This is a genomic window from Paenibacillus etheri (assembly GCF_001012825.1).
Taxonomy (GTDB): Bacteria; Bacillota; Bacilli; order Paenibacillales; family Paenibacillaceae; genus Paenibacillus_AQ; species Paenibacillus_AQ etheri.
Genome location: NZ_LCZJ02000076.1, coordinates 57672 through 115342, shown reverse-complemented (window position 1 = coordinate 115342; position 57671 = coordinate 57672). Strand labels below are relative to the sequence as shown.

Below are 57671 nucleotides of genomic sequence, written 5' to 3'. Positions count from 1 at the left end.
GATAATCAGCAAAATACCCTTCTTCATAAAACTTACCTGGACCTAAATCAACCATACGCTGGCCCCAAGCTATAAAGGTATTCATGTCGTTCTGATAGCCTTGAGCAGTCAGACCAATCCAGACCCTTAGGATAAAAGCAATTCCGATGGCAATGCTTAGCCATTTGGAATAGACATTCTCTGGTTGCTTCATAAGCTTCTCACTGCGGAATGCCTTGGTATAAAGCACTGCAAAAAATACACTGAAAAGCGCTGAGATCAGCAGCATCTTGGTTGGAGACACTTTATGGGGTGTGTCCGCTTTTTTATCACCAGCATCCTGACTAACTGCCGCACTATCCAGCGAAATGACGTTGGCCCCTTCGGGAGCGGCGTCTAATTTTTCTACAGACAAGTCATCAAAATAAGCCTTACCTTGAATCAAGCTTGAATAGCCTCCCAAACTTGCACCTATGCCGAATTCTTTCTGCTTAGGTCCTGTCTGGCCCATGTATTCAAGATACTGCCACTCCCCCGCCGTATCGGTTACGCTAGGATAACCCCCACCTACTCCAACGGCAAGTATATTGGCGCCCATTCCCTCGCCTGCGGTACTTACTACTTTGATCCATCCAGAGATTTTATAATAGCTGTCTGGCGTCGCCTTAATCGTCTGCACCCATTTCAAGTGATTGGGTTCAATATTCTCTATGACTGCTGCTTTACTACCGGAGTGAACCTCGTCCGATTGGATTGAAAGTATACCAGCGTTGTCTCCTGAAATCCACATATCCTTAGTCCAGTTAGAAGGAGCATCCTCTCCCCCCTCCTCAAAACCAGGGTTCTGCAATAGATTCCCATCTGCATAAATGCTTGTTACAGGAAGCAAAAACAATAACAGCATCAATACAGTCATAACGGCCGTACGTGTACTCTTGATCATCGTTCCAACCTCACCTCGTCATATATTCATCTTAGTCCATACTTTGCCGCTTTATAAATCGCCGCCCGTGATCACTACCGTATAATTTGCAAATCTATTAATCTTGTAGTTCTCACTCAGAGCAGGAATAGTATCACCGTTCCAATAAATATATGCAGCATTCTCCCCTGGAACTATCGTTGGACTCCCTAACACGAACACATATCTTCCAAAAGTATATACCTTCTGAAAGGCAGCTCCCGGATTAGTATACTTGACCGTTACCAAGAAATCATTCGGATTGATTTTCTCATAAAAAAGTGCATAAATATAGGGCATATTAACCTTATCTGTAATATAAACCTTTCCTTCACTCTCTTCCGATGCATACTGTATAGCCACGCCGATAGAATTATAGAAGGCAGGTCCGACCCTGTCTGGAAACTCATTAAAATAGGCGTTGCAAAATAACACGAAGCACAAACTGAAGCCTGCTATAGAAACAACCCCAAGCCCTTTAATTCTCTGCGTTACCCACATAAATCCTGCAACAAGTAGTAGAATGATTGGGTAAAAAATAACGTTAATGCGGTTAATATTCACATTCGTCACGCAAGCCATCAGCACTGAAATTAATAACCAGAGCAGAATGATAGCCTGCCCCCGTCCTTCATGGTCACGTTTGGGTATTGCCCTTAGCATTACAACAAGTCCAATAAGAACAAAAGGAAGCGCAATCGGATAAGCATATCCGTAAGGCGAGATCGAATTCCATAGCAGTCCATCATTCCCACTAATCATAAGCTTAATAAATTCTTGAAAATGACCTACTGCGGTATGAAATAAGTCTCCGCTAAATACGGACGAGACCTGCTCCATACGCGGTGTAGTCAATTTAGGAATCGTGAACAATGGAGTTTCTATACTCTGCAGCTTCAAGCGATTAATCATCACAAATAGAAATATAGGCAGAGCTATAATTATAAACAATATTCCGTTCCATAGAATCGTCCGAAGCTTCAAGACTCTTATATAGAATAGAAGAATCGCAGTAGTTAAAGCAAACACCGGAACAAAAAAGTATGCCGTTCCATAAGCATAAAGCGAGAGAGCTAATAGAATTGTAAATGCATAGGACCACCTAGGGGTTTTAAGTGTTTTTAATAAAAAATAAACGGAGAGCAGGATCAAAGTGGGAAATAAATTAGACTCTAGCGCCCATCTAGACATCATAATATGCCATGGATTAATAGCGATAAAGAACATCGCTGCAATACCAGCAGTTCTGGAAGTAAATAACTCTCTGGAAATAAGATAGAATACGATCATACCCAGTAGACCCATAATTAGGCTGACAGCCCTCACAGACATCGGTGTTAATCCAAACAACCATATAAAGGGCATTGATAAGTATGCGTAAAGGGCATTCTGCCCACTTCCCCAAGCAATCAAATGGATCGGAAGATGAACACCATTCCGGTCTATCCCATAATGAAGAATTGAATAAGCGTCATAACCTATAGAAGCCTCGTCCTGATTTAAGCCTGGGGGTATTGAACCAACGTAAAGAATACGAATTACCGCTCCTAACAAGAATAACAAGAGTGGCCATGGATTTTTTTTAATATATAAATATGCTCCATTTAATCTGCCAGCCAATATGTATCACCTCTTCAACAATATAATCTATATCTTAAATGATGAAAAGGCATGAGCAAAGACTACTCCAGACGTTAGGTTAGCAAGGATATATAAAAAAACGGCCCCTTCATTAATGAAGGAGCCCGAGATGAATTTCAGAAATACTATATATATGTTAGCCCTCACTACCAAGGAATACATAACGGAGAACAATTAGGATCGCAAGTACCCACATCATCCAGTGAATATCGTATTTCTTCTTACCCGCAAGGTTAGCTACAGAAGCAAGAATTACATAAGTTACGATACCAAAGGAAATACCGTTAGCAATATTATAAGTGAAAGGCATGATAACAAGCGTTAGGAACGCTGGAATCGCAACAACCATATCTTGAAAATCGATTTGACGGATCGATTGTGCCATCAGCACACCTACGACGATCAATGCTGCAGCTGTGGCAGATCCAGGAATAAGAGCAACCACTGGAGCAAGGAACAATGCAAGCAAGAAACATACGCCCGTTGTTACAGCTGTAAGACCTGTACGTCCACCTTCAGCAACACCTGCCGCGCTTTCTACAAAAGCAGTAGTAGTCGAAGTACCCAGTGCAGCACCACCTGCTACAGCAACTGCATCGACAAACATTGCATTACCTACACGTCTATTACCTTCTTCAGGGTTATCCATAATACCTGCGCGTTGAGCCGTACCTACTAGCGTACCAAATGTATCAAACAACTCTACAAATGTGAAAGTTGCAATCGCTGAAACAATACCTGTGTGCAGGATACCATCCCAGTCAAATTGGAAGAAGTTCAATTGTGTGAAGTCAGGAACCCAAGGCGTTGCCGGACTGGATAATGCGCTGAAATCAACTACGCCCATCAACATACCAGCGACAGTTGTTCCCAAGATACCGAACAAAATTGCGCCTTTAACATTCAGCACCATCAGGACGGAGATTAGAAGAAGTCCGATAATTACCAGTTGTACATTGGAATTCTCTAGGCTACCCATGTGAATGATAGTTTCAAAGGAAAGGACATCTGTGAAAGTGTTAGCAGGAATGTCTTTACCAGCTTCAACACCAATCGTCATAAGTCCACTGTTTTTAAGACCAAGGATCGTAATGAACATCCCGATTCCTACTGTAATCGCATGCTTCAAACTATCAGGAATTGCGGTTAGCAAGATCTGCCGCACTCGAGTTACAGTCAGCAAGATAAAGATCAAACCGGAAATAAATACGGCTGTCAGACCCATTTGCCAAGTGAATGGATGCTCTGAAGTGGCGGAAGATAGAATTACGGAAGCGAAATATGCATTAAGTCCCATACCAGGTGCCAATGCCACCGGAAAGTTTATGAACACGCCCATTGCGATGGTGAAAATACCTGCTGCCAGCGCAGTCGCCAGAAATACAGAATACCAGCCCATATCAATACGGCCAAATGCTGTTAAAGTACTCGGATTAACCGACAAGATGTAAGCCATTGCCATGAACGTGGTCAAGCCCGCCATGATCTCTGTACGTACTGTAGTGCCGTTCTCTTTCAACTTGAAAAACCGATTCAAATTGTTCTCCCCCTAAGGTATGTTGTGTCTGACAGCAACAAAAAGCCGGTATCTGATAGACACCGGCTCGAAAAAAAGAGTAGCACCCAGGACCATAGCCCTAAATCTAGGACAATGCGGATTGCTCTGCTCTTCTTAATCGTAGCCAGGTCATTACGGTGACCTCGTAGAAACTTCCAGGCCAATTCCCGGAAATATACGAAAGAATTATGTTGTTGTGCTTTATCATTTTAGGTGGATATCATATGAGTTGTCAATGACAAAAAGCGAACATTTTCGACTTTATTTTTTCCATTGTTCGTAAATAATACATTTTCATTCTTTTATCCACCCACAACCCCCTTCTATTTGTGCAGCTTATTAACTATCCGCTCACTATTTTTATGGGATATTTCACTATAATTCTAGTTATTGATCTTTAGTGTACTTATAACTATGCCAAGAATTAGTTGAATGTCCTATCGCTAAACACACGACTGCGATACTCAGCCAAATGGATTTCCCTAGAATCGCTGCCAATCCGAATGCGCATACAGGAAGAACTGCCATCGGAATTGGGATAAATCCTAAAGGGTCCCATAATAAGTTATATTGCCGCCCCTTTACGATATATCGAACCCATAGACCATAATAAACAACGATAGACAAAACGATTAAGGCAGCTATAATGCCAAATTCCACCTGTTGAAAGTTATTCTTTGAGATCACAAGTACGCTTATACAACCCAATTGCCCCAATCTCTCCAAAATAGTGTAGACTGGTCCAGCATCTCGCACATCAGCAGGAACATTTTCAGGTGGAAACTTAATCATCAATAAACTAGGGGCAAGGATGATTAATGCCATTAGTGTTCCGAGAAGTGAAAATCCCATACTAATTTCTCCCTACGATAGATTTTTCCCATTTTATCACATTTATCTAGAACAGCTATATTGCGTCTATCACATTTTCATGAACACAAAAAAACTGCAGCCCCTATTCTATAAGGAGTTGCAGTTGATTGGAAGTAAGTCTGTCTTTAAAAATCTTACAGGATTAAATTAACGAGTGGATGCCCAAAAGGTCAGACCAAAAATTGTCCAGTCATTCATCACATGCACTATAAACGATGTCCATATATTTTTAGTCTTAAGGTATGGATAAAGCAACACGACTCGTGCAATACCAATACCAACAATGGCTTGGATAATGTTCCAATTATACGTTGGTAAATGGTATGCGCCAAATATAATGGATGCTACTACCCATGCTAAGATTATCGCAGATTTTCTACTCAGTTTAAGCTTTTTCACTCCAAATGCTAGAATGACCAAGAATGGAAGGATTGTTATTAATTCTTCACCAAACAGCATCGGGATCATTTTTAAGAATGTGGGAATTGCATCGGCAAAATTACCATTGAATCCTTCACCCACTGGATTAGCGCTCACATCAAACAATTTCGAAATAATGCTACCAGCAGCAAGTGTCACAATAAGATTCACAATATACGTCCCAAGAATTAAAAGAATATCTTTAGCAACTAATTTTCTGAACAAAGATGTCCATTGACTCCGTGCAACAAAGATTACTGCTGCTAATGGGAAAATCACATTCATAAATGGTTGGACTGGACCTCCAAAACCAATAAGAAAAAGAGCGAAGCCAACAGCAACAGCAATTAGAAGAATAAGGCTACTCTTTAAATTTAGACTGGGAGATTGTAATTCACTGTAGAACGGGAAATCATCGTTTTTACGCTCAAATCTAAAAAAATCACTTTTGTTCATAATCAATCAAATCCTTCCAAGGAAATATAAAACTTATGCTTTCCTTAATCCATCTAAAGTAATTACATCATAATTGCTATTATGTCTCATTTCGATAAAGGTCTTATATATAGGACTTCCCTTCGAAAAAATTCCCAACGGATTCGATTTATTAACTATTCATTCCAGTTACAACATTAGGAAAATAAACGCATAGAGGCAGGCGAACAAATTGCAGACATAGGGTGAGGTTATTCGATACATACGGACAAATAAGGGATTAAGTCAAAAGGAAGTTTATTCAAACATCATCTCGAAGTCATATGCAATTGAATTTGAAAAAGGACGAACCCTACCAAGCAAAATCATTAGAGTCTTTATTATCGCAGGTTTTAAATTAGATTTTAGTGAAAGTCCTATATTTAAGATTTTGTAGTTAGTTGGCGCTTATAGAAATAAAAAAAGTCGAAAACCCTAAACTACTAGGGCTTTCGACTTTTTTTCTATTTCCACCCAATCGTCGCAGGTGGTTTCGAAGTACGATCAAAGACAACGTTAGCTTTTAGTTATATTTAATTTTATATTCGAGAACTGCTGTGGGATATAAAATTTATTATACATTAACGGATAATCTGGCTCTGCTATGTCGTATAGGGTTTCTAGTAGTAAAAAACACTCGTTCTGCCCCATTAATTTATCTTTCCGGTCAGCTAAGTTAACGGTATGCGTGTATTTTATTTCAATATTCCCATGGTTAGCATCTACATAAGCCTGGTTCTCTAGAAAATCCAGTATTCTCTCTTTATTATCAAGATCTAAGGATAACCTTTCTACCGTTTGCATGGACATAAAAGTAAAAGCGTAAGCGTGTAGCTCACCTTCCGTTCTATACAAACGCTCTAAAGCTACGACAGTAGATGAATCCCTTTTTAATACTTGTTTGGTATGTTCCGTTTGCGGGTCTAGACGATAATGTAGATCTACTTGATCAAAAGAGCTTATATGACATTTATTCATGGGGTTGCTCAGTTTTTCTAATTGTATGTCCTCTTGTTTATAAGAAGATTCAAGTACAAAGTTCCCCTTACCACGAACATTTCTTACTAATCCATCATCTTGCAAAAGAACTAAAGCTTGCCGTAAAGTTGCGCGACTAACCCCGAGTTTTTTGGCTAAATCCGGTTCTGAAGGAAGCTGACTACCTACGAGGTATTCTCCTTTGTTAATCTGGAGAAGAAGCTCATCATATACATTGATATAAAGCGGCCGTTTCAATTTATCTAGTTTATGTGTGTTCATTCATCTGATGTCCTTTTCTCCCCATTATGACACATCATTTTTCAAGCGACAAGGAATGTCATTCTCTGCTTCAATCACAATGTAAAAACCTCCAACAAAGATTTTGGAGGTTTTTATGTGATATCAATTATTTAAGAAATTGCAAGAAAGACTCACCGTTGTCTGGCATATCAACATCAAAGTTATCTGCTATAGTCGCACCAATATCAGCAAAGGTATCATTTTCTGGTAATGCGCCACTGTCCTTTAATTGCTTGGAATAGACTAAAACAGGAATAAACTCACGCGTATGGTCTGTACCAGGGAAGGTTGGATCATTTCCATGGTCAGCCGTAATCATTAATAAATCATCTTCGCGGATGGAGTCCAATACTTCATCTAATCGCTTATCGAATGCCTCTAATGCCCTTCCATAACCTTCTGGATCACGACGATGACCGTATAAAGCATCGAAATCAACTAAATTCAAAAAGCTCATTCCAGTAAAATCTTTCTTTATTACATCAAGCAGCTTATCCATACCATCCATATTGTCTTTTGTACGAATGGATTCTGTAACTCCCTCACCATCGAAAATATCATTGATTTTACCAATGGCAATTACATCATAACCTCCGTCTTGCAAGCTATTCATGACGGTTTTATGAAATGGTTTTAAGGCATAGTCATGACGATTGGAGGTTCTCGTAAATTTCCCGGGTTGGCCTAGATAAGGTCTCGCAATAATACGACCAATTAAATAGGCAGGGTCTTTGGTGATTTCCCGAACCTTTTCACAAATCTCATATAGCTCTTCTAATGGGATGATTTCTTCATGAGCTGCAATTTGCAGAACCGGGTCAGCAGAGGTATACACGATCAGATCCCCTGTCTTCATTTGATGCTCGCCATATTCATCAAGAATAGCTGTTCCACTTGCAGGCTTATTCGCTACTACTTTTCGGCCAGTTATATCCTCGATCTGTTTAATTAATTCGTCGGGGAATCCATTTGGGTACACATTAAAGGGTTGATCAATATTTAAACCCATGATCTCCCAATGACCTGTCATTGTATCTTTCCCGACTGATTGTTCCTGTAATTTAGTATAATAAGCAAGTGGTTTCTCAGCTTTCGGAACACCTAAGATTTCTTCAATATTGGACAGACCCAATTTGGCCAGGTTGGGCAGATTTAATCCGTTCATATGTTCTGCAATGTGTAATAGGGTATGAGATCCAACATCGTTGAATTGATCTGCATCTTTTCCTTCTCCAATGCCTACTGAATCCATGACAATCAAATGTACACGTTTAAATTTCTTCATCCTACTCTCATCCTTTATCTAGTAATTTGATTATGCCCCTTTGATTTCCGACCCAATAAAAGCCCAAATTAAATAATAGCTATTCCTGCAATGGCTGCAAAAACGATAACGATACTACTGTAATTCAATGCCGCCTGGTCCTCTGTTACAAAACGTAAAAATCCGAATTGTAAATCTTTCTTATCGATTAATAAGGCAGAATAAAGGTGAATGATATCGTTGACATCAGTTTCACATAGAAGGAGGGCATTTACGCTAACTCTAATGCGATCTCCATCATTTTAGTAAATGCAGTTTGGCGTTCCTCCGAAGTGGTCTTTGCTCCTGTAATAAGATGATCACTCACTGTTAGAATGCATAGCGCATTTACACGTGCTTGGATAGCGTTCCAATAGAGGGCTACAGATTCCATTTCAACGCCCAAAATCCCTACATCTTGCCACTTTTTATTAGATGCCTGATCCGCATTATAAAATATTTCACTGGATAAAATATTACCAATATGAACCTTTTGTCCTTTATCGTCCGCTATTTTCTTAGCTTTCTCCAAAAGCTCAAAAGAAGCCGTTAGCGGATATTGTCCAGGTAAATTATATTGATGACCATAATTGGAATCCGTTGCAGCTCCCATACCAAAAATCACATCGTATAGCTCAATGTTTTCTTGCATTGCACCACAGGTACCAATTCTGATTAAATTCTTAACTCCAAATACATTGATTAATTCCCAAGAATAAATCCCCATGCTCGCTGGACCCATTCCCGTACCCATTACAGAGATTTTCTTTCCTTTGTAAGTACCGGTATATCCTAACATTCCTCTTACCTCGTTAAAGCACTGATAATCTTCTAAAAAGGTTTCTGCAATAAACTTAGCTCTTAAAGGATCTCCAGGTAACAGAATCGATTCAGCGATCTCTACTCCGTTCGGTTTAATATGAGGTGTCTCTTTGCTAGTAGTTATCATTTTGATTGGCTCCTTTAGTAGAAAATGTACTTGTTTGTCTTGTCTATTTTTTAGACAAGTACAATTTATCATAACTTTTCGAGGGATGCAAGCCCTTTCAATGAAACACATTCATGAAAGATTTGTGAAGAATGGCGCCTCCAGCACAACCCTTTACTTGAGAAATAAAAAAACTCTCTTTTATTTGCTAGATAACGCAAATAAAAGAGAGTTTTTTTGAAATCTATAGTTGCACCGAACCTATTCCCACTCGATTGTTGCTGGTGGTTTCGAAGTAATGTCATATACTACGCGGTTTACGTTCTCAACTTCGTTGACAATACGTACGGAGATCTTCTCAAGCACATCCCATGGGATACGCGCCCAGTCAGCCGTCATGCCGTCGATGGAAGTTACTGCGCGCACACCTACTGTGTAGGAATAAGTACGAGCATCTCCCATAACACCAACACTCTTCATGTTAGGCAGGGCAGTGAAGTATTGCCAAATTTCACGGTCTAATCCCGCTTTAGCAATTTCCTCTTGCAGAATGTAGTCAGAGTCGCGAACGATAGTAAGCTTGTCCTCTGTTACTTCACCCAAGACACGGATAGCAAGACCTGGACCAGGGAAAGGTTGACGCCAAACGATAGCACGTGGCATTCCCAGTTCTTCACCTAGTTTACGAACCTCATCCTTAAACAAGGTGTTTAGCGGCTCGATCAAGCTGAATTTCATATCTTCTGGCAGACCGCCTACATTGTGGTGAGATTTAATCGTTTGTGCCGTAGCTGTTCCGCTCTCAACGATATCCGTATACAGTGTGCCTTGTGCAAGGAATGCGAAATCTCCGAGCTTAGCTGACTCTTCGTCGAAGCAGTAGATAAACTCGTTACCGATGATTTTACGTTTTTGTTCAGGATCTTCAACACCTGCAAGCTTGCTCATGAAACGCTCCCGAGCATCGATTTTCACGACATGAATATCGAATTTACCTACGAAGGTTTCCATTACGCTTTCTGCTTCACCTTTACGAAGAAGACCGTGATCAATAAACATACAAGTCAATTGATCACCGATTGCACGGTGAATAAGCATTGCAACTACGGAAGAATCCACGCCACCGCTAAGTGCGCAGAGCACTTTTTTGTCTCCAACTTGGTTACGAATATCTTGAATGGCTTCATCAATAAACGATTCCATCGTCCATTTGCCGTCGCAACCACAAATTTGATACAAGAAGTTCGAGATCATTTCATTACCACGTACAGAGTGACGCACTTCTGGGTGGAATTGAACCGCGAACAACTTACGCTCATCATTGCTCATTGCAGCGATAGGAGCACTTTCAGTTCCTGCATTCAGCTTGAATCCAGTTGGAAGTTCAACCACATGGTCACCATGGCTCATCCATACTGTCTGGCGGCCCTCAAGCCCAGCCACTAGTATAGTACCTTCTTCAAAGTCAATGTCAGCTTTACCATATTCACGTTTAGCGGAGCGTTCCACTTTACCGTCAAGCTGGTGAGCCATTAATTGCATACCATAGCAAATACCGAAGATCGGTACTCCTAAATCATAGATCGCTGGATCTACATGTGGAGCATCTTCAGCATATACACTGCTAGGACCACCAGAGAAGACAATCCCTTTAGGAGCAAGTGCTTTAATCTTGTCTACTGGCGTATTGTACGGCATAAGTTCGCTGTATACTCCCAGGTCCCGAATTCTGCGCGCGATAAGTTGGTTGTATTGTCCCCCGAAATCGAGAACGACGATAATTTCATTTGGCTTATTCATTACGAGCCTCCCTTGATTATTGGATTCATTATACTCATGGTTAATTCTCATCGTCAAGGAAAGGAGAACACACTTCTCATAATAGGAGAGAGTTAAACTTCATGAAGAACATTCCTTTCCATGGAAGGAATTGTATAGCGGCAACAGCTGTTCTGACCGATTAAGTTAACCGGAAGGTGATAATCAGGCAACCACGTATAAACATAGCCGCATCACGAGTAGTAAACTCACTGATCTCTGCGGGAGATGCTGGCGCTGCAGATATTGCAGGAATTGCAGACTTAGCAGACATTTCGTTCGCGGGATTGGCCGCGACGAAAGCTGAAGGCGCGTACGCCAGGGTCTCCCACTGGCGTACGAACTGCCGGACGGCTTCGCTTAGTCCGGCATCGTAAATCTGCAGGGAGTCCACATACTCCCTGCCAGTAACACCGGGCGGCGGCGGTCCATACCGCTCCGCCAGCCCGTGCCAAGCTAGAGAGGCAGCACGTAGCTGCCTCTCGCGGCTCATGCTGCTGGCGCTGCGCGCTGCCAGCAGCAGAGCCAGGCTACGCCGCCAGCGCCAAGCGGCGGCGGGAAGCAGCGCCGCGGCAGCGAGCGGCGCTGCGGAGGCCCCGCCCGCCAGCGGCAGGGCGGGAAGGCCCGCGCTTCGCGAAGCTTGCGGTGCGAGCGAGGCTGCCGCAGGCAGCGCCGGCGCAGCGAAGCCTGCGGTAAGGGCGGGGCCAGGCGTTGGGTCAAATGGGACCCAACCAGCGCCGGCGAAATAGACCTCCACCCAAGCATGGGCATCGCCCTGAGTGACTAAATACTTCGCCGGCATTGTGTCATCCTGCAAGGTCCCTGGCCCAAAGCCTTGGACATAACGAGCAGGAATTCCTGCACTGCGAAGCAGTACGGTCATAGCTGTTGCAAAATGTACACAGTAGCCCTGTTTCGTCTCAAATAAAAAGTGATCCACAAAATCAGATCCGGCTGGCGGAACCGTAGTATTCAACGTATAGGGATATCCATGTTGTAAGTAATCCTTAATGGCTGTTACGGAGTCATAGCGGTTACCAGAAGAAGCTGTAAGCTTCTCCGCCAAATTTCTCACTCGTACGGGTAACAAATCTGGCAATTGCAAATACTTGCCTTTAATTTCCTGCGGATCGCTACTACTTAAACCACGAAGCAACACTGGATCACTCTCAGGAAGTACGGACTCCACTGTATATTCTGTGATTCGTGCAGAGCCTATCGAATCAGGCAGCCGAAAACTCTCTCTGTCCATGTTAGCCAGAACATATCCCAGTTTACTACCGCCCAAGAGTCCGACCGACTCAACATCCGTTATTATTCCCGCATTGAATAAAGGAATTCCTCCAGAAGAAGGGGTAGCAAATTGTATCCGCTGTTGTAGTGTCCGTTTCCTCGCTTCACTGCTTAGCGTCGATGAAAGATTCTTTGGAATGCTAGACAGATTAAGTCGTATAAACTCTTCCCCACCCCTGATCCATCGGCGACCATCATAATAAGCAATGCTCTCCCCTCGCCAGTAAGTACGCTCGCTAGTAATGGCCGTAAAGACAGGTTCAGTATTGCGGGATAACGGGGCACCGAGTTCACCGTCATTCGAACTATACCCTGTTGTTCCTGAAGAATTAGACGCCTTATCTTCTGGCAAATGCCCTGAAGCCCAAGTCTGCAGCTTCTGAAATGTCGATTGCAGTGCAAGCTCGCTGGTTGGTCTTGCCCCCAACATTTGCCCACCGAACCATGCTGTTGTCATCACAACAATGGCTACCGCCAAAGTCAGCCCTCCCCAACGCGCATAAGGCAGTGTAGTAACCCCCTCACGTTCTCGAAGGCGCAGGAGACCACTCATCGCGTGCATCCAAAAGATAAGACCCATTGATATTACAATATCCATTGTGGTATTGACATCAAAGCCCATATCCAAGACCAGCAAGTAAATGATTGTAACTGCTGTGAATAGCACTGTACTCCCTCGGAAGAGTGCAAGCTGCTGTACTGAGGATACCAATAGCCCCCAGCCTACAATCAATATCAAAAGCCTGCTGATCTCACTTAACTGAGAGACATGTCCAGAGAGAAGCCGGATGAGATCATTCGGGATTTCGTCCGCATAAATCCCTAGCCACCCTACCCCTTCGCCTCCACTGCATAAGTAAAACCACGCTGAAATAATAATAGTACATTGGATAGTTAGCAGCAGCCATCCCGGAATCTGAAATATTCCCCATAACAGCAATACTACCGCCAATACCATTAGAACTTGTAGCATCTTGGAGGTATCATCTAATAAAACAGACCTATATAAAGGGAGTAACCATTCAATAAATAGCCCCATAATGGCCAAAGAGAACAGCAAACGATAGTACAGAGGCACTTTTCTCTGCTTACCGGCATGACTGTTCTCCATTTGCCCCAAATTGAACTGAAAGCCATTCATAGCCAGTTCTGTATCACCCGGTGCTCCCTTACCGTAGCGTTGGTTTTCCGGATGATTCATGGAACTCTACCTCCCTGAATCTGAATGCTGGTAATGCATCATCCAGACAATACATTCGTGCTCCGAGACGAGCCAAACTGTCTCCGACAGTTCCCCTCCCAGGCTGACGATTCTCCAGTACCTTAGCCTCCCCTGGCTTCGGTGCTGATTGGTCCCAGGCGTAATAAAGCTCCACCTTTACACCTTGCATCAAGAACTTGGCGATAACCTTGGCAGATTCCTCTTCTAGTCGTCCCGTAATAATGGCTACTGTCATCCCCGGAATCCAGCCTCGGGAAGCATCATCAAGCAGCAGTGACAGGTTTCTAGTGCCATCCAGGGAAATTCCAGTAAGAATGTCCAGCACTCTCCCTGGGATTTTGCCCAGCCCTTCATGTCTAGCCATACCTTCTGGCCAACCGCCGCTGAACAACTGAACATAAGCACCTGAACGCTCAGCGGAAAGCATCAGCCCCATCGCTGTCGACACCGCTTTCTCAAATGCTGGAGGCGAATCGTCCCGGCTTCCACGAGGTTTAAGGGCATCTGTAGGAACCTCGTAGCCGAGCGGGTCATTAGAGAGCACGATACAGGTCATTCTTGCCTTTTCCCTCTCTGGAACTTTGCTCTGCAGCGCTCCCGTTCGTGCACTATTCTTCCAATGAATTCGGCTAAGTGGATCTCCTGGCTCATAATCCCTGGATTCCAAAGCCTCATCACTGATGCTTCTTCCCCGTCTAGAATACAAGGTGTCTCCCGGCATAAAACCGCTATCTGGTACAGCTCCACCAAAGTATAAAGGGGCTGGCAGCACCTTAAAACTCTGTCCTCCACCCGGTTCAGATCTCCCTGTGAACCAACCCGGAAAATCCCCCCAAGTTACTCTACAGCCCAGCAGATGATGATTGCCGCGAGATAAATTTTCAATCGTGTATGTGTATGAAAAAGAACGTTTGAATCCAGGAAATAGCAGCTTTTGATGATGGCTATCGCCCCAATAATCGGCAATGGTCATCCAAGGGAGAGGCAACCGAGAAGAGAAGCTCAGCTGTACCTTCACATGAAGTGTATTTCCAGCCATCGGTCTTGCAGGAGTAATTGTACGAACTAGCTTAATCGTCCGCGGACCAGAGAGCTGAAGCATTAATCCACCAAGCATAATCACTCCAACAACAATCAGGAGAAACAGCAAAGACGGGCCCCCTCGCCAAGCATATAAAGCACCTATAATTCCAGCCACAGTTAGCATCCTTAACCATTCCATCAGAGCACTTCGGCTACGCGGATAAGAGAAGCTTTTGACACTTCCGGCATCTTTCTTCAGTTGATCAATTAGTGATGAAGAGGACAATGGGACACCCATCCTTTGGTCATAGACTTGTTCCCAGCTCAGGAACTTATTACTATCTATTCTTCCCATGAAAAAGGGTGCCCAGACATTTGTTTTTTCTTTTTACTAGACAGCCTCAGCTCTTTTTCAGAATGTTTTTACTCGGCGCTCTACTTCAGTAACGCTTATATTAAGCGGAGGATGACCTGATGCCTCCAATAGTTCTCGTAGCGATACCCAGATCGATCCACCAATCATTTCTACCCTCGCATCGATTATCTTCTGACTTATATCAGGATGGTTTAGAACCAATTGTTTGTTCATTACATCGGCAATGATCGCTTTTCCGTTCCAATCTATTTCTCCACTTCGACTATTCACATCCCAGCTAACTCGCCCTCCAAGCCGTTCAATTACAGCACGAAGCGGAACCATATACTGTCCATTTCGCACAGAATATTCCCCGGGATTCAGCTTCGTCTCCAGCTTCCCAACCTCCAGAACCAGTGGCTTTCCAGGCCCAAATAGCCCCGCATTCGGTATGATATTCGAGGTGACCCAAGCATCTGAAGGCTTTTTCCGCTCCAAATTCGTGGCTTTTGAAGAGACTCTAAATTGTACAGGTTCCACCGTTTCATCCAATAGGCCAAAGTCATATCCAGCCGCCTTATAGCGTGCAATAATGTCCGGCAGCGCTTTGACGCTCTCTTGATGACCGCCTCCATCATGCAGCAGCAAAATAACCTGGGAAGACTTCATATCCATTGTGGATTCCTTCAAAATTTCTGAGGCTGGCACGCCTTTCCGTTTAGAATCGCCGCTATCCACCGTCCAATCCATCACCCTATAACCTGCTTGCTTCAATAAATTAAAGTAGGTATGATCAAAATGATCATAGGTTCCACCTGGGGCGCGGATAAGCTGCGGACGAACCCCTGTAATCCCCTGAACAATTTCTTCTGTCTGTTTAATTTGATTCCAAAATTCCTTGAATCCACTATATAAATCATGGTAATTATGATTATAGGTATGATTGCCAATAGCATGGCCTTGTTCCCATATGGTATCGATGAGCTCAGGATGGCTTTTAGCTTGATTACCCAGGACAAAAAAGGTTGCCTTCACACCTTCCTGATGTAAAATTTCAAGAACTTTGAAGGTGTTTTCGCTGGGTCCGTCGTCAAATGTAATATAGACTGTTTTTTTAGATTTTTTTGCAGCTGTAATTGCAGAACTCGTTGTCGAAACCTTGGATATTTTCTCTACCCCATTAGCTTGAGGGAGTTGAGGCACAGTAAGGGCCGCGCTTGAAGAGGAGTAAACTTCCAGAGATGTAGAAGCGAATGGTTCTACAGCAGATGGAAAATCTTGCATCGCCGCTACGGTAAGTTTATTCTTAACAGATACAGACTCCGCGCTAGCGGGCTGCAAGGATCGGAGCTCCCAAGAATTCAAATTTCCCCCTAGACTCCATCCGAGCATTACGATGAATACTACAACCATAACGAGCAATCCGCTTATCAACTTTCGGCGGCTGTGTGCGCATTTATTACCCTTCATCTTCTCTACCTCCAGCATTCTATTGGCTTAAAAGCCATTTGGTAGATTGTATGAAGACAAGCTGTAAAATAGAATAAGGCAACTGCCTCTTGGAGAGTGACAATCATATGGAAATGCTGAGCTTTATACAAGAATTGTTCACCAAATATGGATATAGCGTATTATTCTTTGGATTACTTCTCGAGTTCATTGCCTTACCCTTTCCCGGAGAGACCACTATGGCGTTTGCCGGTTTCCTTTCCTATACCGGGAGGCTTGATTTTTTTACGCTAATTGTAGTTGCTTTTGCAGGCACCACAGTTGGGATGACCCTCACCTACTTTGTCGGATTAAAAGCCGGTATGCCCTTTATCCAGCGATATGGAAAATGGTTTCTATTCTCGCCTACTAAGCTAGAGAAAACACAGAAATGGTTTGAGAAATACGGCAGCTTTCTTATTTTTATCGGTTATTTTATTCCAGGGGTACGTCACTTTACTGGCTATTTTGCTGGTATTATCGCGCTTCCCTTCCGTAAATTCGCCCTATACGCTTATAGTGGAGCGGTATTTTGGGTAGTGCTGTTTCTTAGCATTGGGAAGGTGTTTGGTCCACAGTGGATGGGCATCTTCCATTTGTTCGAGTCATATGCGCTTTGGATTATCTCTGGTGGTGCAGTAATAGCAGCTCTTGTGATCATTTACCGTTACCGCAAAAACATCCGTGCCCGCCTATTCCCTAGCAAAGCTGCCACTCGGATTCAGGCTCAGATTAAAAAAACTTCCAAGGAGCGGTGAATTCACCGCTCTTCTTACTGCGTATCAGCGCATACCCTGCCAGCAGTATAGCAATTCCAGAAAATCCTGCTCCCCCAGACAAGCATTCCCCGTCCCTCCGGCGAAAGATAACAAAATATATAACATAAAAGCGATCGCAAAATGATTGCTAATACTGATGCCCATCAGCAGTAATCCTTCGATCATGAGCCCACCAATCGCAACACTCAGCAGTCCTTTTGTTACATATCGTCCGGCAAAAAAAGAGACTAAGCCCGATCCCAAGCGCTGTATAAAAAGCCCCTACGCACAGATATCCCGCTTGAAATTCCTGTACTGTATATTTACCCATCATTGTAAACCTCATTTTATCTATTTGTATGAATATCTAATTAGATATTAGTCGAATCATTATTTTATGACAATGCTTTATTTTCAAGAATTTGCTAAGATGTAGTACATCATTACATAACGAAATTTTCCGAAAGGAGGGCTCTATCTTTTGAAAATTGATCGATTGCTCTCTATCGTCATTCTACTAATGAACCGGCGTCTCATTCAGGCGAAAGAGCTCGCCGATATGTTCGAAGTGTCCGTGCGTACGATTTACCGTGATATTGAAAGTATTAATGGCGCTGGAATTCCTATTGTCACCTATCAGGGATCGGGTGGTGGCATAGGCCTTATGGAAGGCTACCGGTTAGACCGCAATGTATTGACCGACCGCGAGCTGGCTGATATTTTCTCCGCGCTGCAAAGCGTCTCCTCTTATGGCGGAACTGAACATACTCTGCTCATGGAGAAGATCAGTAGCGTAATCCCGCCCTCACAGACCGCCGCTTTCCGAAGCAAAACGACCCAGCTTATCATCGATTTCTCTCCTTGGGGGCTTCAGCCTATCCTAGAAGAGAAGATTGCAACTTTAAAAGAGGCGCTGGAAGAAAACAGGACGGTGGCCTTTGATTATGTCAATGCCGACGGGCAATCCAGTCAGCGTTCTATCGAGCCCTATACTTTAGTCTTAAAAGGACAAGCATGGTACTTGTATGGCTACTGTCTGCAACGCCAGGACTTCAGATTATTCAAGCTGCATCGTATGAAAGGACTCGTTAAAGAAAACGTGGAATTCATAAGAGAGGATAGGGACATGCATGAGCTGCCCTGGAGCACTGATTATCAGCGAGTGACTTCAGCCTCAGTAGTGTCGCCAATCCTTCTGCACTTCACAGCTGAAGGCAGACATCTTGCGGAAGATCGCTTTGACTCCACTGAGCTTCAGCCAGACGGACATGGTGGATATAACGTGTCCATCCATTATCCCGAGGACGGATGGCTCTATGGTTTCTTGCTCAGCTTCGGAACGTCTTTAGAAGTGCTAGAGCCGGAACATATTCGTCATAAGCTCAAAGAGTTGGCTCTTGGGGTTGCCAAAAAGTATACAACCTAACTTTAAACCTGACGGTATGTCGTCAGATTCATAGTTCTATAATGTACTTAAAGCGAGTGCTCATAAGCTTCGCGTACATTTAAAGGAGTGCTGTATATGGAACAAGAGCATGTAGGACAAGTGCAAGGTCAGCCGAAATTTTGCCAAAGTTGTGGGATGCCTATGCCTACGGAAGATTTGCTTGGAACGGACAAGGAAGGCCAAAAAATCGAGGATTATTGTGTATACTGCTACGAAGATGGAGCATTCAAACAGCCTGACATTACGATACAAGAAATGTCTGACATTTGTACAGGCTACCTGGTTCAAGAAGGAATGGACGAGGCTGTCGCCCGTAAATTACTCGCCGAACAGCTGCCTCATCTGAAACGATGGAGAGCGTGACCAGCGCTCCTTCAACGCACTGATGCACAAAAAGGAGCGTCCGAAGGAACCTTTATGGTTCGTGGACGCCCATTTACTTGCAGAAAGAACGCAATGGACTATAAGGATACGTTAAATATACAAAAAAGCGGACCAAGTGAATTCTTGGTCCGCTTTTTATAGGCGGTTCGTCTATATGGTTACCTTATTTTTTAAAACTCAGGTCATACTGTATGAACCTTCCAGTAGGGTCTGCTGTAGCGGTTTAACTGATTGTTCTAAATTAGATACAGCAATCCCTTCCTGACTGCTGGCAATCGACATCATCAGCTTGATCCGATTCGCCTGGTTAACTACACTAACTCCAGCATCATAATCAATGGCGACGATATTTGCACCTGGATATAACTCCTTAAGGCCCTTAATCATTCCGCGCCCGGTAATGTGGTTGGGCAAGCAGGCGAACGGCTGAATACAAGCAATATTATTCACACCATTATCCATCAGATCCATCATTTCTGCAGTCAGGAACCATCCCTCACCCATCTGGTTTCCTACGGATACCAGTCGGCTTGCCTTCTCAGCAAGACCATAAATATTTTCCCGTCCTTTAGCCAGTCCTGCGTCCTCAAGCGCAAGCTTAATCGGCTTACGGTAAATCTCCAGATAGGAGATCAACATCGGATTAATATATCCCAGTCGTTTGCTTTTGCCGAATTGCTCGGCTTTGTAGATCGGATTATACACGCAGTAAAAGATGAAGTCTAAGAAGTCTGGCATTACCGCTTCTCCACCCTCCGCCTCAATCATCTCGATGATGCGGTTGTTGGCATCCGGGTGGAATTTAATCAGGATTTCTCCAACAATGCCCACTCTTGGTTTAGTAATGCCTGTAACGGGCAGCTTACAGAAATCAGCTACAATTTCACGAATCAGACGTTTGTATTCTCGGAACGAGAAGGTCAGTAAGCTGACCTTACAACGCTCCATCCCTTTGCGGAATAAGCGTTCAGCACTCCCTGGTACAACCTCATACGGCCTATAGTGATTTAACAACCGCATCATAAGATCACCATAGCAAGCCGCAGCTATCAGTCGGTTCGCCAGCTTAAGACTGATACGGAAGCCCGGCTGGTTCTCCATTCCAGAAGCATTCAGCGAAATCACAGGAATCTGTTCGAGATCTGAATCCTTTAAGGCTTTGCGGAGCAAAGAAATATAGTTCGTCGCCCGGCAACCTCCACCCGTCTGTGACATAATTACAGCGGTACGATTCGGATCATAGTCCCCACTCTTCAGTGCCGACAGAATCTGCCCTATCGTTACAATTGCGGGATAACATGCATCATTGTTAACGTATCTAAGACCTTCTTCCGTCTCTTCAGGTCCAGTGGTCTCAAGTATCTTGAGACGGTATCCCGCAGCCCGGAAAACCTGCTCGAACAATTCAAAATGAATGGGCGACATCTGCGGCGCAAGGATAGTGTACGTTTCTTTCATTTCCTTTGTGAATGCTACATTAGCCTGTACTTTAGACGGCTTCTGTGGCAGCACCTTACCTTTTTCACGCTCGCGCATCGCTGCCAGCAATGAACGCAACCGAATGCGTGCTGCACCAAGGTTGCTAATCTCATCGATTTTGATCAGTGTATATACTTTGTTATGCCTTTCCATAATGTCTTGTACGGCATCACATGTAATCGCATCAATCCCACAACCGAAGGAAGTCAATTGAACAAGCTCCAGATCAGTTCGGACAGCGGCAAGGCGGGCTGCGCGGTACATTCGGGCATGATAGGTCCACTGATTAACTACCGACACATCCCCTTCACTTCGGTCCAGATGGCAGACAGAATCTTCTGTCAGTACGGCGAGTCCCATCCCGGTAATCATATCTGCAATGCCATGATTAATTTCAGGATCCGCATGATAAGGGTGACCACAGAGAAGTATTCCCTTCTTCCCAGTGCTGGCAAGATACGCAAGCGTCTCTTCACCTTTGGTACGCACATCACTTTTGGCACGATCAGCTTCAGCAAGTCCTGCCTGCACAGCCAACGTTATCTCTTCTCTCGGAATCCCTGTAAATGTCTTCACGAGTCCCTTGGTCAGCGCAGATCTATCGTCGAAGGTCAGAAATGGGCTGACCAGCGTGATTCCATTCTCCTTTAGCCCATCCATATTGTTGCGAATGACCTCAGGATAGGATGCGACCACCGGACAGTTGAAATGATTATCCGCAGCTTCATCTTCCTTCTTCTCATACACCACCGCAGGATAAAAAATAAAATCAACGCCTTTACCAATCAAGCTCTGTACATGTCCATGCGCCATCTTCGCAGGGTAACAGATCGATTCTGAAGGAATCGTATCCATCCCACTTTCGTAGAGCTTCTTACTTGATTTAGGAGAGAGAATTACCCGATAGCCAAGCTTGGTGAAAAAAGCATGCCAGAACGGGTAATTCTCGAACATATTCATCGTACGCGGAATGCCGACGGTGCCCCGTGCTGCATCTGCCTCCGGTAATGCTTCATAGTCGAAAAAGCGCTCATACTTATACTGCATCAAATTCGGCAGTACATTCTTCTCTTTCCTGCCTCCTGCACCACGCTCGCAGCGATTGCCTGTAACGTAGAAGCTCTTATCCGGGAAGCGACTGATTGTTAGCGCACAGTTATTTCCACAGCGGCCACAGCGGCCTGATGATACCTCGTACTTAAAGTTGGCTATTTCCTCCGGGCCAAGCAGTGTACTTTTCCCATCGGTCCCCGCTTGCTCACGAGCAATCAGTGCACAACCATACGCCCCCATAACGCCAGCAATATCCGGTCTGACTACAGTTCTCCCCGTTAGGCGCTCAAAGGCCCGCAATACAGCTTCGTTATAGAAGGTGCCACCCTGAACAATAATATTTCGCCCTAGATCCTCAGGGTTACGAATTTTCATTACTTTTTGCAGGGCATTCTTAATCACGGAATAGGCAAGACCTGCTGAAAGATCGGCCAGCGACGCGCCTTCCTTCTGAACCTGCTTCACTTTAGAATTCATGAATACCGTGCAGCGCGAACCTAAATTAACCGGTTTGGCCGCTTCCAGAGCTGACTTAGCGAACGCCTCGATACCTAACCCGAGCGCAGAAGCAAAGCTCTCCAGAAAAGAGCCGCAGCCTGCCGAACAAGCTTCATTGAGCATCAGACTGTCGATAGCGCCGCCGCGGATCTTGATGCATTTCATGTCCTGTCCGCCGATATCCAGAATAAAATCTACCTCCGGCATAAACTTAGAAGCGGCTTTGTAATGAGCAACCGTCTCCACTTCACCGCCGTCTGTCCATAAAGCGGCTTTGATTAACCCCTCTCCGTAACCTGTCACATAAGAACCTGCAATATAACAGCCTTCAGGCAGAATCTGATACATTTCCTTCAGTGCCTCACTGACAGAATACAAGGGGTTCCCCTTGTTGCTGCCATAAAAGGTATGTAGAATTTCGTCAGCAGATCCGGTCAACACGAGTTTGGTTGTTGTTGAACCCGCATCGATCCCTAGATAGCAAGGGCCGCGATACATTGCCAAGTCTGATCTGGCAGCAGAAGCTTTACCATGGCGAAGACGGAACGCAGCAAGCTCATCAGGGTTCTCAAACAGCGGTGGTAATTCAGCATCCGTGGCCCGATCCGCTGTAAAATCCACGGCTGCTATTCGCGTGATCCAACCTGAAAGCGGTAAAACAGTAGGATCCGCTTCAGAAAGTGCTGATCCAATCGCTACGAAATACTGCGACCGCTCGGGGAAAAGAATATCTGACTCCACAAGTTCAAGCGTCTCCGCAAAACGTTGACGCAAGGCTGGCAGAAAGGTTAGCGGACCGCCAAGAAAAGCCACCCGTCCACGAATCGGACGTCCGCAGGCGAGACCACTGATCGTCTGATTAACGATACTCTGAAAGATTGAAGCCGCCACATCTTCCCGGCGAGCCCCTTCGTTCAGTAGCGGTTGCACATCGCTTTTGGCGAATACACCGCACCGTGAAGCGATGGGATAGATTCGCTCATGCTTCTCCGCCAATTCATTTAAGCCCGCTGGGTCGGTCTGTAGCAGCGATGCCATCTGATCGATGAATGCTCCCGTTCCGCCCGCGCAAGCCGTATTCATACGCTGCTCAATGCCACCTCGAAGATAGATGATCTTGGCATCTTCACCACCCAGCTCAATCGCCGTATCGCATTCTGGAATCAACTCGCCAATCGCCTTCGTACAGGCGATCACCTCCTGAACGAACGGTACACCTCCCAGTTTAGATAAAGATAAACCTGAGGAACCGCTTACAGTAAGGGTCGCTCCTCTCTCTGGAAATCTGATCTGTACGTCAGATAGAAGAGAGAGGGCTGCTTTTTTTATATCGCTATAATGTCTAACATAGTCCTGATAAACAATAGTATTACGCTCTATAACAACCAATTTTGCAGTAGTTGATCCGATATCAAGGCCAATACGCAGCATTATCACTACACCACCTCGTCTTGCTCCAAATTTGAAGCAATTATGAGGAAACTATATCATGACAATACCTTATGAAAGCTGTTAAAAATGTAACAGACTTTTACAAAAAGTTATTAACAAACTTTATGATTTGGAAAGCCCTGCTATGGTAGATGCTACATGTCCTTTCACTCGTACTTTCCGCCATTCTTCGATTAAGATTCCCTGCTCATCGATCTGAAAAGTAGAACGTACTATTCCCATAAATTCTTTACCATAGAGCTTCTTAAGCTGCCATACCCCGAACATTTCACTGACCTTATGATCCTCATCAGACAACAGTGGAAAGGGCAGACTATTCTTCTCCGTAAATCTCATATGCGATGCCAAGGGATCTGGACTGATGCCTAGAACAACCGCACCAAGCGTAGTAATCTGGTCATGGGCGTCACGGAACTCGCAGGCCTCCTGCGTACAGGCTGGTGTCATATTTTTAGGATAAAAATATAAAATGACCTTACGGCCAAGATAATTACTTAAACTAACCTCTTGCCCGCTGGAGGACGGAAGGGTGAAATTCGGTACTTTTTGTCCAATAGCTACTACGTTCAAGTTATATCCACTCCTTCTTGATATTGGAGGATCGGGCATGAATTGCGCGTATCCCCAAAAGAAATTATAATGTAGAGAATGTGAATGCGAAAGGAAGAACGATTAAATGCCACCTAGAAAGAAAAGGCACGCAAAGACTGGTAAGTCAAAAAAGAAACCGCTGCTTTGGACACTGGCCATTATACTCCTCCTTATTATCGGTGGAGCCATTTACTACTTTACAACCATTTACACTGAGCTTGGCAGCATGTCGAACACCGAGAACTCACCATTTAAGGATGCTGAGACCGTTGATGTTGACACGCCAGAACCTCCAAAGTGGGAAGGTACAGAACCTGTTAATATACTACTAATGGGCGTGGATGCCCGCGGTGTCAAGAAGGGGGAAATTCCTCGTTCCGATACAATGCTCGTCGCCTCACTTGATCCCGTGAAGAAGAAAATCAGCGTATTCTCAATTCTTAGAGACACTTACGTTCCGATTCCAGATCACGGCGAAAAACGTATTAATTCAGCTATCATTTATGGACCTAACACGGCGATGCAGACTGTAAGCGATCTGCTCGGCATCCCGATTCAATATTATGTCTACACGGACTTCCAAGGATTCATCAAGCTAGTAGATGCCGTTGGTGGTGTAGATTATGAAGTCGAGAAAGACATGGTTTACAAGACCATTGCTGACGGTCCCGAATATGACATTGATCTAAAAAAAGGATATCAGCATCTCGACGGTAATAAAGCTCTGCAATATGTACGTTTTCGACATGACGCTACCTCCGACTTCACTCGGACCGAGCGCCAGCGTGCATTTCTCAAGGTTGTGGCTGACAAACTGATCCAGACCACATCCATAATCAAGCTACCGAATATCCTGTCACAAGTTACGCCTTATATCGAAACCAATCTGACAGTAAATGATATGTGGAAGCTCGCAACCGTTGGGTACGATAGTACCATAGGCGGTAGTGAGCAAATTCCGCCGATGGATCTGCTCAAAGAGGAAACTACAAGTGACGGATCACAGGTTATCGGCATTCGCAGTGAAAATAAGTTGAGGGAATTTGTGCAGGATACCTTAATTGGTCCTGAGCCAACGCCTACACCTTCAACTTTGCCAGAGACTACTTCAAATAGTAATACAAGCGGAACCAAGTAAGAATCTGACAAGCAACGTTCACAAGTAGACACAACAGGCAATGGTATAATACGGGCGGACAGCGGAAACACCGTTGTTCGCCCGTTGCCATGAGCACCAACAATCGAAAGGATGATCACATTATGAATCGTTCCACATCTGAGCAACTTTATCACGAAGCCCTTCAACATATTGTTGGAGGTGTAAATAGCCCTTCCCGCTCTTTTAAAGCCGTTGGAGGCGGAGCACCTGTATTTATGAAACGTGCCAGTGGATCTCACTTCTGGGATGTAGATGGCAATGAATATATCGATTACCTCCAAGCCTATGGACCGATCATTACCGGCCATGCTCACCCACATATAACGAAGGCAATTACCACTGCAGCTGAGAATGGTGTTCTTTACGGAACCCCAACCCAGCTCGAAATCAAGCTTGCTAAAATGCTAAAAGAGGCAATTCCATCCATGGATAAAGTACGTTTCGTCAATTCCGGAACCGAAGCGGTTATGACAACGATTCGTGTAGCCCGTGCCTATACAAAGCGCAGTAAAATTGTAAAATTCGCTGGCTGTTACCACGGCCACTCTGATCTGGTGCTCGTAGCAGCAGGATCCGGGCCCTCTACGCTTGGTATTCCAGATAGTGCCGGCGTTCCTAGCAGTATTGCACAGGAAGTAATCACTGTACCTTTTAATGATCTGGAAAGCCTGCAGGAGGCACTGGAAAAATGGGGCGAAGATGTCGCCGCTGTAATGGTTGAACCGATCGTCGGGAATTTCGGCATGGTGATGCCAAAGCCAGGATTCCTCGAAGGGCTCTGCAAGCTGGCTCATGATAACGGCTCACTCGTTATTTATGATGAAGTCATTACTGCCTTCCGCTTCCACTACGGTTCCACACAGACTTATGCAGGACTGGATAATCATGAAGATATTACTCCTGACCTTACAGCACTCGGCAAAATCATTGGTGGCGGCCTACCAATCGGCGCGTACGGCGGACGTAAGCATGTGATGGAACAAGTAGCCCCACTAGGACCGGCATACCAAGCAGGAACAATGGCGGGAAATCCCGCTTCCATTTCAGCAGGCATCGCCTGTTTGGAAGTGCTGAGCGCAGAAGGCGTATACGATGAGATGGAACGGCTTGCGATCCGTCTAGTCGACGGACTACAGGAATCTGCTGACCGTCATGGCATTCCACTGACGATCAACCGCATCCGTGGTTCATTCTCTACTCATTTCTGTAAGCATCCAGTTACAAATTACGATGAGGCACAGGATACCGACGGCGAAATGTTCGCCAGCTTCTTCCGTCACATGTTGAACCGAGGGATTAACCTCGCCCCTTCAAAATATGAAGCTTGGTTCCTAACGACAGCACATACCGTTACGGATATCGAAGCTACGCTAATTGCAGCAGAAGCGTCATTTCGTGCTATGGCGGCTGAGAAATAAGACGTTATTTACGGCCACTAAACATACTAAAACCTACCATCAAGCTTCTGGTGGTAGGTTTTTTGCATAGGCACTACTCGCAATCAATTTGCTTGTCCAAAATAATCTCCGTCATTCTAGGTCCAAACATTCGGTCTACGCCGGGTATTAAGGCAAATTGAACCGTATCCAGATCCGCTGGCAGCGGTGGCGAGACCAAGAACTGCATTTGTGTATGGGCGCCCCCTCCGTGACCTCCATGCGGCTGTATTTCGTAAGTAACTATACTGAGCGATTCATACTGCATAGCATGTGTAAGTGTATACTCGCAATCTTCGAGGACTGTCCGCTTCACAATTGGAAGTACGCCGAGCAGTAACCCTGGCTCTTCCCAATAATTCCGTCTGGGCACAGCCTCATTCAAACTGTGTATATATTGTACAATCTGAGAAGTGTCCATCTCGAATCTAGTTGACCATTCCTCAAGGAGCTCACTCTCGGGGGAAAACCTTTTTTTGCCTGTTATTGCTTTACGTTCCTGAATCAACGATAAAATCTGCTCGTCAATCTTCTTAACGTCATCATTGTATTCGTTGACCGCGCCTCTTATTGGCATTCTACTCCAACCCATTTAATAACCTCCTTCTGATCCAAAATTAATTTCTACCCGTTAGCTATATGGTACCTCCAGTGGATTAATTTGTAAATAATTGCAAATCATTCAATCCTGCAGATAGAAAAAAAGCATGTGCCCCTCAGCTTTATGCTGCAAGACCACACGCTTTATGATTCAGAGATGTTCTTTTATTCGTACAAGTTACGAATTTCCACTCCCTGAGGAAGCTTGAATGGATGCTCCTTATTGATTCGGTCGTAGAACATGATCCCATCGAGATGATCAATCTCATGCTGAATGATGATAGCTTGGTAGCCCTTAAATTTAAGGACCACTTCTTTACCTTCAAGGTCATATCCCTTCACCTTCACAGATTCGTACCTTGGTACAAATCCATGCACCGGTCGATCAACCGACAGACACCCCTCGCTCTCCGGTAAGTAAACCATGGTTAGTGAGTGACTAATGATCTTAGGGTTAACCCAAGCATGTTCTACAATTCTCCCTCTCTCATCCGTAGAATACATCGCGAACATACGCTTCGTAAGGCCGATTTGATTCGCCGACAGACCTACGCCAGAGCGTAAATTGTATTCTTCGGAAATCTCCGGGTCCTGACTATTCTTCAAAAACTGAAGCATACATTGCAGAGTCTCACGATCCTCCTCCTGTAAAGGAAGCTCTACTGGCTCAGCGACGGTACGAAGCACAGGATGACCTTCCCGTACAATATCATCCATAGTAATGATATATTCGGCACTAAATTTTGAACTAGACAATATTCCATCCACCTTTGCCTTACGGGCTTAATTTAAAGTACTTATGATATAGTATGCAGATTTATGGATTTATGAAAGCCGTTCGCAGTTTGCTACTATAATTAACATCGAATCCAAGTCCGGTCGCCAATGCGGCAAGAGGAAGATACGTTTTATCTTCTTTGCCTACCTTTTGCAGAAAAGCAGGGGTATCAATGGCTACATTCTGTCCATTCACCTTAATAAATTTGCTTCCAATCGTGATTACAACAGTCCGTCCACCGTATTCAATAGTCGCACTGGAGGTCTTATTATCCCACTTTCCGTTAGCGCCTACGGCATTTAGAATATCTTTAAGCGCCAAGAAGTTCTGACCATTCTTAAGGATAGGCTTATTCGGTGTATTTAACTCTACCCCCTTCACAACAATAGACATTGGTACAGTGTCCGTAGCCATAGCCGCTACAGTAGGAATGCGGTACTCACCCCATTGTAATTCAGCAAATACTTTTGCAATAGTTTCGTATCCGAGCTGCGTAGGGTGAAAATCCGCTTGACCCGCTCCAATAATATGTGTGAGTGATCCCTCTGAGTCGGCAAACTTTGCCGCTACATGAGCTACTAATACCTTTGCACCCTCTTGATTCATACTTGCAGCCACACGATCTGCCGAATCTGTAAATTTCGCTGCTGCGGTCATCAATTTGGTATACATCGCACCAAGAGCGATCTTAGGCGCAGGCTGATATTGGTCAGCCAGTATAATCGTTGCTTGTGGATTTATCACACGAATATTCTCAAGACTTGCCTTCACATTCGTATTGTAATCCGCTAACTTCTGCTCCAGCTGAGATTCGAAATCTGTATCCGTCAGCTCCTTAACCTGTAAGAAAAGACGGCTTACATCATTTCCCCCAATTGTAATCGTAATCAAATCAGCTTCCTTTAACTCTGATGCGATCTGCGGGGTTAACCTTACGAACTGCTCTATCCGTGGATCTGGAAGACCTGACTGAATACCTTCAGCGGTAATCGCTGAGCCGTCCTTGATGGCTCCTGAGTAATTACGTAATCCAGCAGTGGTCAGTCCTAGAATACCATAATTGGTAAGCTCGCTCCGGCCATGATACCAACCCTGCTCCAGCAGTCGCTCCGCATAGCCGTATGGCTTCGTATTCACATCCGTCATTCCTGGCTCGTATCCAGCAGTAATCGAATCGCCAAGAGCTACGATGCGAAAGACATCCTGACTTGCGTTTTGTGTTGCAGACGTGTCAGCCGCATTTACCGATCCGGCACCTACGCCAATCAGCACAGACAACATAAGCACACTGCTTGTGCTAGCTGCTAAAATTCTTTTCCACTTGCTTAGCATCGTATCCCTCCCAAAATGTACTAATTCTCATTCTACCATCCCTGATAGCAACGCAAAAGAGCGGCCTCCCATATTCGGGAAGCCACCCTGCAAAATCACTATTCTTATCACAGCTGGAACCAAATGTATTAATCTTTATCTGAATCCTTTTGCGAATTCAAATTCTTCCCCGCACGCTCCAGATATTTATCATAACGATCGTCTAGTTCATGTCCAATCTTACGATACCGCAACGTCTCCTCCACAATAGGATCCATTGTGGTCTGGATACGGATTTCATACTTTGGAGAGATTTCACGGATTTCTTTAGCTATACGGTCACCCTGTTCCATCTCGCCATCTACCAACATTTCACTTAGCTTGCGTTCCAGATCATCTTTCTCGCTCATGATGCGTCGCCCTCCCTAAAGCTGATATCCTGTTGCTTCAGCATTCTTCAGTGACGAAACCAAATATTCGTGAATATGACCATTACTTGCTACTAAATGACGAGTGCCAATATCGTATGGACGCCCAAGAGTATCCGTGATTCTGCCCCCTGATTCAAGGACTAGCAGCACTCCTGCTGCACAATCCCAAGGGCTTAAGCCTACTTCCCAGTATCCATCTACCCGACCTGCTGCTACATAAGCCAAATGAAGAGCAGCCGAGCCTCCAGCACGAATACCACGAATCTGCGGAAGAACGCTCTGCAGTCCCGCCATATTCACAGGTTGCGCAAATTCACGGTCCGGCGGAAAGCCCATAGCAATCAAGCTGTCTCCAAAAACATTCTCCGTAGAGACTGCGGTAGGAACACCATGCATGTAGGCCCCCTTACCTTTTTCAGCTACGAACATTTCATCACGAATCGGATCGTAAATTACACCAACCGTTAATTCTCCACGAATCAACAAAGCAATGGAGACACAGTAAAAAGGAAATCCGTGTACAAAATTAGTCGTACCATCTACAGGATCTACAATCCACAGATATTCATGCTCACGAGCTTCTTCCAGTGCAGCGGTCGCTGCTGCTGCTCCCGGGGATATGCCTTCCTCACCAAGGATCGCATGATCTGGAAAATGCGTCAGAATCAACCTGCGGATCATCTGTTCAACGCCTTTATCTACTTCCGTAACCAGATCTTGTGCCGATGTCTTCGTATTAAGTTCCTTCACCAGGCCCTGTCTGCTCTTTATCCATTCTCCTGCTTTGGCAGCAGCATTAATGGCTACCGCCGTATGTCCCTTGCTCGTTACTACATAGGGTTCGCGTTCGTTCTTACTACCCTCTGGTTTTAAAGGACTCATATTTTCACTCCGCTTCCTTGAACATAATCGCCATTGGCATAAAATTTAAAGCAATCCTATTCACAATACCGTGCAATACACCAAAACGTTCTCAAAGTTCCGCCATAAGGGATACCCAATTCTAGTATGATCCCTTGAATGTTAATCGTAATAAAGTTTCATTCAACGTACCCTATTTCAAGTTACATATCAAGTCATGATAGGACCCGTATTCGGGACCTATCGCCTTATTTTCATTGTTTAAGGTTCGATATTCACACTTGCCCCATTTAATACAGAAATTCCGTTACCGGCATCAGCCAGCTCCTTCATTGCTTCCATCAATCCAAATAACGCACCATCTTTTAGTTTTGCCTCAATCATAACATCGACAGCAGGGGTATCTGCGGTAATACGCTTTAAAAAAGCTACTAATGGCGCAGGCTCCACGCCATCTGCATGACTGCGTGGATCAGACGGACCGCGCGGACTCGATACATGAATCTTAGGCGGGAAAAGCTCTCCCGATGTAACATCCTTCTGTGCAAGCTCGCTCCGCCAGGTCTGCTGAATGTCAGGCCACAGCTCCCAAGGGAGCTCACCTTCATTATTCACCCATTGATGGTGAATATCCAACACCATCGGCAGACCTACACTCTGGCAGACTGCTAGTGTCTCTGGGGCTGTGAAGGTCTTATCATCATTCTCCAGCGTAATACGTTCCTGTAGCGCTTTCGGCAGCGCGCGAAAATGCTCCTCGAAACGCTTCGCCGCTACAGGCTTGTCCCCATAGGCTCCGCCAATATGAATATTATTCTTCGCCATGGCAGGAAGTCCCATGGCATTCAGCATGTCCGTGTGGTGCTGCAAATCCCGTATGGAACTTACTAGCACCTCAGGGCGGGGTGTACTAAGCACTGTAAAGTGATCGGGATGAAAGGACACCCGCATCCCATGCTTTTTCACATATTGCCCAACTTCCGCGAATTCCTCAGCGAGCGCAGCAAACGGATTCCAGTCCTGTAAATCAGGATGCGTCGCCAGAGGAATCAACTTGGAAGTGAGGCGGTACACGAAGATGTCCGAAGCCACATTATGCTTCATTAATCGCAGCGTATTGTGCAGATTCATCCGAGCGAGGTTCTCCAGACGCCGAAGTGCCGCTTCACGGTCACCCAGCCTCTTGAAGGAGGCCATCGTCATTGTCTTGGATGGAGAGCAGTCTTTGATAACGGTGGACATCGCTACATATCCAAAACGGACAATCATCCCTGCGCTCCAAAAAACATTTCATCTGCTAGTAGAGTCTGCACCTTGGACTCTTCTTCATTCAATTTACGCACGAGTTCCATTTCGACCGCTGTAACCTCATGCCCTTGAAAATTAATCTCTGCAATCGAGGCAGAGATTTTGACAATCGCTACAGCTACATTTTCAGGTGTGTAGGCAATCACCTTCTGACCCGTTGGATACACGCGAAAGCCCTGCTTCACCATTTTGGTACGCCCATACTCCAGCAACTCGTACAGCTCTTGTTCATTCTTGAACTTACAGACGGAATTGAATTCAGTTTGAAAACCCATATTTCTTCGCCCCTTTCCAGTCGGGATTAACCCGCTAGTAGCTTCAATTACTCATTGTCATACTTAAGACCTTGTTTGAAATTATAGCGCTCTAAGGCTAACTCAATCATACGGTCTAACAGAGCTCTATAGGATACACCTGTCTCACGCCACAATAGCGGATACATACTGTAAGGAGTGAAGCCAGGCATCGTATTCACTTCGTTAATTAGAATTTTACTATCCGATCTCCGCAGGAAGAAGTCCGCCCGGGTAATGCCGCTGCCCTCAATTGCTCGAAAAGCAGTTATCGCGGACTCCCGCAGTCGATCGGCAACTTCAGAATCTACTGGCGCAGGAATCATCATTTGCGATTTGCCGTCCGTATATTTAGCTGCATAGTCATAATATTCGCCAGAAGAAACGATTTCACCCGGAACAGAGGCCTCTGGCTCATCATTTCCGAGCACACCGACCTCTACCTCACGAGCATCCACGAATTCCTCAATAATGACTTTGGTGTCATAACGGAAGGCAAAATCTATAGCTTTTACAAGACTCTCCTTATCAGTTGCCTTAGAAATACCTACACTTGAGCCCAGATTAGCAGGCTTAACAAATACTGGATACCCCAGTTTATCCTCTACACCCACAATCAACTCATGACTTTTTCTTTTCCAAGCGCTGATGTTAAAATAACAATATTCACACTGATCCAGACCTGCATCAGCGAATAGCTTCTTCATGACAACCTTATCCATACCTGCTGAAGAGGCAAGAACACCGGCCCCGATATAAGGAATATTCGCCATTTCGAACAACCCTTGAATCGTTCCGTCCTCACCATACGTACCGTGCAGCAGCGGGAACATGACATCCACCGTTTGTTCCGCACCGGATAGTCCACTAAATACTACATTCAGGGCAGTACCCATATCTTCAGTTGCATCTACAAGCTTGAGCTGCTCCACCTCACTGTAAGGTGCCGATAACGTCTCTCCGACTTTCCACAAACCCTGTTTTGAAATGTAAAAAGGGATAATCTCATATTTATCGTAATCAAATGAGTTCATCACGGCAAAAGCCGTCTGTAATGATACCTCATGTTCTCCGGATTTCCCCCCGTACACCAGCCCTACGGTTAATTTTGCGTTCGCCATACCCTTATAACCTCTTTCTGTACTATAAATAGTCGTTAATATGAAAAAAACGGTATTTCGTTTGATCCGTCCATGCGTAGGAATCACGATAGTCCCAGAAGCGATGACGACTGCTAACTGTACGTGCATTCACAAGCGGCAGGCCACCAGCATCAAAGGCTGTGACGATCGTGCTGTGCTGATATTGCCCGTTGCCATCCCAGTCATATAGAATGACATCGCCCAGCATCAATTGCTCCGGCCGCTCCATGACTTCTGCACGCAAGCCATTGCTCCGGTCTACGCTCAAATAGCGCTGCAGACTGTCTGATACAGCCCAGCTATAACTCCACCATTCTTGTTTGCCTTGGTAGCCTTTGTACCACCAACCCGTTTCTCTTTTACCAGTATAGTTGATCGGCGCTCCCCCTGCAAAGAGGCATTGGGAGACATAATTCGTACAATCTACCTCAAATGTTTCGAACTCCGGATTCCCGTCTTTCCACCAACGGTCAGCATAAGCCACCGCTACTTCACGGTTGTAGCGAATCTCTCTTGAGCCCGCAATCTCCCCAAGAATATTCCAGTTTAGAAGGGGCTGTGACGGCAGCGGAGCAGGCAATGCTTCCCCCCATTTGGACAACCTTCCAGATAACTCCACCTCAGCTCTATGAACCGTATTTCTTTCGGGAATGGTTCGTTCTATAGCAGCGATTTCCCAGCCCCCTCCGTCCCGCACAAAGGTCAACCGCTCCAGCTCAACCATATCCTCTCGGTGGTTAACGCCGCCTTTTTCATAATAGAGTGCACTATGCAGCGTAACCTCTGCTACCACCTCAGTCGGAGTCTGCCGGACGGTCCGTAAAGTCTTTACACCTGTTTCCCCTCGCAGCGGAGTTATTCCACGAGCGTTATACCATTCAGCAATCCGGCGTGAACGTTCCCCTTGCTCCACCAGAAAACGCGGATCTTTAACGGACACAGAAACTGTTTGCGATGAGGACTTAGGTTCCACCCTGGCCTTATTCACATGATCTACATATACATATAGACTTTGCTTCCACTGTTGTTCCATTATACTCGCACCCCTTCATTCCCTTATACTTGCTGCTCTATGTATATGAAAGGAAACAGGCTGCTATACAGATCGCTTCAATTTACATGGTAGGGCATATGCTTTGCTTATAGCTCTCGTTTTGGGGGTAACTCTAAATGGTTTCAGTGATGCATTATTCGGGCTTTATATATAGGAAAAAAAACTTTACTCCCTTCTTTGTAACCGTTATAATTAAATAACATGCAATGTGAAATTGGGTTTCAATAGATGAAACAAGGAGGCGCACATATGCCAAGCAAGGATCATTTCTCGTTGGCCCGCACCCTGGAATCAGGTGGCAAATCTTATCGGTATTATGATCTTAACTCCCTTGAGGAACAAGGATTGGGCTCTATCTCTTCCCTTCCTTTCTCGATCAAAGTTTTACTTGAGGCGGCTGTTCGTCAGTTTGACGGACGAGCGATTACAGAAGAACATGTGAAGCAATTGGCTGACTGGTCAGGCGACATTGATCGCAATAAAGAAATTCCGTTTATCCCTGCTCGTATCGTACTTCAGGACTTTACCGGTGTTCCGGTAGTCGTAGATCTGGCAGCTATGCGTGATACAGTAAAGAAAGCCGGAGGAGATCCTAAACAGATCAACCCGCTCGTTCCCGTTGACCTTGTAATTGACCACTCTGTTATGGTTGATGCTTTCGGTACAGCAGACGCTTTGGAATATAATATGAACGTGGAGTTTGAGCGCAACGAGGAACGCTACCGTTTCCTTCGCTGGGCACAGACAGCTTTCAATAACTTCCGTGCAGTTCCTCCAGCTACCGGTATTGTACATCAGGTTAATTTGGAGTACTTGGCTTCCGTAGCCACTACTAAAACTATCGATGGTGAAACTGTCGTTTATCCAGATTCCCTTGTTGGAACGGACTCCCATACTACGATGATCAATGGACTTGGTGTTGTAGGCTGGGGTGTAGGCGGTATTGAAGCTGAAGCAGGTATGCTCGGACAACCGCTCTATTTTGTTACACCGGATGTAGTGGGCTTCAAGCTTACAGGCAGCCTTATCGAAGGAGCTACAGCAACGGATTTGGCACTGACAGTCACTGAAATGTTGCGTAAAAAAGGCGTAGTCGGCAAATTCGTCGAATTCTATGGTCCTGGTCTTGCTAACATCAGTCTCGCTGACCGTGCAACGGTTGCCAACATGGCGCCAGAATACGGAGCAACGATTGGTTTCTTCCCTGTAGATGAAGAGACACTTGCTTATCTTCGCAGCACGGGTCGTCCGGATGATCTGGTAGAGCTCGTTGAATCTTATTACAAAGCACAAGGCATGTTCCGCACTTCGAATACGCCAGACCCAGAGTTCAGCGATGTAATTGAACTTGACCTGGCTTCAGTCGTTCCAAGCTTGGCCGGACCAAAACGTCCGCAAGACCGGATCGAACTTACGCATATGAAAGAAAATTTCGAAGGTATTATCCGTACACCTGTAGACAAAGGCGGTTACGGTCTCAGCGATGAGAAAATCGCCCAAGTTGTAGAAATAGAACATAAAAACGGCACCACAAGCAAGCTCAGCACAGGTGCAGTCGTGATCGCAGCGATTACAAGCTGTACGAATACTTCCAACCCTAGCGTTATGCTTGGTGCAGGTCTTTTGGCGAAAAAAGCCGTGGAACGTGGTCTGACCAAACCAGCATACGTTAAGAGCAGCTTGACTCCAGGTTCACTGGTAGTTACTGAATATTTGGAAAAAGCAAACCTGCTGAAGCCACTCGAAGCACTGGGCTTCTACTTGGCTGGCTATGGCTGCGCTACCTGTATCGGTAACTCCGGTCCGTTGCCAGAAGAAGTTAGTCAAGCTATTACTGACAACGATATGACTGTAGCCGCGGTAATCTCCGGTAACCGTAACTTCGAAGGTCGTGTACATGCTCAGGTTAAAGCAAACTACCTGGCTTCCCCACCGCTCGTAGTCGCTTACGCACTGGCTGGTACTGTGAATATTGATTTGCAGACTGAACCGCTCGGATTTGATCCACAAGGTGAGCCCGTATTCCTGAAAGATATTTGGCCAACGACTGCTGAAATCCGTGAAGCAATCGGTCTCTCCCTTAGTCCGGAGATGTTCCGTCGTAAATACGAAAATGTATTCACTGCTAACGAGCGCTGGAATTCGATTCCTGTTCCGCAAGGCGAGCTGTATGAGTGGGATGACAACTCCACGTATATCCAGAATCCGCCGTTCTTCGAACATCTCGCAGACGGTCTTGGAGACATCAAAGATATCAAGGATGCACGCGTTTTAGCACTTCTAGCTGATTCTGTGACAACCGACCATATCTCACCTGCAGGTAATATCTCTACCTCTGGTCCTGCCGGCGAATATTTACGCGATCATGGTGTAGAACGTGCTGACTTCAACTCCTACGGCTCCCGCCGCGGAAATCATGAAGTCATGATGCGTGGTACATTCGCTAATATTCGGATTCGTAATGCAGTAGCTCCAGGTACAGAAGGCGGAGTTACAACCTTCCTGCCAAGCGATGAAGTCATGTCCATCTATGACGCTTCCATGCTGTATCAGGACGCTGGACAGAATCTCATCGTGATCGCCGGTAAAGAATACGGCACAGGAAGCTCACGTGACTGGGCGGCCAAGGGCACACTTCTGTTGGGTGTTAAAGCTGTTATCGCTGAGAGCTTTGAGCGGATTCACCGCAGCAATCTGGTTGGTATGGGTGTGCTTCCACTGCAATTCCAGGAAGGCCACGGCTGGAGCAGCTTGGGACTGACCGGACGTGAGACCTTCAACATTACCGGTCTCGATAACCAGGTGACGCCAAGCCAAGATCTAACTGTTACCGCTACCCGTGAAGACGGTACTCAATTTGACTTCCCTGTTACTGCACGACTCGACAGCACAGTTGATATTGATTACTATCGCAATGGCGGTATTCTACAAACAGTGCTTCGTCAAATGTTGGCGGATGCCACGGATTCTTCGGCTGTATCGGTAGAATAGATTTAGCAAGGGACTGTCTCGCGGTCATGAGTGGCCGTGAGGCAGTTTTTTTGTACTTATGTGTAGTTGTTAAAGGGGTGTTCCTACAGCCATGAATTGGTTGCCAGGACACCCCTGTTTTCTTGTACCTGCCCCCACACGGTCGTTCTAAACTCTAAGCTACATTTGATTCGTTAATGTTTGCGCGTATGAAGCAGATATTATAAATTCGATGCTATCAGACCCCATGCTGCGGGCTACGGGTGTTCTGGCGTTTTTTGGTGATGCCCCTTCCCAAAAAACAAAACAGCGATCCTCCAGTAACGGAGAGATCGCTGTTCTGCTTCTTAAAGGTCTGTTTCATTCAGTGAAAAACCCACTTTATGATCACACTGTTCTTCTATGGAATCATCATGCCCATTTCACTTGCTGCTTCCTTCAAGATGGCAGCATACTCCACTAACGTATCCCTAGAGAGGCGGCTGACCGGCCCTGACAGCGATAATGCCGCGATCACATTTCCACTACGACCCGTCACAGGTACCGCCACTGCAGCCGCACCAGACTCACGCTCTTCGAAACTGGTGGCATACCCCAGCCGGATGATCTCATTAAGCTGATCTTTGTATACGTTCTTCTCAACGTATTCCGGCCACTCCGAACTTTCCAGCAGTTCTCTCAACACCTCAGGTGGTGCATACGCAGCCAACACTTTACTCGACGCACCTACAGATAATGGCAGCCTTGCACCAATCTGTGCGACTCGACGAATCGCCTGCTGGCTCTGTACCGCCTGAATACGCACACGTTCAATACCATCCCGTAAGTAAAGACTGACCGTCTCTCCGAGTCGATCTCTCAGCCGTTCCATAGATGGTAGTAATACCGCTGCCGACTCGTCAAAAGCAGGTAGATGCGTAGACAACTCCCAAATTCGTATACCCAGCCTATATTTTTCTGTCGCCGGATTGCGAATGAGAAAGCCCTTTTCCTCAAGTGTTGCCAGCAATCTGTGGACTGTACTCTTATGTAAATCAATCTTCGATGCGATCTCCGTCAACCCTAAATCACTGTCCTGGGTAAAACAAAGTAATATGTCGAGCGCACGTTCTACCGCGCGTACCGTTAGCTTTCGGTCCTCCACAATAATCCCCCCTCGTGTTTCATCAAATGAAACGCGGTTACATTATAATTAACTCTATCTTAGTGCAAAACTCTACGGAAAGTCCAGTATATTCACTGACCCGGAAAAGTCTGGCCCGCACTTTACAGTTACATTACAAAAGTGTCCAATTCATTGACTTTGTAAGTGCTTAAACTTACGATAAACATATTAAGATATTACTAATGCTTTAGAATCATTTTCGACAAATTATCCTAGGCACTAGTACTCACATCATACTTAGGAGGGGACCTTATGGATCTGACAACCAGCCGTGCCGGCACGTCAGTCTCCCGTCGTCCTAAACTACCTAAACAGGGCAGTTCATCACGACTATCGCTGCGGATGATCCGTGTTAAGCATATTATCGTTGCATTGCTATTATCTATATTTTTCTTTTTAGTATTTTGTTTCGTCTCGCTTCATGGCTACATCGCTTGGGTGCTATCCAATCCAACGGTCGCGCCACTATACTCCAATCCTATGATGTCCAAAGGACTCGCCTACGAGGATGTAACCTTTCCCGCTAAGGATGGCAGTCGCATGATGAACGGCTGGTATATTCCAGCCAAGGGCGCCACTAAGACTATCGTGTTCAGTCATGGCTATGGTGCCAACCGCGAAGAGTCCTGGGTACCTATGTACGATCTCGCTCACTATGCACACAGTCTGAATTTCAATGTCGTAATGTTTGATTACGGATTTGCTGCCCAAGGTAACAAGGATATTGCAACCGGCGGCAAAAAAGAATCCCAACAGCTTCTAGGCGCCATTGATTTCGCTAAAGAACGCGGGGCTAAAGAGCTCGTCGTTTGGGGCTTCTCCATGGGTGCTGGCACAGCACTGCAAGCGGGATTAGTATCTGAGGATATCGACGCGATGATTCTGGACAGCACCTTTTTGTTAGAACCAGACACGCTGTATCATAATATTAAGCAGAATATCGATCTACCGCGCCAGCCTTCTCTGGCGATCATGGAAATGCTGTTCCCAGTACTGAACGGTACAGGACTAGATCAAATTCCTTATGCAAAGGTCAAATCCAAAGACTATCCTTTCCCTATCCTATTCATGCATGGAACCAAAGACGATAAGGCTCCTTATCCTATTGCCGAAGAACTAGCAGCGAACCAGAACAATCTGTTCTCTGATTCCTGGATCATTGAAGGTAGCCATCATGAGCTATTGTTCCGAGAGCATCCCCGTGAGTATTTGCGACGGGTCTCCGCTTTCTTAGGGAATGTTCATCTGGCCAAAAGTACTAAGGGTGATCAGCCAGCGATGGCAAGTAATTAACTAAGCGCTAATAACCAAACGAACAGCCTCTTCCAGGGACAGAAAGATGTGTACCTTAGGAAGAGGCTTTTTTCATCCTCAAGATAGATAGAACCCTAAGCGGCACTCCAAGTTTATGTTCTTCATAACCTTTTAAGTCCGTTCATATAATGGACTGATGAAGACATATCACGGGAGGTTTTCTTGGCATGTTATATGTATACGGGCCGATGCTGCCAGTGCGTATTCTGGAAGAAATCGTATTTTGGAAAACACAAGAGAAAGAGCATACCGAAGTCATCAAAGCGATCGTGCCTAAACTGGAGGAGCCTTATGTAAAACTCCTCGATGAATGGGCCGTTGTTTTTGGTGCAACTGAGCAGGCGGCACAGGAGCTATTGAATGCTGCCCTTTCTTCTTCTCCTCCACCTCAGGCAGAACTCACTGCGGAAACGGAGAAATTGCTACATATCTCCTGTAATCAATCCCAAGAATTCGTTCGGCAGCTCTTTGCCATCATGGAGAGTAGCGCAGCGGTCAAAGCTGTCCCCCTTGCAACTACTGTGATTCTGCATATTATTCGCGAATCAGAATACTTCCTCGCCGTACTGCAGACACTTAGCTCGCCCGGAAAGCTATCACAAATCATGCGCGATTATAAAGAGGATTATGTCGTAAGCATCGATACAGTCGATATCACGCGGAATGATGGATTCTCTACTTTTACTGATACTGTTCCTAATATCCACGATAGAAATGACGCAGTACCCATTGGCGGCCATACGTTACCTCCATTACCCTATGCTTATAATGCACTGGAACCCTATATTGACGAAAAGACAATGAGAATTCATCACGATAAGCACCATCAAAGTTATGTAGATGGATTAAACAAGGCTGAAGTTAAGCTAGCTGATTCCCGTAAGAACGGTGACTTTGATCTCGTTAAACATTGGGAGAGAGAATTAGCCTTTAATGGTGCAGGCCACTATCTCCACACGATCTTTTGGAACGTGATGTCTCCACAAGGAGGCGGACGCCCAACAGGTGCTTTACTAGAAGCTATAGAACAAAGCTTTGGAAGCTATGACAGCTTCAAGAAACAGTTCAGCGAAGCTGCAAATAAAGTAGAAGGTGGCGGATGGGCCATTCTCGTCTGGAGTCCACGCAGCCATAGACTAGAAATTCTTACCGCGGAAAAACATCAGAATTTATCGCAATGGGACGTTGTTCCGCTCTTGGCCTTGGATGTATGGGAACACGCCTACTATCTGAAACATCAGAATAATCGTGCGGATTATATTAACGACTGGTGGAAGGTCGTCAACTGGCCATATGTGTCAGAGCGTTATGCTGCTGCTAGTAAACTGGCTTGGAAGCCTTTCTGATCTCACTCCACTTCGAAGAGAACATAGCTTCTATTCTCATTTATTGACCCAAAAGGACCCATCGTTCACAAGAAGTGAATGATGGGTCCTTCTAATTGCGAGGTATTAACACCTCTATATACTATTCTTTAATCAAGTTCAGAAACTCCGCACGAGCGGCGGCATCCTCCCGGAAGACCCCTCTAGTAGCCATGGTTACCGTCTTGCTGCCTGGCTTCTTCACTCCACGTGCACACATACAAAGATGTTCGCCTTCCACAACGACCATAACGCCGTGAGGGCTTAGTACCTCCGTCATAATATCCGCAATTTGCGTCGTAATGCGCTCTTGAACCTGCAAACGCCGACTCACTGCTTCAACTAGGCGAGCTAATTTGCTGAGCCCAGCAATACGTCCGCTCGGAATGTACCCAATATGCACTTTACCGAAAAAAGGAGCCATGTGATGCTCACATTGGCTGTAATAGACGATATCCTTCACGATCACTAGCTCTTCATGAGACTCATCAAAAGTAACACCGAGCGCCTCGCGGGGATCTATCGAATAACCGCCGAATATCTCCTCGTACATCCGCGTAACACGTGCTGGTGTTTCAAGCAGTCCCTCGCGGCCGGTATCTTCACCGATTAATTCTAATATTTTCTCAACGTGATACTCGATTTGCTCACGGTTCTCTGATACCTTACCGTTCACGTATTCATTGATGTTCCCCATGATGTCTCCCCCTTCCGCACCCGTATAAATTCTATCCGGACCCGGTTACTTACTTCTACGTTTATTTCCTTTAGCTGCTCCTGGGCGGGCGCCTGTCTGGTTCTGATTCTTCATCATCTGTTGGGCACGTTGCATTTGTTTCCCATTCAGGTTATAACCCATTTGTTTTGCAACCTTTTGCAGCATTTCAGGGTCATTCTGCATAGTTGTCATTTGTCTGCGCAGATAATACACACCGATAAAAAATCCACCGATGAGACCTACGACCAATGCAATAATAGGTAATGCGATATTCATCTAAAGCCCACCTCTACACTCTATTGTCTACATCGCCATATGGCGCGCGAATCTATCATAGCATTTCGAGAACTGGACAGCAATTGGGAATATGCAACCTGTCTATGATCTTTTTCCTTCATTAACATCGCTGTCCTCTCGTGCCTGCTTCGCAGTAAGGAGTACATCCAGTGCCCGGCTCAGCATTTCCCTAACCGTGTCATGCTCTTCGCGCTCTAAAGCCGATTCAACAGCAGCTAGAGCTTCCTCACCACCGATACGTCCCAGGGCCCAAGCAGCAGTGCCTCGCATCTCAGGCCGCGGCTCCTTCAGAACAATTTCTGTTAGCTTTGGCACAGCCTCTACTTCCTTGAAATTGCCGAGGGCGATGATCGCATTTCGTTGCATCGGCTTTTTGCCTCTCCAGGCAGCCGAACTATTGCCGAATCTCTCTTTGAATTCACGATTGCTAAGATCCAGGATCGGCATTAGTAATGGCTTCACAATCTCAGGATCAGGTAGCATCTGAGGGCGATGATTCCAGTTCTTCCCCCTATTCTTGGGACATACAATCTGGCAGGTGTCACAGCCGTATAGACGGTTGCCAATCTTGGTCATGTACTCGTCACTCAGAAATCCTTTGGTCTGCGTCAGAAAAGAAATACAAGCCTGGGCATTAAGTTGACCCGGACCCACCAGTGCGCCGGTTGGGCAGGCATCAATACACTTGGTACAGTCCCCGCAACCTTCCTCAACGGGCTCATCCGGAGCAAAAGGAATATTCGTAACCATCTCCCCTAGATAAATCCAAGACCCCCATTTGGGTGAGATGATGGAACAATTTTTGCCGCTGAAGCCAATTCCCGCTCTTTCCGCCACCGCTCTATCGACCAGTACACCGGTATCCACCATACTTTCAAGCACAGCCTCCGGTACACGCTCATGAATAAAGTCCTCTAACTTACTTAATGCCTCTCGCAGCACATGATGATAATCCCTACCCCATGATGCTCTGGCGAGAATGCCTCTTCGCGCACCTGGCTCAGACTTCGGAGGGTTCTCCATTTTGGAAGGATAAGCCACAGCAATCGAAATAATAGACAAGGGCTTGTCCCCAGAGCTCAGTGCGGGGATCGTCCTTTTATCCAAATCCGGTTCCTCGAAACCAGATTCATATCCTTTGTCTCGGTGGTCTTGCAAAATATTTTTTAAATATAAAAAAGGCTCTGCTGTAGTAAACCCAATATCATCAATACCGAGTGACGTCGCAGCCTCCTGAATCTCCGCTTTAAGCTTTGCCCACTTGGAAGGCGGGGGTGCATACGGTGACTGAAATGTATCGTTCATTTCCGCCTTCTCCTTTTCCTATGATCTATAACTTTCTTATAATCCTTTTAGTTTAGACAGCGGCCACCAAATATAATCCGCTCTGCCTACAATCATATCCTGTGGGATGGAGCCAAAATAACGACTGTCTTTGCTTGCTGAAGCATGACGGTTATCACCCATGACAAAATAACTTCCGCTCTCCACAGTCAACGCCGCAAAATCCGGGTCTTCAATCTCAGTGTCTATATAGGGCTCATTCACTATTTTTCCATTCACATATAACTGGTGGTCCTTTACTTCTATAATATCTCCAGGTATGCCAATGACTCGTTTCACTAGAAAGTCCTTACGACTGGGTCCCGTACTAGGATCATGAAGAATGACGACATCCCCGTGTTTAGGGTTTACAAACATCAATGAAAGCTTATTAATAAAGAGCCTCTCACCTTCCACAAGCGTTGGCTGCATAGACTGACCTTTGACCGTTGATATATTGAACACAAAAACATTAAGAACCGACATCACCGCAAAAACAACTACCGCTGTAAGCAACCACTCTTTCAATTCCGCGGCCAAACGACCTCCAAAACCTTTTTTTGATCTGGAGGCTCTATGTCTTTGCTTCCGATTACGCATGGACTCTACTTGGGGCTCCTGACTCAATATGTCACCTCTTATCCTTGATTATTGATGTCTATACTTGCAGATATTATAACAATAAAAAAGCATATCTCCCAGCCATTAGCAATGGACTTCTGGAAAATACGCTTGAGTATGAATGAAACAGACTATATCATCAACTATAGTTCTTTATTTAGAAAATGTTTCCGCTTACGCAGTTAAGTGATCAAAATTACCCAACAATGCTCAGCTTCCGGACAGATTTGAAAATTTGATTCTCGCTATATCCCATAGCTTCATACAATGGCAAGGCAAAAGAATTATGCTCATCGACGGCTACGTAGATACCACTAACCTTACGAGCTTGAAACCTGGATTCCATAGCCGATACCAGACTTCTACCGACTCCTCTGCGGCGATAATCAGGATGTACAGCAATCCGGAAATAACAACCGTGGTTTTTCTCAATCGTACCAATCAGTGCTCCAACAATTTCTTCTTCATCTTCTGCAACTACAATGAGATCTGAATCCCATGAAAGCTGCCTGGAGAAAGGCTCGATAGTGTTCTCGAAACACTCTTCCGATAATGCAGTTTGCAGCAAATCAGTCACAGGGCTAACGTCGCTTAATTGAAAGGAACGAACGTGCATTCTTTAAAATCTCCCTTGTCTATGGCTTATGAATTTAACAAAAAGAAGGGGTTCCCTTAACATTGAGAAAATAAAAAAAAGCATCAAATACCGAGGAATACCTGCTTTTAAATCTATTAAAGCACACTTTTCTCGTGATATCATCATTTTTCTTTTGAAAGCGCTTAATATCAAGCGTTTACATTTTGGGTGAGATTCATTGTTTCATTATAAGGGTAATTATTAAGAGTTATGTCTATGGGGTGAAGGCTCTTTCTTTTTACATTTTTAATACAATTGATAACCCTGTTTACATTCCAATCATACTTTATAAACATTTATGTTTGTTTAGTGTTGCATTATTGATCCAGATACTGTTTAATTAAAGTATCCTATTGGGCGATACCCTATAGTACATATCTACAATAAAGAATTTTGACGATAAACCGCCGAAGTTCTTTATCTATACAAAATTCTAATATACTCAGGAGGGATTTTTCCATGGCATTTCAATTACCAGCACTTCCTTATGCAAACAACGCACTTGAACCACACATCGACGCTTTAACGATGGAAATTCACCATGACAGACACCATAACACATATGTGACTAATCTGAACGCAGCTTTGGAAAAGGCACCTGAATTGCAAGGCAAAAGCATCGAAGAACTTCTAACAGATCTGAACGCTGTACCAGAAGCTATCCGTACTGCTGTTCGCAACAATGGTGGCGGACACGCTAACCACACCCTGTTCTGGGAAGTTATCGGACCAAATGGCGGCGGCACACCGACTGGTGCACTTGCAGCAGCTATTGATAGCGAACTGGGTGGATTCGAAAAATTCAAAGAAGATTTCGCAGCAGCAGCAACTACTCGTTTCGGCAGTGGCTGGGCTTGGCTAGTTGTTAAAGATGGCAAACTCGCAGTAACAAGCACACCTAACCAAGACAACCCAATCAGCGAAGGTGCTACTCCAATCCTCGGACTTGATGTATGGGAGCATGCTTACTACCTGAACTACCAAAACAAACGCCCTGATTACATCAAAGCGTTCTGGAACGTAGTAAACTGGGAAGAAGTTGGCAAACGTTACGAAAGCGCGAAATAAGAAATTAAATTACGGATAAAGTCATAGTCTTCAAGGCTGTGGATTTGCCGTTTAACTAAGCACAAATAAAGAAGGTATCTCCAAGCCGTAATGGCTAAGGGATACCTTCTTTTGTTTGGATGAGGATGAGTTTAGAGAGCAAGTTTGTTCGGGACTGGGTTCGTTTAGAACAAGGTTCGTTTAGAACAAGGTTCGTTTAGAACAAGGTTCGTTAGAAACAGGTTCGTTAGAAACAGGTTCGTTAGAAACAGGTTCGTTAGAAACAGGTTCGTTAGAAAACAGGTTCGTTAGAAAACAGGTTCGTTAGAAACAGGTTCGTTAGAAATAGGTTCGTTAGAAACAGGTTCGTTAGAAATAGGTTCGTTAGAAACAGGTTCGTTAGAAACAAATAGAGTAGATCTTTACCCTCGGACATCGCTTTTTATACCACTTGAATACGGATCCATCGTGAACTGAGGCTCCCCTATATCGTACTGCTGTTGAAAAGTCGCATAAAAGATGCATTATGCCTCAGATTAGGGAAATACTCCCTCTAATTCTGCTCATATACTCTATAAATACTAATAATTAGGGAAAACCTCCCTCTAAATCATCCATTTTGGAGCATAATTCAGGTATTCACCCAAATTATAGGGAGTTTTTCCCTCAAAACCTCAAAAAAAGGCCCCCGTTGCCAAATTATGAGGAGGAATTCCCTATAACTTGGCTGCGGGAGTAAAGTAAGAGATCATATTTAGATGTAAACACCACTCTCTCTTCACATACCCATCAGTACATCTAATACATCTAAAATATCTAATACATTCAACTCACTTAGCGCAATCGACGCATTTAACACATCTTACACGTCTACATATTCAACTCAATAAGGACAATCGACGCATTCAACACATTTCTTACTCCATCTACTTCAGCATACTTTACTTACTTCAGACACTTCCCATATATCTGCTACTTCTCTTACATCTCATTCTTCTGCTACATCGGATAATTTCCTACTTCTCTAACTTCCCCGACTTCGCATTCTCTTCCTGCTCATCAAAATATAGGTTCAGCAGCTTTAAGAAGACATTAGGGAACGCATAATTAGCCATGTCCTCACGGCTAATCCAGCGCACAGCACCACCATCCTCAGGACTAGCGTTACCGTCCTCAAATCTCTCTACGGGCATGCTACTGTCCATCTCTGGGAACAGGCCTGCATCCGCGGTGTAGGCTGCCCGTCCTTCTGCCGCTATTGGCAGCGGAAGGGCGTCCTCTTCCCTGCAGCGATACACCTGCAGGGTCCACACAATATGGCTGAAGATATGCTCAGCAGCCATCCAGTGCTCCTCAGGCCGGGCGGAGATCCCGGCCTGCCGCAGTGACCGGCGCAGCCGGTCCAGCGCCGCGGCCTCCGGCAGCCGCGCGCTCTTGGCGCCGCCTTCCGCTGGCGGCGCCTGCCAGTGCGGCAGCTCCCACATGCGGGCTAACAGCCCGCTTTGTGGCCGCTGCCGGATGAGCACTTGGCCCGCGTGGGCACCGCGGCCCTCGATTAAGGCCGCCAGCCGCTCCTCTGGGCGCGGCGGCTTGGCCTTGGTCTTGACGGGCAGCGAAGTCTCGCAGCCCGCCAGGCGCGCAGCGCAATGCTCCATCACCGGGCAGGTTAAGCAGCTCGGTGATTTCGGGGTGCATACGAGCGCCCCTAGCTCCATAAGCGCCTGATTAAAAGAGGCAGCTTCCCCCTCCGGGATCAGCTCAGCCGCCAGGCGCTCCATTTTCACGCGGGTGGGTCCCTTAGCGATATCATCCTCGATGAGGAAGTATCTGGACAACACCCGCATCACATTACCGTCCACTGCGGGTTCAGGCCTGTTAAACGCGATACTGAGGATAGCCCCTGCTGTGTAAGGACCCACTCCCTTTAAGCTGAACACCGCCTCACGGTCATTCGGCACCTGTCCACCATAAAGCTCTTTTACCTGCTTGGCTGCATGCTGTATATTACGTGCGCGGGAATAATATCCTAAACCTTCCCAACACTTAAGCACGTCTTCTTCAGGGGCGTCAGCAAGTGACTCCACCGTCGGAAATCGTTCAATAAAACGATTAAAATAAGGGATTACCGTATCTACCCTTGTCTGCTGCAGCATAATTTCAGAAATCCAAATATAATAAGGATTGCGGTGCCTGCGCCATGGCAAATCTCGTTTCTGCCCTTGATACCACTCCAGCAAATGATAACTGAAATATTGTTTGGCTTCTCGCAGCTCCTGATCTTGCAGATCTTGTCCTTCTTTTAACTCTTGTCCTTCTTCTCGTTCCTGCAAATCCTGTTGTTCTCGTTGTTTCATTGTAACTCTCCTTGCCCTTCTATAATCACGGTTCAATTCATGAACCTAGCTCCTCCAAAACCGCAAAAGCCGAAGCCAAATCACGGCCATGTGTAATCGTAAGATGAATGGTATACTTCTGTCCTTCAGGTAGATCTAATCTGCTCCAGGCTTCGCATGATAAGGTTACTTCTGGCTTACCTTTACGGTCAGGTAATATCTCAATATCCTGAAAACCAACTACATTACCGATGCCACAGCCTAAAGCCTTCACAACGGCTTCCTTGGCAGCAAAGCGCCCCGCTACGAACTCAGCCAACCTTCCACCTCGTTGCTCAGCAAGCGCATACTCTTGCTCCGTTAGGATGCGCTGGTTAAATTTCTTCCCCTGTCCCCTACGCATAACCTCTGAGATTCGTTCGATTTCTAACACATCATGTCCGATTCCGTAAATCAACATTTCACGCTCCTTATGGACGTGTATCCTATACTACTTCAATAATGGTATGATCATTATACAGGTCATTCATTTCAATTTTAAATTATAGTCCTATAAGATTCTTTCTGCTATCTTAAAAGAAAATGCTTTGGAAGTCTATCCAGCGCCTTCGTGATGGACTTGCTGATTTACTTCATTTTTATATAGAGAGAGGGGATTACCCTATGAAGCATCGTAATTTTGAAATACCAGCCGGTGATGATGCTGTTCTCCGCTGCTCGCACTTTCCTGCTCAAGGAGTGCCCAAGAGCCTTATCGTTATTGCACACGGTTATAAGGGTTTCAAAGATTGGGGGATGTTTCCTTACATAGCCACTGTTCTCAGCCAAGATCATGAAGTGATCACCTTCAATTTCTCTCATGCTGGAATCGGAGAGGATCTGCTGCATTTTACTGAGCTTGAGAAATTCGCCCGCAACACCTTTCGTCGTGAGCTGAAGGACATGGAAATTCTGCTGTCCTATCTTAGCCAGCACCCGAAATTTGGCAGCTTGCCCCTATTCCTTCTCGGCCACAGTCTCGGAGGGGGGATTTGTCTGGTTTACACGCTTGATCATCCCAATGAAGTTAGCGGAGTTATCTCCTGGAACGGGGTTACGAAGCTCGATTTGTTGACGGAAGAACAAAAGCAGGAGATGAAGGAAACAGGACGAACCCATGTCCTTAATGGACGTACGGGTCAACAAATGCCGCTGGATGCTGTAATTTTAGAAGATATGGAGAACCAAAAAGAACGTTATAATATCCTTGAACGCATGAAGTCAGCTTCCTTCCCAGCTGTCCTTATTCAAGGTAATCAGGATGGAGTACACCTCCGCCAAGGATCTGAGCAACTCACCGAACTCCGACCGGATATTAACTGGGTTCACATTCCTGAGGGTAACCATACCTTCGGAACTGTTCATCCATTTGCCGGAACTACCCCGCAATTAGAGCTCGCGATTGCTTCGACCACTGATTTTATCAATCAAACGCTAGCCAATTAGGTATTCTTATAGTTTATCACTCTCGCAAAATCCCCCTACAAAGTGAGACTTTGCTTTGACGAGTACTCAGGTACTTTGCGGGGACCCCAAATATATACTTTCTGATATGTTAAAAACCGCCCCGAGTCCTGCTACTACGCAGACCCGTGGCGGTTTTTAGTCTAACCTATTCTAAATTCCAGGAATGACATTACGCTTATGCGCCGTTCTACGGTAATAATTCTCGAGTTTCTCAGCTACCTCAGAGTTAACCTGTTTGCCTTCCAGATAATCGCTATTATCGTCATAAGTAATGCCCAGCTCGGTTTCATCCGTCTGCCCCGGCCATAAACCTGCCGTAGGTGCTTTAGTAACAATATCTGCAGGCACACCAATATGGGCAGCTAATTGACGAACCTGACGTTTGTTAAGTGTGGATAGAGGTGTAATATCTACAGCGCCATCCCCCCACTTGGTGTAGAAACCCGTAATGGCTTCAGAAGCATGATCCGTTCCTACTACAATCAGATTGTTCTCAAAAGAGAGCGCATATTGCATAACCATACGTGTTCTCGCTTTTACATTACCCTTGCCTTGATGGGTCATATGACGATGTTGGCCCAAGGACTTCAGGCTATGCTCCACTTCAAGCGCAATTTCATTTACAGCTTCCTCAATATTAGTCTCCACTGTATGAGTCAGGTTAAAAGCTTTAGCAACATCATAACTATGCTGGATATCCTCTTGAACACCATATGGCTGGTATACGCCAAGCGTAATATACTCTGTGCCTTCCTGTGCCGACAGCTCGTCCGTAGCCTGCTTACATAGACCCGCAGCTACTGCGCTGTCCACTCCACCGCTAATGGCGATCAATAATCCTTTGGCACCTGCCTTCAACACGTAGGACTTTAAGAAATCAACCCGTTTACGTACCTCTGCTTCTACATCAATCGTTGGCTTCACACCAAGATCAGCAATAATTTCTTCCTGTAAACTCACAAACCACACCCCGTTCCATCAGAAATGGTTCCATCCCTCAAAATATCCATACCAAGTGAAGCTCTATGCTTCTAAGTATATTCTTTCCCATTATCGCTCTTATATTTTGAAAAATCCCGCAACAGCCGAATTACCGACTGATGCGAGATTGTATGGACTAACTTTTTTTACTTACAAAAACGATCAAAGACTTCTTTCAATTCAGCAGAAATTTCAGCAGCCGAACGATTCTCAACACTATGACGTTCAATAAAATGAACGAGCTCTCCATCCTTCATCAAGGCGATGGAAGGTGAAGATGGCGGATAAGGAGCAAAATATTCACGTGCTTTAGCAGTGGCTTCTTTCTCTTGACCTGCAAACACTGTGAACAAGTGATCCGGAGCGATCTCATTTTGCAATGCCTGAGCTACACCAGGACGACATTGTCCAGCGGCACAACCACAGACCGAATTCACGACTACAAGCGCCGTACCTTTTGCGGTAGGAAGAGTGGCTTCCACCTCTTCTGGAGTCATAAGCTCCTGAAACCCAATGCTTGTAAGATCATCACGCATAGGCTGAATCGAATCTCTCATATATTGATTAAAAGACATGGACATTTCTCTGCACTCTCCTTCACTAATTACTGTTTTGTCAGATAACATTACAGCAGTACTTACTAACTTTATTATACATTCATACTCTGTGAAAGCAAGAGATGCTACAGTAACCTGATTCAATCCGCAAGTATGGCTCCGCTATATTCTTCCTTTACTAAAGGGAACGAGATGGTAAACACTGTACCCTCACCTTCTACAGAATCTACATTTATTTTACCGTTATGCCGCTCCACAATACTGAGACATAAGGATAGCCCTAGACCCGTTCCCTCTCTTTTCGTTGTAAAAAAGGGTGAAAACAACTTCTCTCGTTGACTTTCCGACATGCCGATCCCTCTATCCCTTACAATCAGCTCCACTTTATCTTGAATATTGCGTGTTTCCAGTGTCAGAACCCCCTTGGGTCCCATAGCCTCCATGGCGTTGCGTCCTAAATTAAGGATGAGCTGCTTTATTTCCCGAACGTTTAATTCCAGCTCATGAATAGATGCGTTAAGCTTTAGTTCAACACTTTGACCCCGAAGATTGGCATCAGCCCACAACAGCGGACTAACTTCTTCTATAACACGGTGTAATAGCACCTTCTCCTTATCTGAAACCCGGCTCTGCGCCAGCGATAAGAAATCATTAATAATGCTATTCGCCCGATCCAACTCCTCTAACACGATCTGATAATACGAATCCAAATCATCCGTACTTTTTTCTCTCATCAGCTGCAAGAATCCACGAACTACTGCCATAGGATTACGAATCTCATGGGTAATTCCAGCTGCCATCTGCCCCACTAAACTCAAACGTTCCACATGATCCAGCTCTGAACGGAGTTTTACTTCATTAGTAATATCCTGTGCAATGAGTACCACTCCACCAGATGATTCTGTGTTCGTATTCACTAGCGGCGCTGAATAGATTTGATAAATCCGCGAGTCATGAATCATTCGTTCATGGGAACGTCGTTTAGCGCGGATATTATCCCGAACCCGCATATATGCGTTAGCATCCGCTGATCCGTTAAAAAATTCCCTAATCGGCTTATCAATAATATCTTCCCTTCTCAAAGTGGGATAATGAGTTCTTATCATTCCCAACATACAATCATTAAGATTAGTCACAACTCCGTGATCATCCAAGGACATAATACTGAGGGGTACTACATTTGTAATCTGCTGCAGCTTCTCAGACTCCCACTGAAAATTATCACTTATACTTTCCATATGTACTTTAGCCCGCCAGCTACTCCAGACCATTTCAACAAAATAAACAAAAATACCACCTAGCGCGATAGTGCAAAATAGATACAAAGTAATCAAAAGTGACTCATTAGAATGGGCTTCATATATATTTTCCCCACCTATAATAGGGACAAGTGCAATGAACAACATATTCGGACAAAGAACCATCCATAACATACCTATCTTCTCTACCACTGTGCCTTTCTTAAAAGGCTTAGCTAACCCAAACAGCAACGGATATAATAATATTCCAGAATTTAATATCATATTACTTATTCCACTTGGCTCTGCAATGATTATATTACAGACAAGCGAAAAGATGGACAGCAGAATGCCTGAACGTACAGTCCCATATAAAATACCGATATAAGCAGGGAGCATTCCTAAATTCAAATAAGCAATACCGAATAAAGTCGTCGAAAGAAGAGAGCATAGAATAAGACTGAACGTACACGCCAAAACCAAAAAAGTTTGATTATCCGGGAAACTACCTTTTTTTCGAGCCCAAAGCCCTCGGTCCACCCACCACTGAATCAGAAAAAGAAAGGAGCATGCTGCCGATATTTGCAATAATATATCCTTAATTGCGCCAATAATTACAATCACACCCCAAAATGGACAAATTCCCCTACATGTCTAGATTAAAGCACAGGATCACTCTCCTGACAACGATTATCACCAAGCGGGTGGACAAGACTGGTTACATGAGAGTCAGAATGGTATGATTCCGGTAGAAAAACACGAAGCAACATCCGTGTCTTAACATGTAAAGGAGTAAAATTTCATGAGCAACTACGATGTGATCGTCATTGGTGGCGGCCCTTCGGGATTAATGGCAAGCGTGGCCGCAGCAGAACACGGGGCATCCGTACTACTGATCGACAAGGGAGCTAAGCTAGGACGAAAGCTCGGGATATCTGGTGGCGGACGCTGTAATGTAACGAACGTCAAGGAGAGAGATGAGTTAATCTCCCATATCCCGGGAAACGGGCGTTTTTTGTATAGCGCCTTCGACCATTTTAATAATCAAGACATTATTGCCTTTTTTGAAGGCTTAGGCATTGCATTAAAGGAAGAAGACAACGGACGGATGTTTCCCGTATCCGATAAGGCCTCCAGCGTCGTCTCCGCCTTAATCAACAAAGTACGGATTCTAGGTGTGCAGATTATGACTGACAGTCCTGTCTCACATGTAATATATGAAGAAGGATCTGTTAAGGGCGTTCAGCTGGGCTCGGGCAAGACGATTTCCAGTGCTGCCGTAATCATCGCCACCGGAGGAAAGTCCGTGCCTCAGACCGGCTCTACTGGAGATGGGTACCCATGGGCAGAAGCCGCAGGACACACCATTACTGAGCTATTTCCGACAGAGGTACCGATTATTTCACGGGAAGAGTGGATTAAATCCGGTGAGCTGCAAGGATTGTCGCTACGCGATGTAGCACTTACTGTTTGTAATCCTAAAGGTAAGAAGGTTATCTCACACCGTGGAGATATGATATTCACCCATTTTGGATTATCGGGACCGATTGCTCTGCGGTGCAGCCAATTTCTGAGACAAGTCCAACGGAAATCCGGCACTGATACGGTGGAGATGTCCATCGATCTCTTCCCTGATCTGAATGCACGGGAAGTGGAAGCTATGGTGCAGGACAGGCTGGACCAGGAGCCGAAGAAAGCGATCCGTAATTCGCTGAAGGGGCTGTTGCCAGAACGTCTTATCCCCCTCTTGCTGACTAAAGCAGACCTAGACGGAGATATAACGGGCCATCATGTATCCAAGAATGGATTGCATGCGCTAGCAGGTATTTTGAAAAGGATGCCAGTCTATGTTCACGGTACCCGCTCCCTGTCCGAAGCCTTTGTTACGGGTGGCGGAGTAAATCTGAAGGAGATCGATCCCAAAAGAATGGAATCTAAGCTTATGCAAGGGCTATTTTTCTGCGGAGAAGTACTCGATATTCATGGCTACACCGGTGGCTACAATATAACAGCCGCTTTCTCTACTGGATACACGGCAGGTAAACATGCCGCTGACCTTCGACTGAGCTAATTAAATACAACTAAAAACAGCGTTACTTGAGGAGCTCTCAAGTAACGCCGTTGTTCTATCTATCATTCTTTTCCTAAACGGAACGTACCAAATATTCTGCTAATAAAGAGTCCAACCATGTATCCAACCGGAACGAACAGGATGATCCCCCACCATCCATATAAAGAGAGACAGATTAATGCGGAGGTAATCATTGTAAAGGGAAGCAATAGAATAGGGACCGCATGCATCCCCGCTTCAGCCTTTTGTTCTTTCGTAAACGGAAGTATCCCAACGTAATCATCACCAACAAACAAAGACCAGAACGAAAACAACCAAAAAGACATGAGCGATGTTAATACTACAAATCCCAGCCATTTAAATCCTGATGGAATGATAAGGATCGCTACGGCAGATACGACTGTAAAAGCCAAGTAAAGCTTCAAATGGGCCGGATTCCGTACGAGTGCCTTAATCGCTGCCGCAGAGAAACGGCTCTCGGCAGTCTTTGATTTAAGCAAAGGCTGCGACTTCCGGAAAATCCATGGCTTATGGCGAGTCGGGCGAGGTTTATCCAGAACATGGCGGAGCAGTATGGCCGCTATCTTCATTCGTTGCTTATAGTCCTCGCGCACATCGTTCATAAATGTTCCCCGCATCAATAAGCGCCACCGGAAAGCAATTATTGCAACGACTGTAAATAGAACCGCACTCAGCGATATGATGAGCGGGCGATCATTCCAAAGGCTAGCTACTCTGAAATAAATAGCGTTCGGGACGGAGATCGCCAGAAATAGCCACAACCAGCGACGCCAACCTTGCTTCTGTACTTTTACAAGATGTCCAAGTAACTTAACACACCAACTGCACGCCAAGGTCAGAGCGAACAGCGCCCATACCTCCGATGACGTCATTTCAAATCCCCGAATCAAAAAAGGCAGTAACAGTGCAAAAGCTACACAGAACTTCAGCGAGGTTACAATCAGGCTGTAGAGCAACCCGCGAAAGACGATCGTATTAACCCATCGCTGCCGTTGTCTAAGAAATAATAGATCCCCTTCCTGCAATAATAGCACCAATCCCCCATTGCAGATCAGGAGCACCAATAACGAAGGAATGAGCATAAACGGCAAATTCACACTCCAAGCCGGTAGGGCTTCATTCCAGAATCCATAATACAAACGCCCTCCGAGCAATCCCCCGGGAATAAGAATATATAAGAGAACGGTCCAATCAGCCGCCGTACGGATAATAGCGGATTGCTCACGCCAATGAGAGAATAGCCGCCGTCTGAATAGTTGTTTAGCGTTAGAAAAAGCAAACGCCCGCTGTCCCTGCTTCCTCATGTCAGTTCGTCGAAGCAATCAAACAACGACGCCTCCGGCAGTCCAGCATAATCACGTATATCTTCGAGTGTTCCCGAGGCGGCAACCTTTCCCCCGGAGATTAGTACGAAATCATCGCATATCTTCTCTGCAGTATCCAGTACATGCGTGGACATTAATACACCAGCTCCGCGCTTCCGTTCCGCTTCCAGCAGCCGCAGGAAATCTTTAGTAGCGCGAGGATCTAAACCGATAAACGGCTCGTCCACAATATAAACGTCCGGCTGTACCAAAAAGCCCAGCATTAGCATCATTTTTTGTTTCATGCCCTTAGAGAATCCAGCTGGAAGATCATTGCGCACATGGCCCATACCAAACTGCTTCAACAGTCTTTCTGCAGTTTCTTCGAACTGTTCGTACTTCAATCCATAGGCAGCGGCAGCTAAATCTAAGTGCTCCCACAACGTCAAATCCTCATAAAACACAGGCTGCTCCGGTACATAAGCGTAAGATTTATTAACTCCACTAAAAGACACCTTAGCCTTGGTATTCTTCAGCAAACCAAGCAGGGTCTTAATGGTTGTACTTTTTCCAGCACCATTAGGTCCGATCAGTCCGAGCAGTTGCCCTCGCTTCACTTGAAAAGAAATATCGAATATGCAAGGATCTCCCGCTTCATAGCCAGCTTCATCGATCTCAACATCGAGCACAATGTCGTCATAGCTCTCGGTATCCACCATTGTTTCTTCTTTTTCCATACTCTCCATCTCCTAGTACTTCTAATAAATACTATTATAAATTGCATTCCCTATTGCGTATATGAATGATATTCAAATGATCAACAGAGGCAACCGCAACTTATCTAATCGTACTATATATTTTTTCTGAAAATAATCAAGCTGCTTTTTTCACAATAATAGCTTAAGCCCTGCGCAATAGCGAATAAAAGAAACCTCCCATCAAAGGGAGGTCTGTCCAACAAGGTCCATGTTATTCGTCGCAGCTATTCCTTCCTGCTTCTTGATCGCCGCTTCATCCCTGCGCTCAATCTTGCCACGCAGCATTAACAGCCCTAGTCCTAGCAATCCTGTAAGCAAACCAGATAGAATAAAGGCAGACACCGGACCCGAGGCTGTCACTAAGGCTCCACCGGCTACAGGTCCTAGAATAACAGCTGCGCTTGTCAGACTGCCTATGGTCCCAAATACACGACCCGTGTATTCAGCAGGTGTCCGTTGCTGGAGCATTGAATTGAAGGGGATAAACGCTAGCCCTGCACCCACACCAGCAAACATGAAGGACCCAAACAAAGCAATGTTCATCCAGATTCCGGCCTGACCGTGAGCAGTTACGATCCCTGCACTCGAGAAGACAACGCCCATGATTACAGCCCCTAATCCCATAAAAATAAGCGGATGCTTACCACTGCCTATTCGGCTTACAAGCAGCGCAGATAGCAAGGTTCCAAGACCACTGGCTGCTACACACCACCCCAGCAAATCTCCGTTCACACCTGGGATCTCCCGGAATAACGTTACAATCTGCGAGTCACCGATCTGTAGCATTAGCAGCA

General features: G+C 45.3%; 48 protein-coding genes, 2 pseudogenes and 1 riboswitch (2 of these 51 cut by a window edge). Of the genes and pseudogenes, 12 read left to right on the top strand and 38 right to left on the bottom strand.

Annotation, left to right across the window (positions count from 1 at the left end):
* The 5 genes from UQ64_RS32475 to UQ64_RS28850 all read right to left on the bottom strand — a co-directional run.
* On the bottom strand, positions 1–922 hold the 5' portion of the coding sequence (locus UQ64_RS32475; RefSeq protein ID WP_060626884.1) for a glycosyltransferase 87 family protein. Its footprint begins 1133 nt before the window's first position; only the first 922 of its 2055 coding nucleotides appear in the window; its start codon is at positions 920–922; its stop codon lies off the left edge, out of view.
* Between the two features lie 51 nt (positions 923–973).
* Positions 974–2560: a glycosyltransferase family 39 protein gene (locus UQ64_RS28865; protein WP_060626883.1), complete on the bottom strand. Its 1587-nt coding sequence runs from the start codon at positions 2558–2560 to the stop codon at positions 974–976.
* 157 nt (positions 2561–2717) lie between these two features.
* Entirely contained in the window at positions 2718–4118 is a 1401-nt protein-coding gene (locus tag UQ64_RS28860) for an NCS2 family permease (RefSeq protein WP_060626882.1), read from the bottom strand.
* A 122-nt stretch (positions 4119–4240) separates the two neighbouring features.
* Positions 4241–4340, bottom strand: a riboswitch (purine riboswitch).
* 186 nt (positions 4341–4526) lie between these two features.
* The gene (locus tag UQ64_RS28855) at positions 4527–4991 is read right to left on the bottom strand and encodes a hypothetical protein (RefSeq protein WP_060626881.1); all 465 of its coding nucleotides are present in this window, start codon (positions 4989–4991) and stop codon (positions 4527–4529) included.
* 168 nt (positions 4992–5159) lie between these two features.
* On the bottom strand, positions 5160–5888 hold the full coding sequence (locus UQ64_RS28850) for a CPBP family intramembrane glutamic endopeptidase (RefSeq protein WP_060626880.1): 729 nt from the start codon (positions 5886–5888) through the stop codon (positions 5160–5162).
* Positions 5889–6120: 232 nt separating this feature from the next.
* On the opposite strand from UQ64_RS28850, the pseudogene UQ64_RS32470 reads away from it, so the two are divergent.
* Positions 6121–6220: pseudogene (locus UQ64_RS32470) on the top strand (helix-turn-helix domain-containing protein); the annotation flags it as partial.
* A 202-nt stretch (positions 6221–6422) separates the two neighbouring features.
* Here the strand turns inward: UQ64_RS32470 and UQ64_RS28845 are convergent.
* The 7 genes from UQ64_RS28845 to UQ64_RS28815 form a co-directional block, all read right to left on the bottom strand.
* Complete coding sequence (locus UQ64_RS28845) at positions 6423–7166, bottom strand: GntR family transcriptional regulator (protein WP_060626879.1); 744 nt, start codon at positions 7164–7166, stop codon at positions 6423–6425.
* A gap of 127 nt (positions 7167–7293) precedes the next feature.
* The gene (gene deoB / locus UQ64_RS28840) at positions 7294–8472 is read right to left on the bottom strand and encodes a phosphopentomutase (RefSeq protein ID WP_060626878.1); all 1179 of its coding nucleotides are present in this window, start codon (positions 8470–8472) and stop codon (positions 7294–7296) included.
* Between the two features lie 250 nt (positions 8473–8722).
* Positions 8723–9439, bottom strand: a complete 717-nt coding sequence (gene deoD, locus UQ64_RS28835; RefSeq protein ID WP_060626877.1) for a purine-nucleoside phosphorylase — start codon at positions 9437–9439, stop codon at positions 8723–8725.
* A gap of 240 nt (positions 9440–9679) precedes the next feature.
* A complete protein-coding gene (gene guaA, locus UQ64_RS28830) occupies positions 9680–11218 on the bottom strand; it encodes a glutamine-hydrolyzing GMP synthase (protein ID WP_060626876.1) in 1539 nt (512 codons plus the stop codon).
* A 160-nt stretch (positions 11219–11378) separates the two neighbouring features.
* Positions 11379–13730: a DUF4129 domain-containing transglutaminase family protein gene (locus tag UQ64_RS28825; protein WP_060626875.1), complete on the bottom strand. Its 2352-nt coding sequence runs from the start codon at positions 13728–13730 to the stop codon at positions 11379–11381.
* A complete protein-coding gene (locus UQ64_RS28820; protein ID WP_082651371.1) occupies positions 13699–15129 on the bottom strand; it encodes a DUF58 domain-containing protein in 1431 nt (476 codons plus the stop codon). The genes UQ64_RS28825 and UQ64_RS28820 overlap by 32 nt, the downstream gene beginning before the upstream one ends.
* A gap of 57 nt (positions 15130–15186) precedes the next feature.
* A complete protein-coding gene (locus UQ64_RS28815; RefSeq protein WP_060626873.1) occupies positions 15187–16599 on the bottom strand; it encodes a polysaccharide deacetylase family protein in 1413 nt (470 codons plus the stop codon).
* Positions 16600–16706: 107 nt separating this feature from the next.
* On the opposite strand from UQ64_RS28815, the gene UQ64_RS28810 reads away from it, so the two are divergent.
* On the top strand, positions 16707–17375 hold the full coding sequence (locus UQ64_RS28810) for a DedA family protein (protein ID WP_060626872.1): 669 nt from the start codon (positions 16707–16709) through the stop codon (positions 17373–17375).
* Positions 17376–17399: 24 nt separating this feature from the next.
* Here UQ64_RS28810 and UQ64_RS28805 read toward each other — a convergent pair whose 3' ends face one another.
* Positions 17400–17639, bottom strand: a complete 240-nt coding sequence (locus UQ64_RS28805) for a hypothetical protein (RefSeq protein ID WP_060626871.1) — start codon at positions 17637–17639, stop codon at positions 17400–17402.
* 217 nt (positions 17640–17856) lie between these two features.
* On the opposite strand from UQ64_RS28805, the gene UQ64_RS28800 reads away from it, so the two are divergent.
* Together UQ64_RS28800 and UQ64_RS28795 are read left to right on the top strand one after the other, a co-directional pair.
* Positions 17857–18801, top strand: a complete 945-nt coding sequence (locus UQ64_RS28800; RefSeq protein ID WP_060626870.1) for a helix-turn-helix transcriptional regulator — start codon at positions 17857–17859, stop codon at positions 18799–18801.
* 96 nt (positions 18802–18897) lie between these two features.
* Positions 18898–19185, top strand: a complete 288-nt coding sequence (locus UQ64_RS28795; protein WP_060626869.1) for a zinc ribbon domain-containing protein — start codon at positions 18898–18900, stop codon at positions 19183–19185.
* A gap of 198 nt (positions 19186–19383) precedes the next feature.
* Here the strand turns inward: UQ64_RS28795 and UQ64_RS28790 are convergent, their stop codons facing one another.
* Positions 19384–23667, bottom strand: coding sequence for a 2-hydroxyacyl-CoA dehydratase (locus UQ64_RS28790; protein ID WP_082651370.1), 4284 nt, complete (start codon positions 23665–23667; stop codon positions 19384–19386).
* Between the two features lie 123 nt (positions 23668–23790).
* A complete protein-coding gene (bcp, locus tag UQ64_RS28785) occupies positions 23791–24258 on the bottom strand; it encodes a thioredoxin-dependent thiol peroxidase (RefSeq protein WP_060626868.1) in 468 nt (155 codons plus the stop codon).
* Positions 24259–24364: 106 nt separating this feature from the next.
* Between bcp and UQ64_RS28780 the strand changes: the two genes are divergently transcribed.
* The gene (locus UQ64_RS28780) at positions 24365–25417 is read left to right on the top strand and encodes an LCP family protein (RefSeq protein WP_060626867.1); all 1053 of its coding nucleotides are present in this window, start codon (positions 24365–24367) and stop codon (positions 25415–25417) included.
* 122 nt (positions 25418–25539) lie between these two features.
* Entirely contained in the window at positions 25540–26856 is a 1317-nt protein-coding gene (locus UQ64_RS28775) for a glutamate-1-semialdehyde 2,1-aminomutase (RefSeq protein ID WP_060626866.1), read from the top strand.
* 73 nt (positions 26857–26929) lie between these two features.
* Here the strand turns inward: UQ64_RS28775 and UQ64_RS28770 are convergent, their stop codons facing one another.
* From UQ64_RS28770 to UQ64_RS28730, 9 genes are all read right to left on the bottom strand, one after another.
* Complete coding sequence (locus tag UQ64_RS28770; RefSeq protein ID WP_060626865.1) at positions 26930–27466, bottom strand: hypothetical protein; 537 nt, start codon at positions 27464–27466, stop codon at positions 26930–26932.
* Between the two features lie 173 nt (positions 27467–27639).
* Positions 27640–28191 carry a peptide deformylase gene (def, locus tag UQ64_RS28765; protein ID WP_060626893.1) on the bottom strand — a complete coding sequence of 184 codons (552 nt, stop codon included), beginning with the start codon at positions 28189–28191 and terminating at the stop codon, positions 27640–27642.
* Between the two features lie 100 nt (positions 28192–28291).
* Positions 28292–29584, bottom strand: coding sequence for a stalk domain-containing protein (locus UQ64_RS28760; protein ID WP_060626864.1), 1293 nt, complete (start codon positions 29582–29584; stop codon positions 28292–28294).
* 128 nt (positions 29585–29712) lie between these two features.
* Positions 29713–29973: a hypothetical protein gene (locus UQ64_RS28755; RefSeq protein WP_060626863.1), complete on the bottom strand. Its 261-nt coding sequence runs from the start codon at positions 29971–29973 to the stop codon at positions 29713–29715.
* A gap of 15 nt (positions 29974–29988) precedes the next feature.
* Positions 29989–30876 (bottom strand): inositol monophosphatase family protein, encoded by an 888-nt coding sequence (locus UQ64_RS28750; RefSeq protein WP_060626862.1) that lies wholly within the window; start codon positions 30874–30876, stop codon positions 29989–29991.
* Between the two features lie 240 nt (positions 30877–31116).
* The gene (gene uvsE / locus UQ64_RS28745; protein WP_060626861.1) at positions 31117–32124 is read right to left on the bottom strand and encodes a UV DNA damage repair endonuclease UvsE; all 1008 of its coding nucleotides are present in this window, start codon (positions 32122–32124) and stop codon (positions 31117–31119) included.
* A complete protein-coding gene (locus UQ64_RS28740) occupies positions 32121–32438 on the bottom strand; it encodes a hypothetical protein (RefSeq protein WP_060626860.1) in 318 nt (105 codons plus the stop codon). The genes uvsE and UQ64_RS28740 overlap by 4 nt, the downstream gene beginning before the upstream one ends.
* 47 nt (positions 32439–32485) lie before the next feature.
* Complete coding sequence (locus UQ64_RS28735; RefSeq protein ID WP_060626859.1) at positions 32486–33577, bottom strand: D-alanine--D-alanine ligase; 1092 nt, start codon at positions 33575–33577, stop codon at positions 32486–32488.
* Positions 33578–33599: 22 nt separating this feature from the next.
* Complete coding sequence (locus UQ64_RS28730) at positions 33600–34631, bottom strand: amidase domain-containing protein (protein WP_082651369.1); 1032 nt, start codon at positions 34629–34631, stop codon at positions 33600–33602.
* 270 nt (positions 34632–34901) lie between these two features.
* On the opposite strand from UQ64_RS28730, the gene acnA reads away from it, so the two are divergent.
* The gene (gene acnA, locus UQ64_RS28725; protein ID WP_060626857.1) at positions 34902–37643 is read left to right on the top strand and encodes an aconitate hydratase AcnA; all 2742 of its coding nucleotides are present in this window, start codon (positions 34902–34904) and stop codon (positions 37641–37643) included.
* 379 nt (positions 37644–38022) lie between these two features.
* Here the strand turns inward: acnA and UQ64_RS28720 are convergent, their stop codons facing one another.
* Positions 38023–38766, bottom strand: coding sequence for an IclR family transcriptional regulator (locus UQ64_RS28720; RefSeq protein WP_060626856.1), 744 nt, complete (start codon positions 38764–38766; stop codon positions 38023–38025).
* Positions 38767–39039: 273 nt separating this feature from the next.
* Here UQ64_RS28720 and UQ64_RS28715 point away from each other — a divergent pair, with 273 nt between their 5' ends.
* Both UQ64_RS28715 and UQ64_RS28710 read left to right on the top strand, forming a co-directional pair.
* On the top strand, positions 39040–40080 hold the full coding sequence (locus tag UQ64_RS28715; RefSeq protein WP_060626855.1) for an alpha/beta hydrolase: 1041 nt from the start codon (positions 39040–39042) through the stop codon (positions 40078–40080).
* Between the two features lie 188 nt (positions 40081–40268).
* Positions 40269–41447: a Fe-Mn family superoxide dismutase gene (locus tag UQ64_RS28710; RefSeq protein WP_060626854.1), complete on the top strand. Its 1179-nt coding sequence runs from the start codon at positions 40269–40271 to the stop codon at positions 41445–41447.
* Between the two features lie 121 nt (positions 41448–41568).
* Here the strand turns inward: UQ64_RS28710 and folE are convergent, their stop codons facing one another.
* The 5 genes and pseudogenes from folE to UQ64_RS28685 all read right to left on the bottom strand — a co-directional run bounded on the left by folE (position 41569) and on the right by UQ64_RS28685 (position 45040).
* Positions 41569–42162, bottom strand: a complete 594-nt coding sequence (folE, locus tag UQ64_RS28705; RefSeq protein WP_060626853.1) for a GTP cyclohydrolase I FolE — start codon at positions 42160–42162, stop codon at positions 41569–41571.
* A 45-nt stretch (positions 42163–42207) separates the two neighbouring features.
* On the bottom strand, positions 42208–42459 hold the full coding sequence (locus tag UQ64_RS28700; RefSeq protein ID WP_060626852.1) for a YneF family protein: 252 nt from the start codon (positions 42457–42459) through the stop codon (positions 42208–42210).
* Positions 42460–42588: 129 nt separating this feature from the next.
* Positions 42589–43785, bottom strand: a pseudogene (gene queG, locus UQ64_RS28695) (tRNA epoxyqueuosine(34) reductase QueG); the annotation flags it as partial.
* Positions 43786–43821: 36 nt separating this feature from the next.
* Positions 43822–44430, bottom strand: a complete 609-nt coding sequence (gene lepB, locus UQ64_RS28690) for a signal peptidase I (RefSeq protein WP_245238293.1) — start codon at positions 44428–44430, stop codon at positions 43822–43824.
* A gap of 190 nt (positions 44431–44620) precedes the next feature.
* Positions 44621–45040, bottom strand: a complete 420-nt coding sequence (locus UQ64_RS28685; protein ID WP_036676822.1) for a GNAT family N-acetyltransferase — start codon at positions 45038–45040, stop codon at positions 44621–44623.
* A 480-nt stretch (positions 45041–45520) separates the two neighbouring features.
* On the opposite strand from UQ64_RS28685, the gene UQ64_RS28680 reads away from it, so the two are divergent.
* Positions 45521–46129 (top strand): superoxide dismutase, encoded by a 609-nt coding sequence (locus tag UQ64_RS28680; protein WP_060626850.1) that lies wholly within the window; start codon positions 45521–45523, stop codon positions 46127–46129.
* A gap of 995 nt (positions 46130–47124) precedes the next feature.
* Here UQ64_RS28680 and mutY read toward each other — a convergent pair.
* Both mutY and acpS read right to left on the bottom strand, forming a co-directional pair.
* A complete protein-coding gene (mutY, locus tag UQ64_RS28675) occupies positions 47125–48462 on the bottom strand; it encodes an A/G-specific adenine glycosylase (protein ID WP_082651368.1) in 1338 nt (445 codons plus the stop codon).
* A 37-nt stretch (positions 48463–48499) separates the two neighbouring features.
* Positions 48500–48898: a holo-ACP synthase gene (gene acpS, locus UQ64_RS28670; protein ID WP_060626890.1), complete on the bottom strand. Its 399-nt coding sequence runs from the start codon at positions 48896–48898 to the stop codon at positions 48500–48502.
* A 206-nt stretch (positions 48899–49104) separates the two neighbouring features.
* Here acpS and UQ64_RS28665 point away from each other — a divergent pair, with 206 nt between their 5' ends.
* Positions 49105–49926, top strand: coding sequence for an alpha/beta hydrolase (locus UQ64_RS28665; RefSeq protein WP_060626849.1), 822 nt, complete (start codon positions 49105–49107; stop codon positions 49924–49926).
* Positions 49927–50097: 171 nt separating this feature from the next.
* On the opposite strand, the gene nadE is transcribed toward UQ64_RS28665, so the two are convergent.
* The 3 genes from nadE to UQ64_RS28650 all read right to left on the bottom strand — a co-directional run bounded on the left by nadE (position 50098) and on the right by UQ64_RS28650 (position 53347).
* Positions 50098–50907, bottom strand: coding sequence for an ammonia-dependent NAD(+) synthetase (nadE, locus tag UQ64_RS28660; protein ID WP_060626848.1), 810 nt, complete (start codon positions 50905–50907; stop codon positions 50098–50100).
* A 167-nt stretch (positions 50908–51074) separates the two neighbouring features.
* Positions 51075–51509 carry a BrxA/BrxB family bacilliredoxin gene (locus UQ64_RS28655; protein WP_060626847.1) on the bottom strand — a complete coding sequence of 145 codons (435 nt, stop codon included), beginning with the start codon at positions 51507–51509 and terminating at the stop codon, positions 51075–51077.
* Positions 51510–51625: 116 nt separating this feature from the next.
* Positions 51626–53347: a two-component system sensor histidine kinase NtrB gene (locus tag UQ64_RS28650; RefSeq protein ID WP_060626846.1), complete on the bottom strand. Its 1722-nt coding sequence runs from the start codon at positions 53345–53347 to the stop codon at positions 51626–51628.
* Between the two features lie 178 nt (positions 53348–53525).
* Between UQ64_RS28650 and UQ64_RS28645 the strand changes: the two genes are divergently transcribed.
* Positions 53526–54794 (top strand): BaiN/RdsA family NAD(P)/FAD-dependent oxidoreductase, encoded by a 1269-nt coding sequence (locus UQ64_RS28645; RefSeq protein ID WP_060626845.1) that lies wholly within the window; start codon positions 53526–53528, stop codon positions 54792–54794.
* A 62-nt stretch (positions 54795–54856) separates the two neighbouring features.
* Here UQ64_RS28645 and UQ64_RS28640 read toward each other — a convergent pair whose 3' ends face one another.
* The 3 genes from UQ64_RS28640 to UQ64_RS28630 form a co-directional block, all read right to left on the bottom strand.
* On the bottom strand, positions 54857–56119 hold the full coding sequence (locus UQ64_RS28640; RefSeq protein ID WP_060626844.1) for an ABC transporter permease: 1263 nt from the start codon (positions 56117–56119) through the stop codon (positions 54857–54859).
* A complete protein-coding gene (locus UQ64_RS28635) occupies positions 56116–56856 on the bottom strand; it encodes an ABC transporter ATP-binding protein (RefSeq protein ID WP_060626843.1) in 741 nt (246 codons plus the stop codon). Before UQ64_RS28635 ends, UQ64_RS28640 begins: the two co-directional genes overlap by 4 nt.
* A gap of 201 nt (positions 56857–57057) precedes the next feature.
* A protein-coding gene (locus UQ64_RS28630; RefSeq protein WP_060626842.1) for an MFS transporter crosses the window boundary here: on the bottom strand, positions 57058–57671 show its 3' end. Its footprint extends 730 nt past the window's final position; 614 of the gene's 1344 nt are visible here — the last part of the coding sequence; its start codon lies beyond the right edge, outside the window; it ends in the stop codon at positions 57058–57060.

What these genes read in the sequence shown, in the direction of transcription:
- UQ64_RS28855 (WP_060626881.1), bottom strand. Translation starts at nt 4,991, where the DNA reads ATGGGATTTTCACTTCTCGGAACACTAATGGCATTAATCATCCTTGCC.
- UQ64_RS28850 (WP_060626880.1), bottom strand. Translation starts at nt 5,888, where the DNA reads ATGAACAAAAGTGATTTTTTTAGATTTGAGCGTAAAAACGATGATTTC.
- UQ64_RS28845 (WP_060626879.1), bottom strand. Translation starts at nt 7,166, where the DNA reads ATGAACACACATAAACTAGATAAATTGAAACGGCCGCTTTATATCAAT.
- deoB (WP_060626878.1), bottom strand. Translation starts at nt 8,472, where the DNA reads ATGAAGAAATTTAAACGTGTACATTTGATTGTCATGGATTCAGTAGGC.
- deoD (WP_060626877.1), bottom strand. Translation starts at nt 9,439, where the DNA reads ATGATAACTACTAGCAAAGAGACACCTCATATTAAACCGAACGGAGTA.
- guaA (WP_060626876.1), bottom strand. Translation starts at nt 11,218, where the DNA reads ATGAATAAGCCAAATGAAATTATCGTCGTTCTCGATTTCGGGGGACAA.
- UQ64_RS28825 (WP_060626875.1), bottom strand. Translation starts at nt 13,730, where the DNA reads ATGAATCATCCGGAAAACCAACGCTACGGTAAGGGAGCACCGGGTGAT.
- UQ64_RS28820 (WP_082651371.1), bottom strand. Translation starts at nt 15,129, where the DNA reads ATGGGAAGAATAGATAGTAATAAGTTCCTGAGCTGGGAACAAGTCTAT.
- UQ64_RS28815 (WP_060626873.1), bottom strand. Translation starts at nt 16,599, where the DNA reads ATGAAGGGTAATAAATGCGCACACAGCCGCCGAAAGTTGATAAGCGGA.
- UQ64_RS28810 (WP_060626872.1), top strand. Translation starts at nt 16,707, where the DNA reads ATGGAAATGCTGAGCTTTATACAAGAATTGTTCACCAAATATGGATAT.
- UQ64_RS28795 (WP_060626869.1), top strand. Translation starts at nt 18,898, where the DNA reads ATGGAACAAGAGCATGTAGGACAAGTGCAAGGTCAGCCGAAATTTTGC.
- UQ64_RS28790 (WP_082651370.1), bottom strand. Translation starts at nt 23,667, where the DNA reads ATGCTGCGTATTGGCCTTGATATCGGATCAACTACTGCAAAATTGGTT.
- UQ64_RS28780 (WP_060626867.1), top strand. Translation starts at nt 24,365, where the DNA reads ATGCCACCTAGAAAGAAAAGGCACGCAAAGACTGGTAAGTCAAAAAAG.
- UQ64_RS28775 (WP_060626866.1), top strand. Translation starts at nt 25,540, where the DNA reads ATGAATCGTTCCACATCTGAGCAACTTTATCACGAAGCCCTTCAACAT.
- UQ64_RS28770 (WP_060626865.1), bottom strand. Translation starts at nt 27,466, where the DNA reads ATGGGTTGGAGTAGAATGCCAATAAGAGGCGCGGTCAACGAATACAAT.
- def (WP_060626893.1), bottom strand. Translation starts at nt 28,191, where the DNA reads ATGGATGATATTGTACGGGAAGGTCATCCTGTGCTTCGTACCGTCGCT.
- UQ64_RS28760 (WP_060626864.1), bottom strand. Translation starts at nt 29,584, where the DNA reads ATGCTAAGCAAGTGGAAAAGAATTTTAGCAGCTAGCACAAGCAGTGTG.
- UQ64_RS28755 (WP_060626863.1), bottom strand. Translation starts at nt 29,973, where the DNA reads ATGAGCGAGAAAGATGATCTGGAACGCAAGCTAAGTGAAATGTTGGTA.
- UQ64_RS28750 (WP_060626862.1), bottom strand. Translation starts at nt 30,876, where the DNA reads ATGAGTCCTTTAAAACCAGAGGGTAGTAAGAACGAACGCGAACCCTAT.
- uvsE (WP_060626861.1), bottom strand. Translation starts at nt 32,124, where the DNA reads ATGATTGTCCGTTTTGGATATGTAGCGATGTCCACCGTTATCAAAGAC.
- UQ64_RS28740 (WP_060626860.1), bottom strand. Translation starts at nt 32,438, where the DNA reads ATGGGTTTTCAAACTGAATTCAATTCCGTCTGTAAGTTCAAGAATGAA.
- UQ64_RS28735 (WP_060626859.1), bottom strand. Translation starts at nt 33,577, where the DNA reads ATGGCGAACGCAAAATTAACCGTAGGGCTGGTGTACGGGGGGAAATCC.
- UQ64_RS28730 (WP_082651369.1), bottom strand. Translation starts at nt 34,631, where the DNA reads ATGGAACAACAGTGGAAGCAAAGTCTATATGTATATGTAGATCATGTG.
- acnA (WP_060626857.1), top strand. Translation starts at nt 34,902, where the DNA reads ATGCCAAGCAAGGATCATTTCTCGTTGGCCCGCACCCTGGAATCAGGT.
- UQ64_RS28715 (WP_060626855.1), top strand. Translation starts at nt 39,040, where the DNA reads ATGGATCTGACAACCAGCCGTGCCGGCACGTCAGTCTCCCGTCGTCCT.
- UQ64_RS28710 (WP_060626854.1), top strand. Translation starts at nt 40,269, where the DNA reads ATGTTATATGTATACGGGCCGATGCTGCCAGTGCGTATTCTGGAAGAA.
- folE (WP_060626853.1), bottom strand. Translation starts at nt 42,162, where the DNA reads ATGGGGAACATCAATGAATACGTGAACGGTAAGGTATCAGAGAACCGT.
- UQ64_RS28700 (WP_060626852.1), bottom strand. Translation starts at nt 42,459, where the DNA reads ATGAATATCGCATTACCTATTATTGCATTGGTCGTAGGTCTCATCGGT.
- UQ64_RS28685 (WP_036676822.1), bottom strand. Translation starts at nt 45,040, where the DNA reads ATGCACGTTCGTTCCTTTCAATTAAGCGACGTTAGCCCTGTGACTGAT.
- UQ64_RS28680 (WP_060626850.1), top strand. Translation starts at nt 45,521, where the DNA reads ATGGCATTTCAATTACCAGCACTTCCTTATGCAAACAACGCACTTGAA.
- mutY (WP_082651368.1), bottom strand. Translation starts at nt 48,462, where the DNA reads ATGAAACAACGAGAACAACAGGATTTGCAGGAACGAGAAGAAGGACAA.
- UQ64_RS28665 (WP_060626849.1), top strand. Translation starts at nt 49,105, where the DNA reads ATGAAGCATCGTAATTTTGAAATACCAGCCGGTGATGATGCTGTTCTC.
- UQ64_RS28655 (WP_060626847.1), bottom strand. Translation starts at nt 51,509, where the DNA reads ATGTCCATGTCTTTTAATCAATATATGAGAGATTCGATTCAGCCTATG.
- UQ64_RS28645 (WP_060626845.1), top strand. Translation starts at nt 53,526, where the DNA reads ATGAGCAACTACGATGTGATCGTCATTGGTGGCGGCCCTTCGGGATTA.
- UQ64_RS28640 (WP_060626844.1), bottom strand. Translation starts at nt 56,119, where the DNA reads ATGAGGAAGCAGGGACAGCGGGCGTTTGCTTTTTCTAACGCTAAACAA.
- UQ64_RS28635 (WP_060626843.1), bottom strand. Translation starts at nt 56,856, where the DNA reads ATGGAAAAAGAAGAAACAATGGTGGATACCGAGAGCTATGACGACATT.